55 protein-coding genes and 2 tRNA genes (2 of these 57 running past the window's edge) are annotated in these 55,879 nt (G+C 67.4%); 28 read left to right on the forward strand and 29 right to left on the reverse strand.

What is annotated here, in order from left to right; all coding sequences use genetic code 11:
- The 3 genes from BLW38_RS00560 to BLW38_RS00570 form a co-directional block, all read left to right on the forward strand.
- On the forward strand, positions 1–1,322 hold the 3' portion of the coding sequence (locus tag BLW38_RS00560; RefSeq protein WP_245710017.1) for an SLC13 family permease. Its footprint begins 661 nt before the window's first position; 1,322 of the gene's 1,983 nt are visible here — the last part of the coding sequence; its start codon lies off the left edge, out of view; it ends in the stop codon at positions 1,320–1,322.
- A gap of 114 nt (positions 1,323–1,436) precedes the next feature.
- A complete protein-coding gene (locus tag BLW38_RS00565; protein WP_092812835.1) occupies positions 1,437–1,883 on the forward strand; it encodes a pyridoxamine 5'-phosphate oxidase family protein in 447 nt (148 codons plus the stop codon).
- Between the two features lie 59 nt (positions 1,884–1,942).
- Positions 1,943–2,290, forward strand: coding sequence for a DsrE family protein (locus BLW38_RS00570; RefSeq protein WP_092812838.1), 348 nt, complete (start codon positions 1,943–1,945; stop codon positions 2,288–2,290).
- Positions 2,291–2,323: 33 nt separating this feature from the next.
- On the opposite strand, the gene BLW38_RS00575 is transcribed toward BLW38_RS00570, so the two are convergent.
- The 6 genes from BLW38_RS00575 to BLW38_RS16080 all read right to left on the reverse strand — a co-directional run bounded on the left by BLW38_RS00575 (position 2,324) and on the right by BLW38_RS16080 (position 6,131).
- Positions 2,324–2,782, reverse strand: coding sequence for a universal stress protein (locus tag BLW38_RS00575; RefSeq protein WP_092812841.1), 459 nt, complete (start codon positions 2,780–2,782; stop codon positions 2,324–2,326).
- A gap of 107 nt (positions 2,783–2,889) precedes the next feature.
- On the reverse strand, positions 2,890–3,153 hold the full coding sequence (locus tag BLW38_RS00580; protein ID WP_092812844.1) for a hypothetical protein: 264 nt from the start codon (positions 3,151–3,153) through the stop codon (positions 2,890–2,892).
- 136 nt (positions 3,154–3,289) lie between these two features.
- Positions 3,290–3,514 (reverse strand): hypothetical protein, encoded by a 225-nt coding sequence (locus BLW38_RS00585; protein WP_092812847.1) that lies wholly within the window; start codon positions 3,512–3,514, stop codon positions 3,290–3,292.
- A complete protein-coding gene (locus BLW38_RS00590) occupies positions 3,514–5,403 on the reverse strand; it encodes a b(o/a)3-type cytochrome-c oxidase subunit 1 (RefSeq protein ID WP_092812850.1) in 1,890 nt (629 codons plus the stop codon). Before BLW38_RS00590 ends, BLW38_RS00585 begins: the two co-directional genes overlap by 1 nt.
- A complete protein-coding gene (locus BLW38_RS00595; protein WP_092812853.1) occupies positions 5,400–5,954 on the reverse strand; it encodes a cytochrome c oxidase subunit II in 555 nt (184 codons plus the stop codon). Before BLW38_RS00595 ends, BLW38_RS00590 begins: the two co-directional genes overlap by 4 nt.
- Before the next feature lie 3 nt (positions 5,955–5,957).
- Positions 5,958–6,131: a hypothetical protein gene (locus BLW38_RS16080; protein ID WP_177167387.1), complete on the reverse strand. Its 174-nt coding sequence runs from the start codon at positions 6,129–6,131 to the stop codon at positions 5,958–5,960.
- 100 nt (positions 6,132–6,231) lie between these two features.
- Between BLW38_RS16080 and BLW38_RS00600 the strand changes: the two genes are divergently transcribed.
- The 4 genes from BLW38_RS00600 (at position 6,232) to BLW38_RS00615 (ending at position 10,173) form a co-directional block, all read left to right on the forward strand.
- On the forward strand, positions 6,232–6,435 hold the full coding sequence (locus BLW38_RS00600) for a hypothetical protein (RefSeq protein WP_092812856.1): 204 nt from the start codon (positions 6,232–6,234) through the stop codon (positions 6,433–6,435).
- 23 nt (positions 6,436–6,458) lie between these two features.
- Positions 6,459–9,077 carry a heavy metal translocating P-type ATPase gene (locus tag BLW38_RS00605; protein ID WP_092812858.1) on the forward strand — a complete coding sequence of 873 codons (2,619 nt, stop codon included), beginning with the start codon at positions 6,459–6,461 and terminating at the stop codon, positions 9,075–9,077.
- Positions 9,078–9,247: 170 nt separating this feature from the next.
- Positions 9,248–9,622, forward strand: a complete 375-nt coding sequence (locus BLW38_RS00610; protein WP_092812861.1) for a universal stress protein — start codon at positions 9,248–9,250, stop codon at positions 9,620–9,622.
- A complete protein-coding gene (locus BLW38_RS00615; RefSeq protein WP_092812864.1) occupies positions 9,619–10,173 on the forward strand; it encodes a GNAT family N-acetyltransferase in 555 nt (184 codons plus the stop codon). Before BLW38_RS00610 ends, BLW38_RS00615 begins: the two co-directional genes overlap by 4 nt.
- A 42-nt stretch (positions 10,174–10,215) precedes the next feature.
- On the opposite strand, the gene BLW38_RS00620 is transcribed toward BLW38_RS00615, so the two are convergent.
- Positions 10,216–10,665, reverse strand: coding sequence for a universal stress protein (locus tag BLW38_RS00620; RefSeq protein WP_092812867.1), 450 nt, complete (start codon positions 10,663–10,665; stop codon positions 10,216–10,218).
- 93 nt (positions 10,666–10,758) lie between these two features.
- On the opposite strand from BLW38_RS00620, the gene BLW38_RS00625 reads away from it, so the two are divergent.
- Together BLW38_RS00625 and BLW38_RS00630 are read left to right on the forward strand one after the other, a co-directional pair.
- Positions 10,759–11,187, forward strand: a complete 429-nt coding sequence (locus BLW38_RS00625) for a universal stress protein (RefSeq protein ID WP_092812870.1) — start codon at positions 10,759–10,761, stop codon at positions 11,185–11,187.
- A gap of 78 nt (positions 11,188–11,265) precedes the next feature.
- A complete protein-coding gene (locus tag BLW38_RS00630; protein WP_092812873.1) occupies positions 11,266–12,537 on the forward strand; it encodes a DHH family phosphoesterase in 1,272 nt (423 codons plus the stop codon).
- Between the two features lie 59 nt (positions 12,538–12,596).
- On the opposite strand, the gene BLW38_RS00635 is transcribed toward BLW38_RS00630, so the two are convergent.
- Together BLW38_RS00635 and BLW38_RS00640 are read right to left on the reverse strand one after the other, a co-directional pair.
- Positions 12,597–13,046 carry a DUF5807 family protein gene (locus tag BLW38_RS00635; RefSeq protein WP_092812876.1) on the reverse strand — a complete coding sequence of 150 codons (450 nt, stop codon included), beginning with the start codon at positions 13,044–13,046 and terminating at the stop codon, positions 12,597–12,599.
- A gap of 290 nt (positions 13,047–13,336) precedes the next feature.
- Positions 13,337–15,124 (reverse strand): excinuclease ABC subunit C, encoded by a 1,788-nt coding sequence (locus tag BLW38_RS00640; RefSeq protein ID WP_092812879.1) that lies wholly within the window; start codon positions 15,122–15,124, stop codon positions 13,337–13,339.
- A 188-nt stretch (positions 15,125–15,312) separates the two neighbouring features.
- Here BLW38_RS00640 and BLW38_RS00645 point away from each other — a divergent pair, with 188 nt between their 5' ends.
- On the forward strand, positions 15,313–16,497 hold the full coding sequence (locus BLW38_RS00645; RefSeq protein WP_092812882.1) for an aspartate kinase: 1,185 nt from the start codon (positions 15,313–15,315) through the stop codon (positions 16,495–16,497).
- 48 nt (positions 16,498–16,545) lie between these two features.
- Here the strand turns inward: BLW38_RS00645 and BLW38_RS00650 are convergent, their stop codons facing one another.
- The gene (locus tag BLW38_RS00650; RefSeq protein ID WP_092815396.1) at positions 16,546–17,154 is read right to left on the reverse strand and encodes an IMP cyclohydrolase; all 609 of its coding nucleotides are present in this window, start codon (positions 17,152–17,154) and stop codon (positions 16,546–16,548) included.
- 146 nt (positions 17,155–17,300) lie between these two features.
- Between BLW38_RS00650 and BLW38_RS00655 the strand changes: the two genes are divergently transcribed.
- Positions 17,301–17,373, forward strand: a tRNA-Gln gene (locus tag BLW38_RS00655).
- A gap of 114 nt (positions 17,374–17,487) precedes the next feature.
- On the opposite strand, the gene cgi121 is transcribed toward BLW38_RS00655, so the two are convergent.
- The 5 genes from cgi121 to larB form a co-directional block, all read right to left on the reverse strand.
- Positions 17,488–18,153 (reverse strand): KEOPS complex subunit Cgi121, encoded by a 666-nt coding sequence (gene cgi121, locus BLW38_RS00660; protein WP_092812885.1) that lies wholly within the window; start codon positions 18,151–18,153, stop codon positions 17,488–17,490.
- Positions 18,150–20,621, reverse strand: coding sequence for an ATP-dependent DNA helicase (locus BLW38_RS00665; protein ID WP_092812888.1), 2,472 nt, complete (start codon positions 20,619–20,621; stop codon positions 18,150–18,152). The genes cgi121 and BLW38_RS00665 overlap by 4 nt, the downstream gene beginning before the upstream one ends.
- A gap of 132 nt (positions 20,622–20,753) precedes the next feature.
- Positions 20,754–21,008 carry a hypothetical protein gene (locus BLW38_RS00670; RefSeq protein ID WP_092812891.1) on the reverse strand — a complete coding sequence of 85 codons (255 nt, stop codon included), beginning with the start codon at positions 21,006–21,008 and terminating at the stop codon, positions 20,754–20,756.
- A gap of 60 nt (positions 21,009–21,068) precedes the next feature.
- Positions 21,069–21,395, reverse strand: a complete 327-nt coding sequence (locus tag BLW38_RS00675) for a GIY-YIG nuclease family protein (RefSeq protein WP_092812894.1) — start codon at positions 21,393–21,395, stop codon at positions 21,069–21,071.
- Complete coding sequence (gene larB, locus BLW38_RS00680) at positions 21,392–22,213, reverse strand: nickel pincer cofactor biosynthesis protein LarB (protein ID WP_092815399.1); 822 nt, start codon at positions 22,211–22,213, stop codon at positions 21,392–21,394. Before larB ends, BLW38_RS00675 begins: the two co-directional genes overlap by 4 nt.
- A 211-nt stretch (positions 22,214–22,424) precedes the next feature.
- Here larB and BLW38_RS00685 point away from each other — a divergent pair, with 211 nt between their 5' ends.
- Positions 22,425–22,592 (forward strand): DUF1931 family protein, encoded by a 168-nt coding sequence (locus tag BLW38_RS00685; RefSeq protein ID WP_021075019.1) that lies wholly within the window; start codon positions 22,425–22,427, stop codon positions 22,590–22,592.
- A gap of 118 nt (positions 22,593–22,710) precedes the next feature.
- Here BLW38_RS00685 and rpiA read toward each other — a convergent pair whose 3' ends face one another.
- From rpiA to BLW38_RS00700, 3 genes are all read right to left on the reverse strand, one after another.
- A complete protein-coding gene (gene rpiA / locus BLW38_RS00690) occupies positions 22,711–23,445 on the reverse strand; it encodes a ribose-5-phosphate isomerase RpiA (protein ID WP_092815402.1) in 735 nt (244 codons plus the stop codon).
- Between the two features lie 35 nt (positions 23,446–23,480).
- Positions 23,481–24,605: an ORC1-type DNA replication protein gene (locus BLW38_RS00695; protein WP_092812897.1), complete on the reverse strand. Its 1,125-nt coding sequence runs from the start codon at positions 24,603–24,605 to the stop codon at positions 23,481–23,483.
- Between the two features lie 109 nt (positions 24,606–24,714).
- Entirely contained in the window at positions 24,715–25,824 is a 1,110-nt protein-coding gene (locus tag BLW38_RS00700) for a THUMP domain-containing protein (protein ID WP_092815405.1), read from the reverse strand.
- A 311-nt stretch (positions 25,825–26,135) separates the two neighbouring features.
- Between BLW38_RS00700 and BLW38_RS00705 the strand changes: the two genes are divergently transcribed.
- The 8 genes from BLW38_RS00705 (at position 26,136) to BLW38_RS00740 (ending at position 34,860) form a co-directional block, all read left to right on the forward strand.
- Complete coding sequence (locus BLW38_RS00705) at positions 26,136–27,416, forward strand: ABC transporter substrate-binding protein (protein WP_177167388.1); 1,281 nt, start codon at positions 26,136–26,138, stop codon at positions 27,414–27,416.
- 6 nt (positions 27,417–27,422) lie between these two features.
- Positions 27,423–28,445 (forward strand): branched-chain amino acid ABC transporter permease, encoded by a 1,023-nt coding sequence (locus BLW38_RS00710; protein ID WP_092812903.1) that lies wholly within the window; start codon positions 27,423–27,425, stop codon positions 28,443–28,445.
- Positions 28,442–29,539, forward strand: a complete 1,098-nt coding sequence (locus tag BLW38_RS00715) for a branched-chain amino acid ABC transporter permease (RefSeq protein WP_092812906.1) — start codon at positions 28,442–28,444, stop codon at positions 29,537–29,539. Before BLW38_RS00710 ends, BLW38_RS00715 begins: the two co-directional genes overlap by 4 nt.
- Positions 29,536–30,414, forward strand: coding sequence for an ABC transporter ATP-binding protein (locus BLW38_RS00720; RefSeq protein ID WP_092812909.1), 879 nt, complete (start codon positions 29,536–29,538; stop codon positions 30,412–30,414). Before BLW38_RS00715 ends, BLW38_RS00720 begins: the two co-directional genes overlap by 4 nt.
- Positions 30,411–31,118, forward strand: coding sequence for an ABC transporter ATP-binding protein (locus tag BLW38_RS00725; protein ID WP_092812912.1), 708 nt, complete (start codon positions 30,411–30,413; stop codon positions 31,116–31,118). The genes BLW38_RS00720 and BLW38_RS00725 overlap by 4 nt, the downstream gene beginning before the upstream one ends.
- Positions 31,119–31,244: 126 nt before the next feature.
- Positions 31,245–33,185 carry a 3-hydroxyacyl-CoA dehydrogenase/enoyl-CoA hydratase family protein gene (locus BLW38_RS00730; RefSeq protein ID WP_092812915.1) on the forward strand — a complete coding sequence of 647 codons (1,941 nt, stop codon included), beginning with the start codon at positions 31,245–31,247 and terminating at the stop codon, positions 33,183–33,185.
- A 2-nt stretch (positions 33,186–33,187) separates the two neighbouring features.
- Entirely contained in the window at positions 33,188–34,378 is a 1,191-nt protein-coding gene (locus BLW38_RS00735; RefSeq protein ID WP_092812918.1) for a thiolase C-terminal domain-containing protein, read from the forward strand.
- Positions 34,375–34,860 carry a Zn-ribbon domain-containing OB-fold protein gene (locus BLW38_RS00740; RefSeq protein ID WP_092812921.1) on the forward strand — a complete coding sequence of 162 codons (486 nt, stop codon included), beginning with the start codon at positions 34,375–34,377 and terminating at the stop codon, positions 34,858–34,860. Before BLW38_RS00735 ends, BLW38_RS00740 begins: the two co-directional genes overlap by 4 nt.
- Positions 34,861–35,062: 202 nt before the next feature.
- Here BLW38_RS00740 and BLW38_RS00745 read toward each other — a convergent pair whose 3' ends face one another.
- Positions 35,063–36,670 carry a long-chain-fatty-acid--CoA ligase gene (locus tag BLW38_RS00745; protein WP_092812924.1) on the reverse strand — a complete coding sequence of 536 codons (1,608 nt, stop codon included), beginning with the start codon at positions 36,668–36,670 and terminating at the stop codon, positions 35,063–35,065.
- A gap of 250 nt (positions 36,671–36,920) precedes the next feature.
- Positions 36,921–37,397, reverse strand: coding sequence for a VOC family protein (locus tag BLW38_RS00750; protein WP_092812927.1), 477 nt, complete (start codon positions 37,395–37,397; stop codon positions 36,921–36,923).
- 406 nt (positions 37,398–37,803) lie between these two features.
- Between BLW38_RS00750 and BLW38_RS00755 the strand changes: the two genes are divergently transcribed.
- A complete protein-coding gene (locus BLW38_RS00755) occupies positions 37,804–38,322 on the forward strand; it encodes a helix-turn-helix domain-containing protein (RefSeq protein WP_092815408.1) in 519 nt (172 codons plus the stop codon).
- A gap of 67 nt (positions 38,323–38,389) precedes the next feature.
- Here the strand turns inward: BLW38_RS00755 and BLW38_RS00760 are convergent.
- The 4 genes from BLW38_RS00760 to ilvA form a co-directional block, all read right to left on the reverse strand.
- A tRNA-Ser gene (locus BLW38_RS00760) sits at positions 38,390–38,471 on the reverse strand.
- Positions 38,472–38,498: 27 nt separating this feature from the next.
- Positions 38,499–38,741: a hypothetical protein gene (locus tag BLW38_RS00765; RefSeq protein WP_092812930.1), complete on the reverse strand. Its 243-nt coding sequence runs from the start codon at positions 38,739–38,741 to the stop codon at positions 38,499–38,501.
- Positions 38,742–39,122 carry a Rid family detoxifying hydrolase gene (locus BLW38_RS00770; protein WP_092812933.1) on the reverse strand — a complete coding sequence of 127 codons (381 nt, stop codon included), beginning with the start codon at positions 39,120–39,122 and terminating at the stop codon, positions 38,742–38,744.
- A gap of 77 nt (positions 39,123–39,199) precedes the next feature.
- Entirely contained in the window at positions 39,200–40,411 is a 1,212-nt protein-coding gene (gene ilvA, locus BLW38_RS00775; protein ID WP_092815411.1) for a threonine ammonia-lyase, read from the reverse strand.
- A 435-nt stretch (positions 40,412–40,846) separates the two neighbouring features.
- Here ilvA and BLW38_RS00780 point away from each other — a divergent pair, with 435 nt between their 5' ends.
- A complete protein-coding gene (locus BLW38_RS00780) occupies positions 40,847–42,397 on the forward strand; it encodes a stage II sporulation protein M (protein WP_092812936.1) in 1,551 nt (516 codons plus the stop codon).
- Here the strand turns inward: BLW38_RS00780 and BLW38_RS00785 are convergent.
- From BLW38_RS00785 to BLW38_RS00795, 3 genes are all read right to left on the reverse strand, one after another.
- The gene (locus tag BLW38_RS00785) at positions 42,340–43,782 is read right to left on the reverse strand and encodes an FAD-binding oxidoreductase (protein WP_092812939.1); all 1,443 of its coding nucleotides are present in this window, start codon (positions 43,780–43,782) and stop codon (positions 42,340–42,342) included. The genes BLW38_RS00780 and BLW38_RS00785 overlap by 58 nt on opposite strands.
- A gap of 69 nt (positions 43,783–43,851) precedes the next feature.
- The gene (gene citZ / locus BLW38_RS00790; protein WP_092812942.1) at positions 43,852–45,000 is read right to left on the reverse strand and encodes a citrate synthase; all 1,149 of its coding nucleotides are present in this window, start codon (positions 44,998–45,000) and stop codon (positions 43,852–43,854) included.
- 183 nt (positions 45,001–45,183) lie between these two features.
- A complete protein-coding gene (locus BLW38_RS00795) occupies positions 45,184–47,082 on the reverse strand; it encodes a PINc/VapC family ATPase (RefSeq protein WP_092812945.1) in 1,899 nt (632 codons plus the stop codon).
- A 230-nt stretch (positions 47,083–47,312) separates the two neighbouring features.
- On the opposite strand from BLW38_RS00795, the gene BLW38_RS00800 reads away from it, so the two are divergent.
- The 4 genes from BLW38_RS00800 (at position 47,313) to BLW38_RS00820 (ending at position 53,128) form a co-directional block, all read left to right on the forward strand.
- Positions 47,313–49,004, forward strand: a complete 1,692-nt coding sequence (locus BLW38_RS00800; RefSeq protein WP_092812948.1) for a histidine kinase N-terminal 7TM domain-containing protein — start codon at positions 47,313–47,315, stop codon at positions 49,002–49,004.
- A gap of 111 nt (positions 49,005–49,115) precedes the next feature.
- Positions 49,116–50,057: a UbiA family prenyltransferase gene (locus tag BLW38_RS00805; protein ID WP_092812951.1), complete on the forward strand. Its 942-nt coding sequence runs from the start codon at positions 49,116–49,118 to the stop codon at positions 50,055–50,057.
- A gap of 107 nt (positions 50,058–50,164) precedes the next feature.
- Positions 50,165–51,325, forward strand: a complete 1,161-nt coding sequence (locus tag BLW38_RS00810; RefSeq protein WP_092812954.1) for a M20 family metallopeptidase — start codon at positions 50,165–50,167, stop codon at positions 51,323–51,325.
- 156 nt (positions 51,326–51,481) lie between these two features.
- Positions 51,482–53,128, forward strand: a complete 1,647-nt coding sequence (locus tag BLW38_RS00820) for a carboxypeptidase M32 (protein WP_092812960.1) — start codon at positions 51,482–51,484, stop codon at positions 53,126–53,128.
- Between the two features lie 85 nt (positions 53,129–53,213).
- On the opposite strand, the gene BLW38_RS00825 is transcribed toward BLW38_RS00820, so the two are convergent.
- On the reverse strand, positions 53,214–53,738 hold the full coding sequence (locus BLW38_RS00825; RefSeq protein WP_092812963.1) for an SHOCT domain-containing protein: 525 nt from the start codon (positions 53,736–53,738) through the stop codon (positions 53,214–53,216).
- A gap of 132 nt (positions 53,739–53,870) precedes the next feature.
- Positions 53,871–54,413 carry a CDP-2,3-bis-(O-geranylgeranyl)-sn-glycerol synthase gene (locus BLW38_RS00830; RefSeq protein ID WP_092812965.1) on the reverse strand — a complete coding sequence of 181 codons (543 nt, stop codon included), beginning with the start codon at positions 54,411–54,413 and terminating at the stop codon, positions 53,871–53,873.
- A gap of 160 nt (positions 54,414–54,573) precedes the next feature.
- On the opposite strand from BLW38_RS00830, the gene BLW38_RS00835 reads away from it, so the two are divergent.
- Positions 54,574–55,413 (forward strand): proline dehydrogenase family protein, encoded by an 840-nt coding sequence (locus tag BLW38_RS00835; RefSeq protein WP_092815414.1) that lies wholly within the window; start codon positions 54,574–54,576, stop codon positions 55,411–55,413.
- Between the two features lie 106 nt (positions 55,414–55,519).
- Positions 55,520–55,879, forward strand: partial view of a DUF502 domain-containing protein gene (locus tag BLW38_RS00840; protein ID WP_092812968.1) — the 5' portion only. The gene runs 351 nt beyond the window's last position; only the first 360 of its 711 coding nucleotides appear in the window; the start codon lies at positions 55,520–55,522; the stop codon falls past the right edge of the window.

Consider the following 55,879-nt stretch of genomic DNA (forward strand, 5'->3'; position numbering starts at 1 on the left):
TCCTGATCGACGGCCGCGACGGGATCGGGATGTTCGAGTTCACGGGCCTCGGCGTCGTGGTCCTCGGCGTCGGGACCGTCTACCTGCTGACGGTCGGTCGACGCCTGGTCCCTGCACGGGTTCCGGTCGACGCCGACCCGATCGACGAGTTCGATCTCGATGACCACCTCGCGATGATGCGCGTTCGGTCCGACTCACCCGTCATCGGGCGATCGATCGACACGCTCGATGCCGACGTTCCGGACGTCCGGATCCTGCAGCTCCGTCGGAACGGGTCGGCCCGTTCGGGTCCCGACTCCGCGGAGCCGATCCGGGCCGAGGACCGCCTCGTCGTCCACGGGACGCTCCAGGCGATCAACCGGTTCCGTGAGGCGACCGATCTCGCACAGCTGGTCCGTGAGGACGTCACCGAGGAGACCTTCGAGACCGCCGAGACGGACGGGACGTTGGCCAGAGCGATCGTTCCGGAGGGATCCCGTTACATCGGGGAGACGATCGCCGAAACCGGGCTCTCCGAGTACCACCGCACGACCGTGCTCGCGGTTCGACGGGCGGGGGAACTCCACCGGTCCGGTCTGTCGGCCCTCCAGCTTCAGGCGGGCGACCTGCTGTTGGTCCGTACGACACCGCCCTCGATCCGGTATTTCACCGATACCGGCGACCTTCTCGTTGCTGAGGAAACCGCCGTCGAGCGACTCGCGTCCGCGGACCCAGCCGACATCGCGCCGATATCGGACACCGCACCGGTCGCGGTGGCGATTATGGTCGGCGTCGTCGGGATTGCCGCCCTCGGCGCACTCCCCATCGTGATCGCCGCGCTGGCCGGCGTCTTCGCGATGGTTGTCACCGGCTGTCTACGCCCTGCGGACGCCTACGACGCCGTCTCCTGGAACGTGGTCTTCCTGCTCGCGGGAGTCATTCCCCTCGGTCTGGCGATGGACCGGACCGGCGGCGCCGCGATGCTCTCGGAGCTGCTCGTCGCGACCGCTCAGGTCCTTCCGCCCATCGGCGTCCTGTTCCTGTTCACCGTCGTGACGGCGTTGCTCGCCAACGTCATCACGCCGGTGGCCACCGTCGTGTTGATGATCCCGGTCGCCGTCGACGCGGCGGTCGGCTTCGGCGCCAACCCGTTCGCCTTCCTGCTTGCGGTCACCTTCGCGTCAGCGACGTCCTTCATGACCCCGGTCGGCTATCAGACGAACCTGATGGTCTACGGGCCGGGCGGCTACCGGTTCAGCGACTTCCTCCGTGTCGGCGGCCCGCTGCAACTGCTCGTGGCGGTCGTGACCACCGTGGGGATCGTGGTCGGCTGGGGGCTGTGATTCCCGCGACGGTCGGCGCGGCAGGTGGTCAAGAATCACCTATCTCGATCCGGCTCGTGATCACGACGCCGCGATGCGGGGAACGGTTTTCCCGGTACCGCCCGTAGGTTCCGTATGGCTCCGGACGTCATCCAGCTTGGCGACGACGAGCGCGACGAGTTCCTCGGCACCGGCGGCACCGGCGTGCTGTCGTTCAGCACGGACGCGGAGACGCCGCCTCACTCGATTCCCGTCTCCTACGGCTACGATCCCGTCGGCGAGACGTTCTACTTCCGGCTTGCAACCGGCGTCGAGAGCCGGAAGGGCGATCCGACGGACCGTTCCGTCTCGTTCGTCGCGTACGGGCAACGTGAGGACCGCTGGAACAGCGTCGTCGCCGAGGGGCGCCTCGTGGCGACCACCGACGACGACGTCGCGCTCGAGGCGCTCCAGGGCCTCGAGCGCGTCCACATTCCCTTCGTCGAGATCTTCGGCACCCCGCCGGAGACGATCGACTTCGAGTTCTACCGCCTCGACCCCGCGGAACTGACCGCTCGGACCGAACGGCCGGTCCGCCGCTGACGCGGATATCGACGTTCACCGGTGTGTTTATAGTATTGGGTGTATTATACACAAACAAGATGCAGGACGACGACTCCGCTGGCGAGCAGCTCGGTATCGTGATCGAAACGAACGACCCCGAACGCGTGTGGAACGCCTTTCGACTCGGGATCACGGCGGTGGAGGACGGCCATGACGTCTCCGTCTTCCTGTTAGGTGCCGGCGTCGAGAGCGAGGAGATCACCCACGACACCTTCGACGTCCGCGACCGGATGACGGCGTTCGTCGACGCCGGCGGCGACCTCGAGGCCTGTGGAACCTGTCTGGACCTTCGCAACGAGGAGGGAAGCGATTACTGCCCGATGTCGACGATGGCCGACCTGCTCGAGATCGTCACCGAGTCCGACCGCGTCCTAACGATCGGGTGAGTACGGAGGCGATGGATCGGTCGCCGAAGATCGTCAGTCCTCGACGGCCGGTTCGGCATCAGCCGATTCCGCCTCGCCGACAAGGACGACCGGAACGTCGGCGTCCTCGACGACCGCCGCGGCGGTGCTCCCAAGCAGGACGGTCTTCATCGTGGATCGTCCCGTCGACCCCATCACGATCAGGTCGATCCCGGCCTCCCGAACGTACGCGAGTAGTTCCTCGTGGGGGACGCCCGTCCGGATCTCGGTGACGACCTCCAGGTCCGGGCCGGCGGCCGCTCTGACCGCTTCGGTGGCCGCCTCGCCCTCCTGCCGGAGGTTCTCGCGGACGGTCTCCGGGTCGACGATCGCGTTGTCGTAGGCGGTCCGCGTCTCGACGACGTAGACGGCGTGCAGCGTCGCGTCGTGAGCCGACGCGAGGGCGATCGCGTGATCGGTCGCCTCCCTGGCGGTCCCGCTCCCGTCGGTCGCGAGAAGTACGTCGGTGTACACGATAGCGGATTCGGGCGGGTCCTACAAAGGTCTATGCGGTCCGACTGGCGGCCCCGACTAGCCGGTCCGTCTCTCCCGGCGACGTCGGCGACGACGACTGAGACGGTTCACGCGGTTCGGTCCGTCGACGATCGACCGTTTCGCCGGTTTCGGTCCCGACCGACGTTCCGGCCGGCCAGCAGGAACAGCGCGACCGCGATCGCACCGAACATAACCGTCCCGATCCCCACCGGGGAGACCGAAATGACACCCATTCCGGCGACCGTGATCGCGGCCACCGCGCCGCCGAGGACCACGGCGACTCCGAGCAGGACCGCGCCGATGAGCTTGATCGTCCCGTCGAGCCGTGAGACCGATCGGTTCTGTGACATACACGTGGATGTACACATCCTACTCTTAAACCAACGACGCCGATTCTCACGACGTTGGAACACCGATCGGCACGAACGGTTCGTGAAACGGAACAAGCGGGACCCGGATCGGCGACGTCGTGGCTGTCCCGTCCCGCTACTCCGAGTCGGCCTCGACGATCTCCGTCCCCGTCCCCCACTTGTCGAAGAAGGCGACGTAGCCGTAGATCCCGAACACGAGCAGGACGACGGCGACCAGGTACGGGATGATCGGCACGCTCAGTCCGAGGAACTCGAGCAGCGTGCGGAACTCGTAGAGCCCGACCCCGAGCACCGCGAGCGCGACCAGGAGGCCGCCGCGGGTGACCGACAGATCGACCATCACGGCCACCCCCCGAGCCGGCCGCCGCCGAGCGCGTCGACCGCTCGGTCAGTGAGGAGCGCGATGGCGTCCGGGGCTCGGTCCACCAGGATCGAGAGCGCGTCGAGGACCATCGGGAACGCCTCGCCGCCGGGTCCGAACAGGCCGCCACGTTGGATGATCGCGACGATCGGGAGCGCGTACGCGAGGAGTACGAGCAGGACCGCGATCCCGCCCCACAGCCGGATGTTGTCGAGGACGAGCGGCGCGTCCTCCGGCCCGGAGATCGGCTCGGAGATCGTCTCTGCGAGCCCGTCAGTCCGGCTGTTCCCCATCGTCAGGACGACGTTGCTGAGGAACAACACGGCGGAGGCGAAGAGGATCGTCCCGCCGATGGCGATCTGGACGTTCAGCTCCTGGAAGCCGCCGAAGGCGGTTCCGTACTCGAAGCCGGCGTACTCGGGCTCAGCCGTCCGGCGTGGGGCGCCGAGCAGTCCCTGTGCGTGCATCGCGTTGGACATCAGGGCCATCCCCGCGAACCAGAGGACGACCTGCGCCAGTCCGATCTGTTTGCTGTAGATCGGCTTGTTGGTGATCTGGGGCCACAGCCAGTAGGTCGCCGCCATGAACGTCAACGCGACGGCAGTCCCCACGGTGAGGTGGAAGTGGCCGGGAACCCAGATGGTGTTGTGGATGAGGTAGTTGATGTTCATTCCCGCGTTGACCATCCCGGAGTAGCCGCCGGCCGCGAACATCAGCCCGGCGAGCATCATTCCGGTGAACGCCGGGTCACGCCACGGCAGCGTGCGCAGCCAGCCGAAGAGGCCGGTTCCGCCACGAACGCGGGCACCGTATTCCACGCTCGCGACGACGGTAAAGGCCGTCAGCAGGCTCGGCAACAGGAGGAACATCGTGTTCGTCATCGAGACGAATTTGAAGCCCTCCGCGATGCCCGGGTCGAGGTACTGGTGGTGGATCCCGACCGGGGTGGACAGCAGGAGGAACAGCACGAAGACCACCCGTGCGAGGGGGTCGCTGAACAGCCGGCCGCCGGCGATCGACGGCAGGACGGTGTACCACAGGAGGTACGCCGGCATCAGCCAGAAGTAGACGACCGGGTGGCCGAAGAACCAGAACAGCGTCCGCGTCAGCGTCGGATTGACCGTCTCGATCAGCCCCAGCGACCACGGCAGCAGGAAGAACAGCACCGAGATCGCCAGCGCCGACGTCGCCACGTACCACATAATCGTCGTGGTCAAGACCATGAAGGTCTGCAGCGGGATCCGCTCGTCCGGGTTCTCGCGGCGCCAGGCGAGGTACGTCCGCCACCAGTCGAGCCCCGCCAGCCAGGTTCCGACGAGGAACACCGCCAGTCCGCCGTAGAACAGCGGGTGCGCCTGCAGCGGCGCGTAGAAGGTGAAGAGCACGTCGGCGCTCAGGTCCACGGCGCTCGTGAACCCGGCGAGGATCGTGATCCCCGTCAGCGTCATCCCGACCGCCATCAGCCCGTACCACGCCCAGGAGAACCGCGTGTTCACGAGCGGGCGGTCCAGGCTCCGCACGAGCGCCCAGGTGAACACGCCGACCAGGAAGAAGATGGTGAAGCTCAACACCAGGAACACGCCGTGAGCCGTGAGGAACGTGTAGTAGTCGACCGAGCTGAACGGCCGGGCGATCCCGGTCCGATGGAGCGTCTGGATGATCCCGAACGTCGTCCCGATCGCGAACGCCAGGAACGCCCCGAGGAAGGTGGCCCGGACGATCCGCGCCTCCGCGGGGAACCGGTCGTAGAAGGTTCCCTCCGGGGTCGCGGCTCCATCCCCGTCCCCGTCCGGGTCGTCCTCGTTCGTTACTGGTTCATTGGTCGCGTCGGGCGACGTGGTCGCCGGTGCGTCCGCGGTCGCGGTCATTGGTCACCTCCGCTTCCGTCGCCGTCGGTCGATCCCCCGGAATCGGTCGAGCCACCGGTCGACGACTCGAACTCGTCCTGCGGAACGACCTCGATCGTGGCCTCCATCCCGTGGTGGGCGGCCCCGCAGTACTCGTTACAGATGACCCCGTACTCGGTCGGCCCCCCGGTCTCGACGGTCAGCGTCGAAACCTCGCCGGGGATCACCATCGTGTTGGCGTTCGTTCCCACCACCTCGAAGCCGTGGGTCACGTCCCGGGAGGTCACCATAAACGTCACCGTGCTGTTCGCCGGTATCACGATCGGATCGGGCTCGAAGCCGAACTGGTAGGCGACGACGTACGCCTCGTACTCGTTCTCGCCCACCTGTTCGACGCGCGGCTCGGCGAAGCGGTCGTCCTCGTCGAGCGCCGTCGGATCGACCGTCGGCTGGTCGGCGGCGACCATCGAGACGCCGGGGCCGACCGCGCCGTAGGTGACCGAACCGATCAGCAGCAGGATCAGTCCCAGTCCCAGCGCCAGCCAGATCTTCTCGTAGCTGTGAACGTGCATCGGTCACCCCACCACGATCAGGTCGTTCCCGAGGAACTCCACGAAATAGATGTACACCCACATCGTCACCAGGATGCAGAAATACACCAGGATCAACGCGAGGGTTCCCTTCGGGTCGAACGACTTCGGGTCCTCGATCAGTCCCGCCGCCGTCTGCTCGCTGTCTGTCGTACCCATAGGCAAAAGTTACCGAACTCGGCCACTTATATTCGCAGGGTGGTCCCGCGGCCTGAGATCGCCCCACGTCTATTTATTCCCAGGCCTACACGTTCAGGGTATGGACTTTCCGCCGCAACGGATCGTGCTCCTCGGCCTCCTCGCGACGCCGACGGCGATCGTCTTCGCCCTCTCCCGCGGCGAGGCGGTCGTCGCGCTCGCGGTCGTCAACGTGCTCATCATCGTCGGGAGCCTCGTTCGGGCGACCGGCGGCGAAACCGGGTCGGCACACCACGATGCCGAGGCCGAGACGTCGGCCGCATAGCCCAGGGAGAGCCTCGCTCCGAGATGGCCACGTGCACCCTCTGTGATCTCCCCACGCCTGCGGACCCGGTCACCGGCCCCGACGTCGAGGGCGAGTTCTGCTGTCGGGGCTGTCTCGAGGTCTCCCGCTCGCTCGGCGGGATGGCGGGCCTCGAGGCGGCCGCCGAGGACGTCGACGCCGCGCTCGGCACCCAGGCCGGCTCAGCGACCGCCGATCCGGCGAGTACCGAGACTGCCGTCGACGCTCCGGCAAGCACCGAAGCCGTTGCCACCGATACGGCGGCAGCCGTGGACGACCTCGAGACGACGTATCTTCACGTCGACGGGATGCACTGTGCGACCTGCGAGCGCTTCCTCGAGGTGACCGCGGCACGGGCCGACGGTGTCGAGGCAGCGACCGCGAGCTACGCGACCGACACGGTTCGCGTCGACCACGACCCGGACCGGATCGACGATGCGGGCCTGACGGACGTCCTCTCGACCGCGGGCTACGAGGCCACCGATCGCCGGGACCGGTCGTCGACCGAGGACGATGCCGTCGACGTCGTCCGGTTCCTCGTCGGGGGCGGGCTCTTCGGGATGATGGCGATGCTGTGGTACGTCCTCTTTTTGTACCCGACCTACTTCGGCTACGCCCCGCTCGTCGATCTCGGCGGCCTCTCCGGTCGGTATCTGTTCGCGCAGATCTGGGTGTTCACCTCGGTCGTGCTCTTGTATACCGGCTTCCCGATCCTTCGCGGCGCGTACGTGAGCCTTCGCGCCCGGCAGCCGAACATGGACCTCCTCGTGTCGCTCGCCGCGGTCAGTTCCTACGTCTACAGCACCCTGGCGATGCTCCTCGGGCGGACGGACCTCTACTTCGACGTGACGATCGCCGTCATCCTCGTGGTCACCGGCGGCGGGATCTACGAAACCCGGATCAAACGTCGTGCAACCGGCCTCCTCTCGGAGCTGACCGCCGCGATGGACGACACGGCCAGGCTGGCCGACGGCGAGGAGGTCCCGCTTGCGGACGTCGATCCCGGCGATCGCCTGCGGGTTCTCCCGGGCGAGCGCGTCCCGCTCGACGGGACGGTGATCGAGGGAACCGCCGCCGTCGACGAGGCGCTCGTCACCGGCGAGTCGATCCCGGACACGAAACGCCCCGAGGACGCCGTCCGCGGTGGAACGGTCGTCACCGACGCGCCGCTCGTCGTTCGCGTCGGCGCGGACGCGACGAGTACCCTGGACCGGCTCGTCGAGTTGCTCTGGGACGTCCAGAGCGCGCGCTCGGGCGCTCAGCGCTTGGCCGACCGACTCGCGACGGTCTTCGTCCCCCTCGTCGTGACGGTCGCCGTCGTCGTCGGCCTCCTTCGGCTGGCGAGCGGCGCGACCCTCTCCACCGCCGCCCTGGTCGCGCTCACCGTGCTCATCGTCTCGTGTCCGTGTGCGTTCGGGCTCGCGACCCCGCTCGCGGTCGCCGCCGGGATCCGCGAGGCTGCGGAGCGTGGGATCGTGATCGCCTCCGCGGCCGTCTTCGAGCGCGCCGGCTCGATCGACACGATCGTCTTCGACAAGACCGGCACGCTCACGGACGGCGAGATGCGCGTTCTCGATATTGAGCCCGTCATCGATACGCACCCGGCCGGCGGGTCGATCGACGATCCGAGCGACGCGGGCCAGATACTCGCCCGGGCCGCCGTCCTCGAGCGTGCCTCCCCACATCCGGTCGCGACGGCGATCGTCGACCGGGCGGAGACGACCACCGACCGGGTCGCCGACGGCGGTCGTCTCGAGGACGCGACCGGGATGGACGATTCCACTGACGCCGATCCGCCGTCAACCGCCGCCGATCCGTCACCCGCCGGTTCATCACTCGCCGCCAGCGTCGCCGCTGACACCAGCGTTGACGGAGGCGTCGATCCCGACCTCGATGTCGACGTGGCCGTCCGGGATCGCGGCGTCGTCGGAACGATCGATGGCGTCGACCATCGCGTCGGCCACCCATCCCTGTTCGATGACTGGACGATCCCTGAGGCAGTCGACGCCCGCGTTTCGACCGTTCGGTCCCGAGGTAACGTTCCCGTGCTCGTCGGGTGGGACGGCGCCGTTCGTGGCGTGATCGCCGTCGGTGACGACGTGCGTGACGGCTGGGAGTCGGTCGTGTCGAACCTCGCCGATCGGGGGATGGAGATCGTCGTGTTGACCGGCGACAGTCCCGAGGCTGCCTCGCGGTTCGAGTCACATCCGTCGATCGACCGCGTGTTCGCCGGGGTTCCGCCGGAGGCGAAAGCCGAGACGGTCTCCCGGCTTGCGGCGACGCGGTCAGTCGCGATGGTTGGCGATGGGAGCAACGATGCGCCCGCGCTCGCGGCTGCGACGCTCGGGATCGCGGTCTCGGGGGGGACGGATCTGGCCGTCGATGCCGCCGACGCGGTCGTTCTCGAGGATCGACTGGCCGCGATCCCGGAGCTGTTCGCGCTGATCGCGGGGACGACCGGTCGGATTCGTGCCAACCTCGGCTGGGCGCTCCTGTACAACGCGGTCGCGATCCCGCTTGCGGTCGCTGGGGTGTTGAATCCGCTGCTGGCCGCCCTCGCCATGGGGTCGAGCAGTCTCCTCGTGGTGCTCAACTCCTCGCGAGCGATCCTTGACGACCGCTGACCAGTCGGGTGCTCGACGATCACCGACCAGTTGGAAGCCGGCCGTCGACGTCGTAACCATCAGCCGTCGACGTCGTAACCATCAGCCGTCGACGTCGTAACCATCAGCCGTCGACGCTGACGGATGTTCCGACGAACAACGTTTTTTAGGTGGGGCGTCGACTGCGGAGTATGAAGGTCCTGCTCGGGATCGGCGGCAGCGACGATTCGCTTCGCGCGCTCGAACGGACGGTCGACCGCGCCGTCGCTGCCGGCGACGAACTCGTGGTTGCGGTGCTCGAGAACCCCGACTCCGACCGCACGCCTGCTGAGGTCGCCGAACACGTTGAGGCCACGCTCGTCGACATCGACGCCGACATCGACGTCGAGGTTCGCCTCGTCGAGGGCGATCCGGGCAGTCGACTCGTCGATATCGCCGAACACGAAGGCTTCGACCGGATCGTGCTGGGCGGCGGTCAGACGAGCCCGATGGGAAAGATCACGCTGGGCAGCATCGCCGAGTTCGTCCTGTTGAACGCCAAGACGACCGTTACGCTCGTCCGATGACGCCCGATCGCTTCCCCGAGACGGTCGCGGACGACTTCCCGTCCCCGCCGATCACGTTCACCGACCGCAACGACCGCGAGATCGAGGTCCGTGCCTACGACGGAAGCGAGCAGGAACACGACGCGCTCGCGACGATGTACGAGGCGTTCGACCCGGCCGACCGCGCACAGGGGATTCCGCCAGGAGGCGCCGAGGAGATCCGGCGATGGCTCTCGACGATCCTCGAAGGGGACTGTTACAACGTCCTCGCGTGGCACGGCGACGACGTCGCGGGTCACGCGACGCTCGTCCCGGCCTACGACGACGCCGAGAGCTTCGAGCTCGCGATATTCGTCCTCCAGGAGTACCAGGAGGCCGGCATCGGGACCCGGCTCATCGAGGCCCTGCTTGGCCACGGACAGGCGGCCGACGTCGAGGTCGTCTGGCTCACCGTCGAGCGCTGGAACCACGCGGCGGTCTCGCTGTACGAGAAGATCGGCTTCGAGACCGCCGACGCCGAGAGCTTCGAACTCGGAATGTCGCTCCGGCTGAACCCGCCGGAGACGGAATGAAAGCCGGCGTCGGACCGGTACTGGCGTCGACCGACATCCGGGTCAGACCGACAGCACCGGCTGACTCGCGTACAACAACACGTATTCGGCTGCTTTCTCGAGCACCTCGCCCGGATCTCCCGAGACCGGCTCCCGCGGCACGACGAGGAAGTCGGCGTCGACCTCCTCGGCGGTGTCGAGGATGACGCTGCCCGGATGGGTCGTTTTCACCTTCGTCGAGAAGCCGTACGCGATGGAGGTCGTCACCGAGACGCCCCGTTCGTCGGCCCGATCGAAGACGGTCTCGGTGAACGACTCCGTGTCGGTCGCGACGACCGACTCGTCGACCGCGCCGGTTTCGATCCCCCGTGCGACGTCCTCCCCGAGGACGTACACCGCGTGAACGGTCGCATCGTACTCCTCGGCGATCGCGATCGCGTGCTCGACCGCCTGCTGTGACTCGTCGCTACCGTCTACGGGGGCCAACACCAGGTCGATGTCGAGGGTCGCCATGTTCTATCGGTTCGTCTCGCCCCTCAAAAACCCCCCTGTCCCGACCGCTCCTCGAGCGGCCCTTTTAAGCACGGGGCGGCTGAACCGTCGCGTATGTTCGACACCATCGTCATCGCCACCGACGGCTCCGACAGCGTGCGTCGCGCCGTCGACGTCGCGCTCGACCTGGCAGACCGCTTCGACGCGACGGTTCACGCGCTGTACGTGATCGACAGCGGCGAGGTCGAATCCTCACCGGACGAGGTCCGTGACGACCTCCGTGACGCGCTCGACTCCCGCGGTCGGGAAGCGATCGAGGCGGTCGAACACGACGCCACCGTCCCGGTCGAGACCGCCGTTCGGGAGGGTCGCCCGGCGGCCGAGATCTCGGCGTACGCCCGCGAGGTCGACGCCGACGCCGTCGCGACCGGGACTCGCGGTCGCCACGGCGAGAACCGGTTCCTCATCGGGTCGGTCGCCGAGCGTGTCGTCCGAACCTGCCCCGTTCCCGTCCTCACGGTCCGCCAGCTCTCCGGGGAGTGAGGCGGCTCCGATCGTCGAGCGACCGGGCCGGCGTCCACGGAACCGCGGAGTTTTCCACGTCCCGCCCGTCGCTCGCGTATGGACGAGGAACTCATCGACGACGATTCGATCCCGCTGTCTCGGCGCACACGGCTCCCGGGTGCGGGCTTTTTCTACCCCGACTCCCTCGACGAGGAGCGCGCCGAGCGCCGCGCCGAGGAGACGCTCACCGACGTCGAGGCGGTCGTGATCGCCGACGCGGACGCCGACGGACTCGCCTGTGCCGCGATGGTTCGCGAGCAGTACGGCGCCGCCCTCGACGTCGCCGACTTCGAGGCCGACATCGCGGACCGCATCGCGGACGATCCGGACGGCGACACACCAGCTGACGATCCGGACGGCGACACAACCGCTGACGATCCGGACGCCGACGCCTTGGAGCCGCACGAACGATCGACGGTCGCGCTCCTCGCAGCCGGTCCCTACTCGATCGACGATTCGCTCGAACGCGTCCTCGAGTACGCCGAGCCGGGGATCGACCTGTACGTCTGTGACCTGTGTCCCGACGATTTCGAGTGGATCGCCGACCCCCTTACGGACCTCGTCGACCACGCCGCCTCTATCCGGTGGTTCGACCACCACCAGTGGGATGACGAAACCGCCACGGCTGTCCGATCGGCCGGCGTCGACCTCGTCGTCGGCGACTCCGAGGAGGAGTGCACCGCCGATGTCGCGCTCCGCTCGCTGACCCACGACTTCGACGACCGCTGGGACGAGCTAGCCGCGGTCACCCGCGACCACGACCTCTGGATCAAGGAGGATCCCCGTTCCGACGACCTGGCCGACTACGCTTACTGGACCGGTGCGGAGGAGTACACCACCGTCGTCGGCGCCTACGGTGCGAACCTCCCCGAGACGGTCGACCGATTCCTCGAGCACCGACGCGTCGAGAAACGCGACCGGATCGACGCCGCCGTCGACCGGGCGGTCGTCCACGAGGTGGGCGACTGGTCGGTCGCAGTCACCTACGGCCGCTGTTCACAGAACGAGGTCGCCGAGGCGCTTCGTGAGGACGGCGCCGACGCGGCCGTGATCGTCAAGCCCGCCGGCTCCGCCTCGATCCGCGGATCGGACGGCTTCGAGCGTGCCCACGAGGTCGCCGGCCGCGTCAACGGCGGCGGCCACCCCAAGGCCGCCGGCTGCAAGCCCGACATCTACGACGATATGCTCGATTACGCCCACCACTGGACGACCGAGGGACAGGCCGCGCGCAAGGTCATCCTCGGCGCCTTCGAGGCGGTCGCTGATGCGGCTGCAGTTGAGGACGAAACCGAATCGGCGAGCGCCGACCCCGACGCCGACGCGGAGTAAACCCGTCAGCGAGCGGTATCCCGATCGCCGCGGACCACCGTTCCGACCGCCGCGGACCGCTACTCTCGATCGCCGACGACCCACTTGTGCGAGAAACTCTCGCCGCAGGCACACTGTGCGTACGCGTGCACCACGTCGCCCTCGGCGTAGAGTCCACCGACCTCCTCGTTTTCGGCCTCGGCGAACGCGAAGATGAAGCTGATCGCGTGTTCCTCGCCGGCCTCATCCGCCGGCTCGTCGTCCGCGGCTGGACAGGCCGCCGCGTCGAGCGTCCTGGCGATCGTCCCGTCGGTCCCCATCGCCTGCTTCGCGAAGCCCATCGCGTCCATCCCGGTGCCGGCCTGAAACGCCGACCGGCCGCGCTCCCCGTCGACCACGAGCAGGACGCCGTGTTCCCGTTCGGTTCCGATCGATCGAAGTCGGGAGTCGTCGTCGAGGAAGTCGTCGCTCACGAACAACACGACGTCCTCGAGTCGCTCGCCTGCCAGAAACTCGTCGAGTTCGCTCATACCCCTCCTGGGTCGTCCCGACCTAAAAGCCGCCCGTCATCGACCCTGCGACGGTTCGCCCGGGCGTCGGTCGTCTCACGTCGTGCCGCACGGATGTTTATAAGCGATACCGACGCAGCCGGCCCATCACCTGACCATCGTCGCGGAACGGGTCGCGGGTGCGCGGCGCGTCGTTCCGTGTCTCCTCCAGCGCCGCCTGCTCGCCACCCCCATCAGCGTCGCCCGTTCGCCGTTTCCACAGCGACGCCTGCTCGGATCCACGTTTCCGCTGATCCGATCGCCCGCCGACCTCACAACCGGCTGCGGATCGTCTCGGCGGTCGCCTCTCCGACGCCGTCGACGTCGGTTAGGTCCGCGATCGACGCCGATCGGACGTTCTCGACCGACCCGAACCGTCTGAGAAGCCGTCGGCGAGTCTCGGGTCCGACGCCCGGAACCTCATCAAGCACCGTCGACACCTCGTCCCGGAGCGACTGGTGGTACTGCACGGCGAATCGGTGTGCCTCGTCACGGACTCGCTGGAGCAGGTGCAACTCGGTCGCGTCGGACGGCCAGTCCCGGGGTCCATCCGGCGTGATCACGATCTCGTCCGCCTTCGCAAGCCCGACCACCGGCACGTCCCAGCCGACCGCCGACAGGGCGTCCATCGCGGCGCCGAGCTGTCCCTCGCCGCCGTCGACGAGCAGCAGGTCCGGATCCGGCCGGTCGTCGCGACCCTCCACGGCGCGGGTCGCGCGCCACCGGATCAGTTTCCGCATGCTCTCGTAGTCGTCGTTCTGCTCCGGGAGCTTCTTGCGGCGGTAGGCCGCCGTGTCGGCCGACCCGTCGACGAAGCAAACGTTCGAGCCGACGACGTCCCGGCCGCCGGCGTGGCTCACGTCGAACCCCTCGATCCGATCTGGACGATCGATCCCGAGCCGGTCGCCGAGCGCCGCCAGTTCGTTGTCTCGGCCGCTCCGTCGCCGAGCGTTCTTCAACGCCAGCTCGACGAGCCGCGCCTCTCGACCGGCGCTCGGTACGCGCACCGAGACACCCTGTGTCTCGAGCCACGCCACGACGTCCTCGTCCGTCGGCTGCTCGGCGAGAAGTACGACGTCTGGGAGGTCGCGCTCGGCGTAGTACTGGGTGAGAAACGCCGAGAGGACGGTCGCAGGCGTCGATCCGAACCCGTCAGTCGCCTCAGCTGCACCCTCTCCGCTGTTCCCGTTGCCCGTCTCTATCGACGGTCGATCGAGCCGGTGGCGGCTTCGATCGACGAGCTGGCCGTTCTCGCTGTGCAGCCGCGCGACTCGTGCGATGTCTCCCTCGATGGCTGCCGCAAGCACGTCGGTCGTCCCGTCCGCGGAGCGTGACGAGACGGCCGATTCGCCGTCGCCGTGGAACGCGCGGACCGCCTCGAGCTCGTCGCGGAGGTTCGCCGCCCGCTCGAAGGCGGCCTCCTGGGCGGCCGCCTCCATCTCCCGTTCGAGCGGGTCGGCGAGGACGCCGGTCTCCCCCTCGAAGAATCGCCGCACCGACGCGACGTCCTCGAGGTAGGACTCGACGCCGATCTCGCCGGTACACGGTGCCGAGCAGAGGCCCATCTCGTAGTCGAGACACGGCCGCTCTCGACCCTCGTACTTGTGATCCGAGCAGCCGCGCGCCCCGTAGACCTCCCGGAGCGCCTTGACGACGGTCTCAACGCGTCCCTTGTCCGTGAAGGGTCCGTACGCGATCGCTCCCTCCTCCGGGTCCCGCGTGACGGTGATCCGGGGGACCTCGTGGTCGGTGAGTTGGACGAGGGGGTAGGACTTGTCGTCGGTCAGCCGGACGTTGTACCGGGGTTGGTTGCGCTTTATGAGGTTCGCCTCGAGAAGGAGCGCCTGCGTTTCGGTGTCGGTGACCGCGAAGTCGATCGTCTCAGCCCGATCGACCATTCCGCGGATCCGTGTCGACCGCGGGTCCGTGTACGATCGAACTCGGCTCCGGAGATCAACGGCTTTGCCGACGTATAGCGTCGTCTCCCCGGCTTGGAACTGGTAGACTCCCGGCTCTCGCGGGAGGTCGGTGGCGCGCGTTCGAACCTCCCCGGTCTCCATCGATCCGTCCTTGGTCTCTCGCGGGTTTCAACTCGGCGGTCGGCGGGACGGCACGACTGCTGGGATCGAAGCGAAGCCATCAGGATCGAATCCGGTTGGCTTTCGGCCGAGACAGACACAGTTATGCAGGACCCTCCGTTACGGCCGCCTATGACTGACCATCACGCGGCCTATGCTGGGGGATCGGGATGCGAGTAGTCGCGAAGTTCGGCGGCACGAGCCTCGGTAGCGGCGATCGGATCAACCGCGCGGCGGACTCGATCGCCACGGCGGTCGAGAGGGGCCACGAGATCGCCGTCGTCGCCAGCGCGATGGGATCGACGACCGACGAACTCCTCGACGACATCACCTTCGAGGCCGACGAGGCCGACCGTGCCGAGATCGTTTCGATGGGCGAGCGGACGAGCGTCCGGATGCTGAAGGCCGCCCTCGCTGCGCGCGGCGTCGACGCGATCTTTCTCGAGCCCGGAAGCGACCAGTGGCCGGTGATCACCAACGAGGTCGGCGAACTCGACGTCGAGGCCACCCGCGAACGGGCCCAACAGCTCGCGGCCGAACTCGACGGCGTCGTGCCCGTCATCACCGGCTTCCTGGCCCAGGACCACCTCGGAAACGTCACGACGCTCGGCCGCGGCGGGTCGGACACCACTGCGGTGATGTTGGGCAACTATATGGACGCCGACGAAGTCGTCATCGTCACCGACGTCGAGGGCGTAATGACCGGCGATCCCCGCGTCGTCGAGGGGGCCCGAAACGTCGGGCGGATCTCGGTCGACGAGCTACGGAACCTCTCGTTCCGCGGCGCCGAAGTGGTCGCGCCGAGCGCGCTCTCCTACAAGAACGAGGATCTCGCCGTTCGGGTCGTCCACTATCAACACGGCGATCTCCTCGAAGGCGGCACGCGGATCGAGGGCGAGTTCGAGAACCTGATCGATATGCAAGAACAGCCGCTCGCCTGCGTCACGGTCGCGGGTCGGGCGATCCGTAATCGTCCCGGGATCCTCGCCGAACTCTCCGACGCCCTCCGGAACGAGGACATCAACGTCGATGCCGTCGCGTCCGGAATGGACTCGGTGACGTTCTACATCGATCGGAACCGCTCGGAGGATGCGGAGGCGGTGTTACACGAGCGGGTCGTCGCGGACGACACGCTCTCGTCGGTCACCGTTCACGACCCGATCGCCGTCATCCGGCTGACTGGCGGCGAGCTACCCAATCAGCCCGGGATCATTCAGGAGATCGTCGGGCCGCTGGCGGCTGCCGGGATCAACATCGTCGACCTGATCACGAGCGCCACCTCGGTCGCCCTCTTCGTGGCATGGGACGACCGCGAGCAGGCACTCGAGATCGTTCAAGACGAGTTCGATCAGTAATCTCACGAGGGGTTCGGCGAACGTGGTGGACCCGAACGCTCGACCCGGTCAGGCGTCCGTGGTATCGGCTGCTCCGTTATCCAGGGCGACGTCGACGCCGCCGTCGTCGACCGTCACGCCGGCCGCACAGACCGGATGTTCGAACGACGCCGTGAGCACTTCGGTTGCCGCCTCGATCGCCGCGGTTGCCTCCAGGGAGTGTGCCTCCGGCGAGTCGATCTCGTAGGTGGCGACGATCGTGGGCTCGCTGACCGTCTCGACGAGCAGCGCATCGCGGCGGACGGTGCCGATCGTTGCGGCGTCCGGGCCGATCACGCCCGCGATCCGTGGGGTGTCGTAGTCGTCCTTCTCGTAGTCGAGCGCGAGCAGCGGCTCCGCGAGTGCATCCCGTTCCGGATATCCGATCTCGAGCTTTTCGGCGATCGGATCGACGTGTGACCCGTTCCCGATCGCGGCGAGTCGCTTTCCGCTCGGCGTTTCGACTGCTCGAACGCAGTTGTAGGAGATGTACGGGTTCTCCGTCGGTGGCGCATCCGGGGTCGGCGAGACGGTGAGCGTTCCATCCCGATCGACGACCTGGCGGTTGGGAAACGATCGCGAGGAGACGCGGTAGGCGCCGATCCCCGGGGCAACGACGACGAATCGTCCGATGTACATACCCGTCGCTGGTGACCGCATCGGTATGTCGATGTCGGTTCCGTCCGCACCGGTCCGGCCGGTCCTGTCGATCCGGCCCGCGACGACCGACCGGCTCGGTTCGCAACACTCATAACCATCGACGGGATAGCAATTGGTGCCGACACAGTCCATTGGGGTAGTGGCCAATCCTGTTGCCTTCTGGGGGCAACGACCCTGGTTCGAATCCAGGATGGACTACTTCTTCCGGCGACGTCGATCCATAAGCCGGTCGGCTCGACGTCGGTGTCCATCCGCACCCGTCCCGCGGTCAGCTCTCCGCCGTTCGACGCGACCCGCCGGGCTCGAAACACGTCACTTCTCGACGTCGAGCAGCGCCACTCGTTCCTCGATCAGGTCCCTGAGCGTACCCGACGTTGCGGCGAGTTCGGTCTCCGTGACGTCGTGAAACGACCGGATGCGGCCTGGATCGGTCACGTCTTCGAGCCACGACTCGACGGCGGTTCGCTCCCCAGGTGAATGTCTCGTGGCGTCGTCGAACCGCTCCTCGAGCCGCTCGAGGGCGGCCGAAACCGCCTCCGGCGTCGTCTCTCGGGGTGGCGTTGTGCCCCTCCGTGCCGTCTCATTCTGGCGGTCGTCCTCGTCTCCACGTGTCGGTGACGACGGGTAGACGATCGCGATCGCGGGCATCGATCCCTCTTCGACGCCCATCCCGAGCGCCTCGTCGATCTGGCGCCGACCGGCTGCATACAGGAGGACTTCGACCGCCGGATCGCTTGCGACCGCCGCGTCCCGGTCGATCGCCCGTTCGGCACGTGCGACCGCTCGGTCGAGATGGGTTCGTGAGACGACGTAGCGTGCGTCCACGACCTGTATCACGGCGTTCGTCTCCTCGCGGATCGTCCGGACGGTCCCGAGGAACGCGTCCAGGTCGTCGATCGCGAGGTCGCCGGCGAGGAGATGTGGCGTCGGGTACGCCGTGTCGCCCGTCGCTCCGTTCGTCGATCGGTCGTCGGTCATCGGAAATCACCGAGGTTCGATTGCCCGTTCCCGCCCTCACCGTCATTGCCGGCGGTTCCCGCCGTCGCCGCCGCGGCGGCCGACGCATCGGGACGGACGTCGTCCATCGACGGATCCTCCCGGCCGGCGTTTTCGAGGATCGTCTCGGCGGTTCGCTCACGACCCCGGAGCGCACCGAGCACCGTCGCCTTCTCGGCGGTTCGGAGGTCGCTTCGGGACTCGATCCCGGCTTCGTACAGCCGACGCGCACGCTTGCGCCCGACCTCGCGGACGCCGGCGAGATCCAGCAGTTCCTCGCGAACTCCGTACTCGACGCGCTTTCGAGCGTCTCGAACCGCGGCGACAGCGTCGTCCGGAAGGCCGATCTCCCGCCCCAGCGTTTCGGCGGCGCGCAACAGCCACTCGGCGGTGTCGACCTTCCCGCGAACGTCGCCCGGACCCACCTGGTACCGTTCGGCGATCCGGTCCTCATCGACCTCGGTGGCCCAGTCCTCGAGGAGCCGGGCGGTCTTCAGGGAGGCGAGCCAGTCATCGAACCGGACCTCCTCGTACTCGCTGGGGGCGGGACCGAGCAACTCGTCCTCGCGCTCGTGGTACGTCTGGGTGTACCGCTTCTCGTCGCCGGACTTGAGGTACAGCTCGTACATATCGGGCGTTCTGCTCACGAGGTGGTAGAGTCCAAGCGGCGTGAGCTCGGGTCGGCCGTCGGGCGCTTCGGAGTCAGCCTCTTCACGGCCGTCGTTCCCGTCGACGCGGCCGTAGGTCACGAAGTCCTGTGTCTTCTCCGCCGAGTCCTCGTTCGGGGCATATTGCACGCCATCGCCGCGATCGGCGGCAGTGGTGGCATCGTCGGTATCTGTACCGCTCCCGCCGCTGGCCGCACGCAGCCCGTCGATCAGCTCGGCCGCGCTCATCGGGTCGAGGTAGAGACGCGAGACGGTGTGGCCGATCGACGTCGCGGCGATCGCGTCACGGTCGCCGTCGCGATCGCGCTCGAGGAAGTCGTTCGCGACGAGGTACTCGACCACGCCGTCGGTGACGCTGCGGAGGTGATGGTCGTCGTCGGCCTGCTCGGCGTACAGGGTGTTGGTCAGGAACTCGAAGAGCCCGTCGCGCGTCGACGCGAACCCCGTGGCGACCGTCGCGAGAACGTGCGTTCGAAGCGCGGGCTCGGCCGCCAGCTTCGACCGGACCGGCTCCGCGTCGGCCCAGACGTATCGGTCGAAGAGTTCCTCCGATCGCTCGGCGCTGTTCGCGAGCAATACGGCCTCGCCGTACGGATCGAGTCCCGGTCGGCCGGCCCGGCCGCACATCTGGTGAACCTCCAGGACGTCGAGCGGCTTCATCCCGCCGAATTCTCCGTCGTACCGCCGCCAGTCGCGAACGATCACCCGCCTGGCGGGCGTGTTGACCCCGGCGGCGAGCGTCGGCGTCGCACAGATACACTTGATCAGCCGGTCGCGGAACGCGTCCTCGACGAGTTCGCGGTGGGCCGACGTGAGGCCGGCGTGATGAAACGCGGCGCCCGACTCGACCGCATCGGCAAGCGTCTCGCCGGTGTCCGTCTCCGATCCGGACCGGATCTCCTCGGCGAGCGCGTCGAGCTCCGCTCGTTCTGATTCCTCGAGGTGCCGTCGGGTCACGGCGGCGAGATCGCCGGCCGCCGATTCGGCGTTGCGACGGGAGTTGACGAAGACGAGCGAGGAGCCACCCTGTCCGTCCTCCACCGTCCCAAGCGCGTCGTCGACGAGCGCCGCCGTCTGGTCGTCAGTCGGCGGATCGCCCACCGGAACCTCCGTCCGGCTGCCGTCGTCGAAGTCGATCGTTCCGTTCGCGTGCACCCCGATCCGGAGGTCGATCGGCCGCCAGTCGGAGTCGACCAGGGCGGCGTCGAGCCAGTCGGCGATCTCCCGCGCGTTTCCGACCGTCGCCGAGAGCGCGACCGTCTGGAGCCCCTCGTTGATCCGGCGCAGCTTCGCCAGCGTCACCTCGAGGGTCGGCCCCCTGGAGCGGTCGTTGACCAGGTGGACCTCGTCGCTGACGACACAGGAGAGGTCGTCGATCCACGGTGCCCCGTTGCGGATCAGCGAATCGACCTTCTCGCTGGTCGCCACGATGACGTCGCGGGTGGCCAGCCACTCGCCGTCGGAGTCGTAGTTCCCGGTCGAGACGCCGACCGTCACGCCGAACTCCTCGAACCGTTCGAACTCGGCACGCTTCTCCGACGCCAACGCCCGTAGCGGGACTATGTAGAGGGCGGTCCCGCCGCGCTCGATCGCCGACAACATCGCGAGCTCGGCGATGAGCGTCTTTCCGGAGGCCGTCGGCACCGCCGCCACGAGGTTCTCCCCCTCGAGCAGTCCCGCCCCGACCGCCTCGGCCTGCGGGGGATACAGATCCGCGACGCCCTCGGCTTCCAGCGCCTCTCCGACCCCCGACGGGAGTCCGGAGAGCGAAGTCGGTTCCATTGTCCCCTCCTTGGTCCCCGATTCGATTTAAACGCTCGGAGTGGACCGTTCCGTCTGTGGACTGGAATTCGATCGCCGTTCGTCTCTTGCCGTTCGTCTCTTGCCGTTCGTCTTGCCGTTCGTCGTCCGTGCTCAGATCGTCTCGTCGGGGTCGTGGTCCGCGGCCATCCGCCGTGCCTCGGCGGCAAACCGTTCCTCATCGGCCGGGTCGGCCGCCTCGAGCGCGTCCGCCTCGACCTCGGTCGCCGCCGTCACGCCGCCGCTCGCGTACAGCCGCTGTTCGGCCAGTTCCTTCGTGTACGTCCGATCACCGTCGGTCGTCGCGTAGGTGAGCCTGACGAGTCCCTTCGAGTCGAACTCCCGATCGACGAGCCAGAGCGTGGGCATACCCATTTTCCGGGTGGCAGGTGGTTAATCGATCGGGTTCGATCGTTCCGACGTCCCTGTTCACCCACGGTCGATTCTCCCGCCGTCGTCGAGCAGTCGGTCCTTCTCGGCGCGTGACAGCTGCTTGATCGCGTACTCGCGGGACATCGCCGCCGACCGCGTGCCGAACGACTCGACGTACCGGAGTTCGACCGGCGTCCGACCGCGGGTGTATTTGGCACCCTTGCCGGAATCGTGCTCGGCGACGCGCCGGTCGACGTCCGTCGTGTAGCCGGTATAGAGGGTTCCATCCGCACACTCGAGCACGTACACGTGGTGGCCATCAGCGCCGTCGGCTGATGGATCGGCATCCTCGTCGATCGATCGATCGGCGCCCCGGTCGCTCATCGGTCGGATGGTTCGTTCTCGTCATCGGCTTCGGTCCCGGTTTCCTCACCGTTTCGTTCGCGTGCAGCCCCGACGCCGCGGGCGATGAGACCGGCCTGGGCGCCGGCGACGAATCCGGCGTCGACGTTCACCGCGCTCACGACGGTACACGACTGGAGTGCGCCGTGGAGTGCCGCCTCGCCGTCGCCGCCGACGCCGTAGCCCGTCGAGACCGGCAACGCGATCACGGGCGCGTCGACGAGGCCGGCGACCACGGTCGGGAGCGCACCCTCTCGGCCGGCGGCGACGATCACGGCGGCGGCGCCACGAACCCGGTCGATCTGGTCGACGATCCGGACGAGGCTGGCGACGCCGACGTCCTCGATCAGTTCGATCTCGGCACCGATCTCGCGGGCGATGATCGCGGCCTCACCGGCCACCGGAGCGTCGCTCGTCCCGCCCGTGATCACGCTCACTCGAGCGTCCAACGTGGGCCGATCGAACTCCGGCGCGCGGGCGACGAACGTTCGCGTCCGGTCATCGTGCTCGATATCGGCGTCGGGGACCGCGGCGATCACCGTTTCGGCGACCGACTCGGCGACACCCGGTTCGATCCGGGTCACGACTGCCCGTCCCGCGGTCTCGACCGCGGTCCGCGCGAGTTCGGCCGTCTCCGCCGGCGTCTTTCCCTCGGCGAGGATCGCCTCGGGGATCCCACGGCGCGTCTCGCGGGCCGCGTCGAACCGACCGGCGTCGGTCGTCGCGTACCCGGCTAGCCGTGATTCGGCCTCGTGCACCCCGATCTCCCCAGCTGCGAGCGATTCGAGTACCTCGCGCATACGCGGGGATCCGGGCCCGAACGGTTCGTAGCTGTCGGTCCGCGGACCGGCCGTCGCTGGTTCCACGGCGGCGATCGATCGGCCCTCGATCCGATCGATCCGTGACCGTGTGTATCCCGGAGGGTATTGAATCCTGTGAACGGCCCTTACGCGCCTCGTATCGGGCGAATTCAGGAACTCTTATTAAGTATCGATGGCTAGCCTCGATCGCATGGCAGACCTCATTGTCAAAGCAGCGGTCAAGGACGCGCTGGATGAGAAGAACGTCGCCTCCGACTTCTACGAGGCGCTCGACGAGGAAGTCGACGAGCTGCTCGCCGACGCCGCGCGACGCGCGGAAGCCAACGACCGGAAGACGGTCCAGCCGCGCGACCTCTAACTCGGTCCCCCTCTTTCCGTTATTTCGCCCGTCACGCTCACGAGCGGCGGCGCCGTCGAGTCGGAGCGGGTTGCCGTCACGCCGTCACATTGAACCGTGTCGACGTCACGCTATGGCATTAGATCTCGTGAATCGCCACGCCGTCGTCGTCCCCGACGTGGACCTCGTCCGCCATATCGACGAAGAGGCCGTGATCGAGTACGCCGGGGATCGCCGAGAGCGTTCCCGCGAGCCGGCCCGGATCGGCGATCGCGTCGAACGAACAGTCGAGGACGAGGTTCCCGTTGTCGGTGACGACCGGGCCGTCCTTGCGCTCGGCGCGTCGGAGCGTCGGCTCCCCACCGGCGTCACGGATCGCCGTGGCGGCGGTCGTGTGTGCCTCCGGAAGCACCTCGACCGGCACGTCGGCGGTGAGTACGTTCGTCACCTTCGAGGGATCGACGACGACGAGGAGCCGGTCGGCGGCCGCATCCACGACCTTCTCGCGGGCGTGTGCTGCACCGCCACCCTTGATGAGCGTCCCGGACACTTCCTCAACATCGCCACCCTCACCCGTGAGGACGACTTGATCCGCGCCGTCGATCGCGATATCGATGCCCGGACCGTCCGGTCCACAGACCGTGTCCAGTCCGACGGTCGGGATACCGTGGTCGCGCGCACACGCTCGGGCGTCGAAGGAGGTTGGGACGCCACGGACGTCCAGCCCGGCATCGACCGCGCGACCGATCGCCCGTATCGCGTGTGCCGCCGTCGATCCCGTTCCGAGACCGACGACGTCGCCGTCCGAGACCGCTTCCGCTGCCGATTCGCCGGCACGTCGTTTCTGTGCGTCCGTTCCCCCGGTCGTCTTCATACGCGTGCCCTCGGCCCCCGCGTAGAAAAGCGCCGTCACTCCAGCCGGTCGAGAACGGCCTCGGCGTCGTACGCCAGCGTGAGCGTCCGCGACCGGCCACGTCCCTCGACGTCGGCGTACTCGGCGTCGATGATCCCGAGCTGGTCGAGCTTGTTGATGATCTCCGAATAGCGGGTGTATCCGAGATCGGTCTCCGCCTCGAAGGCCTCATAGACGTCGCCGGCACGCTCGCCCTCGTGGTCGACGAGCACCTCGACGAGCGCGCGCTCGGAGGCCGACAGTCCCCGCAGCGACCGCGAGAGGTGGACGAACTTCGACTTCTCGTAGGCGCTGTCGACGTCCTCGGCCGCGATCGTCTTCGAGGCGCGCATCTCCGCGTTGAGCCCCGCGCGCCGGAGGAGGTCGATCCCGACCCGCAGGTCGCCGTTCTCGGCGGTCAGCTCCGCGACCTGTTCGAGCTCCGGTCGGTCGAGGACGCCGTCGTGGAACCCGCGGGCCGCGCGCTCGCCGAGGATGTCGGCGATCTCGGTCACGTCGTAGACGGGGAAGTAGACCTCCTCCGGCCGGAACACCGACTGGACGCGCGCGTCGAGCTCGTCGATCACGTCGAGTCCGAGGTCCGAGGAGACAACGATCACGCCGATCTTCGCGCCCGAGTGGGTCTCGTGAGCGCGCAGCATCGAGTAGAGCGTGTCGGAGGCCTCGTTCTCGTAGAACAGGTAGTTCACGTCGTCGAGCGCCACGACCAGGACCTCGTCCTCGTCGATCAGGCGGTCGGTTATTTGGCCGAACAGCTTCTTGAAGGAGATCCCCGAGGAGGGCGGCTCGTACTCGAACAGGCGCTCGAAGAGCCGAGAGAAGACCGCATATCGGGTCGAGTCGACCTGGCAGTTGACGTGTGCGGTTTGGACGTCCGTTTGGGCGGCGAGCTCGCCGAACAGCTTCTGGATCGCGGTCGTCTTGCCGGTCCCCGGCGGGCCACGAACCATCGTGTTCAACGGGCGGGACCCGCGGGCAGCCGGCCGGAGCGCGTACTTCAGGCTCTCGACCTGGCTCTCGCGATGGTTGAACGTCTCCGGGACGTAGTCGATCTCGAAGACGTGCTCGTCGCGGAAGACGGACTCGTCCCACGAGAGCATCCCGTCCGGGTCCCCGGTCATCGTCTACACCACGTTTCCCGGAACACTTAATCGTTCCCCGGAGCGTCGGTGGAAGTGAAACGGCGCCAGAATCGGCCCGAACCGTTCGGAATCACGGCGTCGCGTTTCACTATCGGGACGCTTTCGTCGGTGGGTCGATGGCGGTCTCCGCCGCCCCGACCGGTCCATCGGTCAACACGAGGACGTGCCGTGTTAACGATCGATGGACGCGCCGGCTGAACCGCGCCGTGACGTTCCAGCCGGCGTCGATTGCCGCCGATCGCCAGTCGCGATCCGCGATGAGCACCGTGCGATCGCTTGTCCGGTTAGCTTCCGTGAGCGCGCCGGTCACCAGGTCCGCCAACTCGTGGCGTTCGATCTTGGATTGGCGGCCATACGGGGCGTCGAAGACGACGCAGTCGACCCCGTCGTCGACGATCGGCAGTCGTGTCGCGTCACCACGGAGCACGCTCCAGCCGGCCTCGGCATCCCCGTCCGCGTCGGTGGGCTCTGCCACCGAACCGGCCGACAGCGCTTCGAGGTTTCGGCGCGTCCCACGAACCATCTTCGCCTGGGCGTCCGCCGCCACGACGCGGGCGCCGACGGCGCCGGCTTCAAGCGGAATCCCGCCGGTTCCACACATCGGATCGAGCAGCGTCCCCCCCGGCCCCGCCCGTGCGATGTTCACGTACGCGCGGGCGTCGACCGGCGCCATGCTCCCGGGTTGGAAGAACGGTCGATCCGTGGGCTTTCGGGCGAAGTCCCGATCGGCGACGACCGTCCGCCACCCCAGGACACAGACGTCGGCCGCCTCCCCGTCGGCGCCCTCGACGGCCCGGTGGTCGGCACGGTCACCGGCCGCGAACAGCGCCCGCAGGACGTGATCGGGATCGTCGAGATCGACGTCGAACCCGCGGTCGACCAGCACCTGTCCGAGGTCACGTTCGGCACGTTCGGTCGAGATCTCGGCCGTCCCGCGCACGTCGCGTGCCCGCACGGCGACGCTGCCGGTGCGGTCGATGCTCGTAGCTCGCAACGCGGCGACGGCGCTGGCGATCGTCGCGTCGGTTCGGCCGATCGCCTCGTGGGCGGCCCGCGTGTACGCAAGCCGCGCGACGCCATCGCCGACTCGACCGGCGCGAGCGATCCCGGGCGCGAGGAGTTCGACGCCCGGCACCAGGCAGCCGGCCTCGTAGGTCGCGAACGCGTCCTCTTCCCCGGCGAGTTCGAGCCAGTACACGAGTCCGGATCCGGTCGCGCACGCAATGAGGATAGCGGTCGGCGGTGGCTGCTCCCCACCGCCGTCCCCCGTGCCGTCTCGTTCATCGGCCGTCCCGCTCCAACTTTCGGTGACCAGCCGTCCGGTTTCAACATCCTCGACAGATTCGTTGGAAAGGACGGAACGTGTATTGGTGACCGATCGTTCGATATTCGGCGTCACCCGACTTTTGTGGTTAACACTCTGTCTGCAAAATCGGATATAGTTACCAAAGTTATTTATTCGGGCGTCCGGAATAGGCGTTCAGAATGTCACGATCTAACAGGCGACAAGTGCTGCGACGACTCGGCGGGGCCGCGACCGCGGCGGGAACGTTCGGATTCGCCGGGTGTATGGGGAACGGAAACGGTGGCGGCAACGGGAACGGCGGCAACGGCAATGGCGGCGGCAACGGTGCAACAACGGGCACGACTGGCGATACACTCGAGATCACGATCGGCTGTCCGACCGCTCTCAGTGGTGCCTTCGCTCCCAACGGTGAAGCCGAACGTGACGGCGGCCAGCTGGCGATTCGCCATCTCGAGAACGATCTCGATGTCTCCGTCGATCTCGTCACTGCGGATACCGAGGTCGACCCCTCGGTCGCCGTTGAGCGACTCGAGGGAATGGTCGTCGAGGACGGCGTTCACGCCGCCTACGGCGGCGTCTCCTCCGCGGTCGGGATCGCGATGGGGTCGTGGGGGTCGGACAACCGCGTTCCGTTCTGTCCCCACGGCGCCTCCGACGACATCACCGGCGCCGAGTGTTCCGAGTACATGTTCGCGACCTACTCCGGGAACTCGATGCAGGCTTCCGTCGCGGCCCCGCAGATGGCCGAACAGGCCGACGACTGGTACATCCTCTACTCGGATTACACCTGGGGACAGACCGCAGAAACCATTTTCACGGAAGTCCTTGAGGAGAACGGCTCGAACGTGATCGGCTCCTCGGCGGTCCCGTTCCCGGCGGACGACTACACTTCCTACCTCAACACGGCCGAGGAGGCCGATCCCGACGGGATCGCGCTGTTGGTCGCCGGGCTCGACCAGCGGACCTCGATGAATCAGCTGCTCAGCGTCGGTCTGGAGCAGGACTACACGATCGCGATGCACCAGCTCGAGGACGTGAACCTCTGGGGCGTCGGCCAGGAAGCCGCCGCCGCGATCGACGTCGCCAGCCAGGGGTGGCTCCCCTCCCTCGACGTACCGGCGGACTGGATCTCGGAGATCCGCGAGATGTCCGAACACGAGCCATACGTCCGCCACTATATGGGCTACACGTCCGTCGACCAGCTCGTCCGCGCCGCGGTTCGGGCCGGCTCGACCGACGGTGAAGCGATCAAGAACGAACTCGAGGGCCACGAGGTCGAAAGCGAGCGTGTTCGGGCGCTGCAGCCCTCCGAAGAGTCGCTCTACTGGCGCGCCGCCGACCACCAGCTGGTGCAGCCGGTCTATGCCAGCGCGGGACGGGCGGTTGAGGACATGGAGTCCGACCCCGACCGCTGGTTCGAGGTCATCGACCGGATGCCCGGCGAGGAGGCGGCCGGGGAACCGAGCGCGGAGTGCGAGCTGTAGGGTTCGATGTCGGTCGCTACACTCGCGTCGACGCCCGACGAGCTGCCCTCGATCCCGTGGTTACTTGCGGGTCTCGCGCTGCTGGCGGTGGTGATCGTCACCCTCGCCGTGCGTCCGCAGCTGTTCATCAGCAACCTCGTTGGTGGACTCGTCTACGGGATGATCCTGATGATGATCGCGTTGGGGCTGTCGCTGATCCTCGGGCTGCTCGGCGTCGTCAACTTCGCACACGGCGCGCTGTTTATGCTCGGTGCGTACGGCGCGTATCAGACCGTCGCGTTGTTCGAGCTCCCCTTCTGGCTCGCGTTGGTCGTCGTTCCGATCGGCGTCGGACTGCTCGGCGTGCTGATGGAGGTGACGGTCCTCCGGCGACTCTACGGGGAGGACCCGCTTATCGGCCTGCTTGCCACCTTCGGGGTCGCGTTGATGCTCGAGGAAGCGACCCGCGCCCAGTGGGGCGGCACGCCGCTGAGCTTCGACCCGCCGGCCGTGCTGCGGGCGTCCGTCCAGGTTGGATTCCTCGAGATCGCGACCACGCGGCTGTTCACCGCCGCCGTCGGCGCGCTCGTGGTCGGCGGTCTCTATGTGCTGATGTACCGAACCGACTTCGGGCTCTCGATCCGCGCCGGGCTCCAGGACCAGCAGATGGCCGAGTTCCTCGGCATCGACATCCCGAAACGGTTCACGATCGTCTTCTTCATCGGCGCGGCGATCGCCGGGTTGAGCGGCGTGCTCCGTGGTGCCGAGGTCGGGATGGACCTGGGGATGGGGATGGACTTCGTCATCCTCGCGTTCGTCGTCATCGTCGTCGGCGGGCTCGGCAGCATCTTCGGAAGCGTCGTGAGCGCGCTGTTGATCGGCGTCGCGGTCTTCGTCACGCCGGTGATGCTTCGGGCGGCCACGACCGTGGCCGGCCTCGAGTGGCTGTACGTCTCCGGGATCGGCGGGCTGATGCCGTTCCTCGTGATGATCGGCGTCCTGCTCGTCCGTCCGCGTGGCCTCTTCGGTGAGGAGGGGTTACTCGAATGAGTGACGCGACCGAACCGACGGCGGACGGACGCGACCGGCTGCTCGCGTCCATTAGCCGTTACCAGGTCCCGATCGGGATCCTGCTGCTCGTGGGTCTGTTGCGTCCCGTCATCGCCCACGACGCCCTGTTGGGAAGCAGCTACATCGCGTCCTCGATGCTGATCTGGATGCTGTTCGCGGCGGCGTTCAACCTCCTATACGGGTACAGCGGGCTGCTCTCGTTCGGCCACGCGATCTTCCTCGGCACCGGCATTTACGGGGTCGCGATCGGGTTGCGCCACTTCGATCTCCCGTACCTCGTTGCCGCGCCGATCGGCGTGATCGTCGCCGGGCTGATCGCCTACGGGATCGCCCGGCTCATCGTCGGTTACGGGGAGATCTACTTCGCGATGTTGACGCTCGCGTTCGCGGAGGCGATCCACTTCGTGGTCAACGCCGATCCCTTCGGGCTGACCGGCGGCGCCGACGGGCTTCGCTCCGGCACGACGCCGGGATGGATCGAGAGCTTTCGCGGACAGAGCGTCGTCCAACTCGGCGGCGGCGAGTTCGACCTCTATTATTTCGTCGCGATCGTCTTCGTTCTCGCGACCCTCGCGCTCTGGCAGATCGTCCGGTCACCGTTCGGCCGGACGCTCGTCGCCATCCGCGACAACGAGGAGCTCGCACGGGCGATGGGAATCTCGACCGCCCGGTACCAGGTGTGGGCGTTCACCCTGTCGGGCATCTTCTCGGCGATCGCCGGGACGCTGCTCGTGATCCGGAACTCGGGTGCCTCCCTCGAGAACTTCGGGATGATGACCGGCGCCGAGGTCATCCTGATGTCGATCTTCGGCGGGATGAGCTACTTCTTCGGCCCGATCGCCGGGGCGTTCTCCTGGTTCTTCGCGCGGGAGTATCTCACGAACCTGGAGATGGTGGCCGTTCCGCTTTTGGGAACCGTCGACGTCGGCCCGATCCTCGGCTACTGGCGGTTCTTCTTCGGGTTCCTCTTCGTCGTCGTGATCGTGCTTTCGCCGCGGGAGGGACTGTGGGGATTCGTTCGGTCGATCGCCGACCGCGTGCGACGCCGCCTTACCGAGGTGATCCGTGAATGACCGACACATCGTCCGACGACGCGACCGAAGCGGAACGCGTGACCGACGACGCGACCGACCCGGCGTCCGTAACTGGCCCGGGAACTGACCACGAATCGCTTGACCCGACCGAGGCGGCCCTCGGTGCACGCGGGCTCACGAAGCGGTTCGGCGAGCTCACCGCGGTCGGCGGGGTCGACCTCGCCGTCCCGGAGGGCGAACTCCGCGCCATCATCGGCCCGAACGGTGCGGGCAAGACCACGTTCTTCAACGTCCTGACGAACGCGCTGGAGCCGACCGCCGGCGCCGTCTATCTCCACGGTGAGGAGATCACCGGCACGCCTCAGTACGCCCGGCCACACGACGGGCTCGTCCGATCGTTCCAGTCGAACCAGCTGTTCACCGAACAGACGGTCCACGAGAACGTCCGGATCGTCGCCCAGACCGCCGAACAGGGCGCGTTCTCGCTGGACCTTCTCGGGCGCGGTCGCGATCTCGCGACCGAACGCGCCCACGAGGTCCTCGAGCTGACCGAGCTCGACGATCTCGCCGAGGAAACGGCCAAGAACCTCTCCCACGGCGACCAGCGCCGGCTCGGGATCGCGATGGCGCTGGCGACCGACCCGAGCGTGCTCCTGCTCGACGAGCCGACCAGCGGGCTCGGTGCCGTCGAGACCGAGACCACCGCCGACCTCATCGAGGACATCCAATCCGAGCTCGGACTCACCTTGTTGCTGATCGAACACGATATGAACATCGTCCTCTCACGAAGCGACCGAATCACCGTTCTTCACCGCGGCGAGGTACTAACGACCGGAACGCCCGAGGAGATACGCAACGACGACGCGGTCCAGGAGGCGTACCTCGGCGAGCGTGACGAGGAGGGATCGCTGTGAGTCTCCTCGAGGTGTCGGGACTGGAGGCCGGCTACGAGACCGGACAGATCCTCTTCGGGATCGACCTCGCGATCGAGGAGGGCGAAGCCGTCGGACTGCTCGGCCGGAACGGTGCGGGCAAGACGACCACGATGCGGGCGATTATGGGCGCCGATCTCCCCCGGATCATCGACGGCTCGATCCGATATCGCGACGCGGAGCTGCTCGATCGGAAAAGCTACGACCGCGCGGATCAGGGGATCAGCTTCGTCCCGGAGGAACGCCAGCTGTTCCCGCGGCTGACCGTGACCGAAAACGTCCATATCGCTGCATCGGCGGCTGAGGACCCCCTACCGGCCGAGGAGATGTTCGATCTGTTCCCCGAACTCGACGAGATGCGCGATCGTCACGCGAAGAATATGAGCGGCGGCGAACAGCAGATGCTGGCGATCGCTCGCGCACTCGTGTCGAACCCGGACCTGATGCTGCTCGATGAGCCCTGTGAGGGACTTGCGCCCCAGATCGTCGAGCGGCTGGAGGACGTCGTCACCCGGATCAACGACGAACGCGGCGTGACGGTGCTCATCGTCGAACAGAACGTGGCGACCGCGATGGCCGTCGCGGACCGTCACTACATCCTGGACGAGGGCCGGATCGTCGAGGAGGTCACCACCGACCGACTTCGGGAGGACGACGAGCTGCGTCAGCGACACCTCGGCGTCTAGTCGGCGACGCGCTCGCCGCTCTCCCATCACTGATCTGGTTAACAGTGTATTCTTAATTCACTTCTAATCTTCATACTGTATTTTTTAACCACAACTTTGAAGGAGTATGTTAACGAAGTACGGGTGATGACCGTAGACACAATCGACCGCGTCGCGGTACTGGGCGCGGGCAGTATGGGACACGGAATCGCCGAGGTCGCAGCGATCGGCGGCTACGACGTTGTCGTCCGCGACCTGGAGGACGAGCTCGTCGAGGACGGGCTCGAACAGATCGAGTGGAGTCTCGGGAAGCTCGCGGAGAAGGGCCGGATCGACGAGTCCGCCGATGACGTCTTCGCCCGCGTCGAGGGCACCACCGACCTCGAGGCGGCCGTCGAGGACGCCGATCTCGTGATCGAGGCCGTTCCCGAGCGGATGTCGATCAAGAAGGACACCTTCAGCGAGGTCGACGAGTACGCCCCCGATCACGCCATCCTCGCGAGCAACACCTCGGGACTGTCCATCACCGAGATGGCGACCGCGACTGACCGGCCCGAGCAGGTCGTCGGGACGCACTACTTCAACCCGCCCATCCGGATGGATCTCATCGAGGTCGTCCACGGCGAGGAGACCAGCGAGGAGACGATCGAAACGATGCACGAGTACGCCGACTCGGTCGGCAAGACCGCCATCGACGTCAAAAAGGACGTCCACGGCTTCGTCGTCAACAACGTCCTCGTGCCGTTCATGGAGGAGCCGGCCTGGATGCTCGAGGAGGGACTGACGACGATCGAGGAGGCCGACGCGGCGATGGTCTATCAGCGCGGCTATCCGATGGGCCCCTTCGAGCTGTCCGACTACAGCGGGATCGACATCGGCTACCACTTCCGGGAGGACTCCCGGTACGAGGCGCCGCCGCCGATCGAGCGCAAGGTCGAGAACGACGAACTCGGGCGCAAGACCGGGACGGGGTTCTACGAGTACGAGGACGGCGAGGGGACGACCTACGACTTCCACGACCGCGAGGGCTTCGACACCCTCCGCGTCGAGGCGCGGATGATCAACGAGGCCGCCAGGCTCATTGGCGAGGGCGTCGCCACCGCCGAGGACGTCGACCTCGGCATCAGGCTCGGCGGTCGGTTCCCGATCGGCGTCTGCCGGCTCGCCGACCAGATCGGTCTCGACGTCGTTCTCGAGAAGCTCCGGTCGCTTCACGAGGAGTACGGCGAGGATCGGTACGAACCGGCCGACCACCTCGTCGAGCTCGTGGAGGCGGGGAAGACCGGCGAGGACGCCGGCCTCGGTTTCTACGACTACCACGGCCAGTGGCCTTACCAGTTCCTCAACGTCGACCTCGACGACCGCGGCGTCCTCTCGATCGAGTTCGACCGCCCCGAACGGCTCAACGCGTTCTCCGAGGAGATGTTCGCCGAGGTCCAGCGCGCCCTCGAGGACGCGCCCGTTGAGGACGTCTCCTGTGTCGTCTTCTCGGGGGCCGGCGACCAGTTCTCCGCCGGTGCCGACATCACCGGCTTCCTCACGAACGCCCCCACCGAGATCATGGACGTCGAGGAATCCATCGAGACCGTCCACGAGTACCCCCGGCCGACGATCGCGAAGATCGACGGCTTCTGTCTGGGCGGCGGCCTCGAACTCTCGTTGGCGTGTGACCTTCGGATCGCCTCCGAGCGCTCCACGCTCGGCAGTCCCGAGATCGACCTCGGGCTGATCCCCGGCGGCGGCGGCACACAGCGACTCACCCGGATCGTCGGCGAGACGCGCGCGAAGGAGCTCGTCTTCCGCGGCAACCACGTCTCCGCCGAGCGGGCTGCCGACTGGGGGCTCCTCAACCGCGCCGTCCCCGGCGACGAGTTCGAGGACGTCGTCGGCGAGTTCGTCGACGACATCGCCACCGGACCCAAGACGGCGCTGAAGGTGGCCAAGACGGTGATCAACGAGGGCCAGAACGCCAGTCTCGAGGCCGGCCTCGCGATGGAGAGCCAGGGCTTCGGCCTGCTGACGACGACCGACGACGTGATCGAGGGCGTGGACGCCTTCCGCAATGATCGCGAACCGGAGTTCAAGTGACGATGACTGAAACCGCAGCGATCGTCGGCGGCGGCCTGACCGAGTGGGGCGAGCGCGAGGCCACCTGGAAGGACCTCGCTCAGGAGGCCGGCAAGGCGACCTTCGACGACGTCGACGGTCTCGACCAGTCGGACGTCGAGGGCCTGTTCGTCGGCGCCGTCCAGCCGGAACGGTTCGCCTTCCAGAGCCACGTCGCGCCGCTCGTCGCGGAACTGCTGGGAATCGATGCCGATATGATCTCGCGGACGGAGCTCGCGTGTGCGAGCGGCCAGGCGGCGCTCCGGTACGCGTGGCTGGCGATCGCCGCCGGCCAGATCGACGTCGCGCTGGTTCTCGGCGTCGAGAAGATGAACCTCGGGACGGAGTACATGCCCGAGATGCAGTCGACGATGACGAACGTGCTCGACCGCGAGTTCGACGGCGTCAACGGGCTCAACGGCCCCTCCCACTTCGCGCAGTTCGCCCAGCGGCACATGCACGAACACGGTACCACCCGCGAGCAGCTCGCGATGGTGAGCGCGAAGAACAAGAGCCACGCCGCCGCGACCGACTTCGCGCAGTACCGCGAGGAGGTTTCGGTCGACGACGTCCTCGAGTCGTATCCGATCGCGCCGCCGCTGAACCTGCTCGACTGCAGCGGCATCACGGACGGCGCCGCCGGCGTGCTGCTCGTCAGCGAGGAGAAGGCGCGGGAGGTGACCGACACCCCGGCCTACATCACCGGCAGCGGCCAGTCGTGTCTCTCGAGCAACTCGATCAACAACCTGCCGTCGATGACGACCTGGCCCCAAGCGCGGGAGGCTTCCGAGAAGGCCTACGACCAGGCCGGCATCGAGGACCCGCTCGCGGAGATCGACGTCGCGGAGGTCCACGACTGCTTCTCGATCAGCGAGGTGATCGAGTACGAACAGCTCGGCTTCGCCGAGGAGGGCGAGGGCGGTGCCTTCATCGAGGAGGGTCGCAGCGAGCTCGACGGCGACGTCGCGGTCAACCCCCGCGGGGGCCTGCTCGGCTGTGGCCATCCGCTCGGTGCCACCGGCGTCTGTCAGGCGCTTGAGGTTTATCGACAGTTCACCGGCGACGTGCCGGACGCGCGCGCGGTTGCGGGCGACCCGGAGACCGGCTTGATCCACAACCTGAGCGGCAGCGGGTCGGTTCACAGCGTGATGACGCTTGGGAGGGATCCGCAATGACGCGCGAGAACCCGCCCCGCGAGACGATCTCGATCCCGAACGAGGTCGATCTCCCGCGACTGCTCGACTTCTACGACCTGCAGGACGCCGAACACACCGGGATCCACGAGTTCTACGACAACCTCCGGAACGGAGAACTCACCACGACGACGTGTGACGACTGCGGGGCGGTCCACTTCCCTCCCCGGATCGTCTGTCCCGAGTGTCTGAGCGACGACCTCTCGTACACGTCGCTTCCCCACGAGGGGACGCTCCACTCGTTCACCGAGGTCCGCGGCACCGCCGCGATCGGAATGACCGACGACACGCCGTTCGTCGCCGGCGTCGTCGACCTTGGCGACGTGCGGCTGTCCGCACGGGTCGACGACGCGAGCCACGAGGACCTCGCGATCGGCGATCCGGTCCAACTGAAGATCGTCGACATCGACGGGCCGACCGACCAGGACCGGGTCTTCTACCGGTTCGTCCCGGTCGAGGACTGAGCCGGGGTCTCCTGGGGCCGGTCTCGAGATCGGTCGCGGACCCGTTCGCCGATGTTCTCGTGACGCTCCGACGGTACGCTAACGCCGCTCTCGGTGGCGCTCCGCCTGGACGTCGACGGTACTCGTGAAAAACCGGAAAATCCGGTTTCGACGGGACGATCGGTCCGGGAACGAACCGGTCACGATGGGCTTTGCAGGCGTGTTACCCGACGTTCTTCTCCTCGTCGTCCCAGAACTCCTCGCGGAGCTCGTACTTCTGGATCTTTCCGGTCGAGGTCTGTGGGAGGGTTTCGCGGAACTCGACGCTCGTCGGGCACTTGTAGTGGGCCAGTCGCTCGCGGGTAAACTCGATCAGTTCGTCCTCGGTGAGGTCTGCTCCCTCCTGGGTCACGACCAGCGCCTTCGGCGTCTCGCCCCACTTCTCGTGGGGAACGCCGATGACTGCGGCGACCTGCACGTCGGGATGCTCGTAGATGACGTCCTGGACCTCGATCGTCGAGATGTTCTCCCCGCCGGAGATGATGACGTCCTTCTTCCGGTCGACGATCGTCAGCATCCGGTTCTCGTCCCAGGTCGCGATGTCGCCGGTGTGGAACCAGTCGTCGCGCCGGTCGTGGAACGCCCGGTGGGTCTCGTCAGGCTTGTTCCAGTAGCGGTCCAGCACCTGGTTGCCGCGGACGATGACCTCGCCTTGGGTCTCGTCGTCGGTCGGAACCGGATCGCCGTGTTGGTCAACGACGAGGATCTCCGTGTTGAGCGTCGCGAATCCGGGCTTGTTGATGATGTCGTATTTATCCCCTTGCTGGATCTTCCGTCGCGTGTTGCTCGTGGTCACGAGCGGTCCGGTCTCGGTGGCGCCGTAGGCGTGGATGATCCGCCAACCGAGTTCGTCCTCGACCTCGCGGATCGTGCTCTTCGGCGGCGGGCTCGCGGCCGTCTCGACGCGCACCGGCTTCTCGCCCGTCGACGGGACGTCGGCGTCCTCGTAGTAGTCCAAGAGCATGTTCAACACAGTCGGTGCGCCGCCGAGGTAGCTCACGTCGTGGTCGGCGATGCGCTCGAAGACGGTCTCGGGGTCGAACTGCTCGACGATGACGTGTTTGCCGCCGATGCCGGTGAGACCGTAGATGTGCCCCCAGCCGTTGATGTGGAACATCGGCGAGGTCCACAACAGCGTGTCGTCGTCCTCGAACTCGACGTGGTGGGAGTGGATCAGCGCGTGGTAGTGCTGGATCCGATGGGTGTGGACGACCCCTTTCGGGTTGCCGGTGGTGCCGCTGGTGTAGAGGATGGTCGCGTCGTCCTCCTCGGAGATGTCCGGACGGTCCGGCTGCTCCGGGGAGTGCTCGGCGAGCACGTCCTCGTAGCCGTGCCAGCCCTCGCCGGCGGCGTCGCCGTCGTAGGCGACCCACCGCTCGACCGAGGTTCCCGCCTCGGCGTCGGTCCCCTTGAGGTGGTCGACCTTCTCGGTGAAGCCCGTATGCGCGATCAGCACCGACGGGGCGCTGTCGTCGACGAGGTAGTCGTACTCGGTCGGCTGCAACCGGAAGTTGAGCGGCACGAACAGCGCACCGATCTGCATCGTCGCGTACAGCGTCTCGATGAACCGGTGGGAGTTCGGCGTCAGCAGCGCCACACGGTCGCCCTTCTCGACGCCCCACTCGAGCAGCGCGTTCGAGAGGCGATTGATGCGGTCGTTCAGCTCGTTATACGTGAACTCGGTCCCGTCCTCGGCGACGACGCCGACGTCGTCGCCGTAGAGCGTGACCGCCCGATCGAGATAGTCAGTCGTGAGTAGTGGTCGTTTCATGGGTGTCGTTCAGTGACGTGTGGTGGGTCGTGGTCGTCCAGCGCGTCGCGGTGTCCGCCTCGGTGTGGTCTCCGCCGGTGATTGCGGCGGTCGATCGCCACGTGAGTGTGACTCTCTGACGATGCCTTCGCCAACGGGATACCATATTTTACATAGTAATTTAAACTTTCGGGAATTCTTTCCAATCGATACGATCGGCTATCGATGGTGATCGACGTCGTCGGGATGGAGTCGGTCGCTCACCGCACGTTCACTCCGTCGAGAGGCGCCGATCGCCCACGACCAGGTCGGCGGCCGTATGCTCCCCGTTCTCGCCGTAGCGTGCCGTATACTCCATCAGCTGGAACAGCGTACCCGTCGGATTGCGGGGGGAGACGAACGCTTCGATCCACTCGTCGTACGCCGCCCGATCGACGATCTCGAAGCCGGCCGCTTCGAGCGTCGCCGTCATCGCGTCGATGTCGGCGACCTCGATCGTGACGTGATGGAGGCCGGGCCCGTGCCGGTCGAGGTAGTCGGTGAGGAACGACTCCTCGGCGACCGGCTCGATGAGTTCGATCCGGGAGCCTCCGCCCAGCTCGTAGTAGACCCAGCGGAACCGGTCCTCGACGACGTCGTCGACCAGCCGCCGACATCCCAAGGCCGTCAGCAGCGGCTCCGCCGACTCGACGTCCTCGACGGCGATTCCGACGTGGTCGACCCGCGCGCGTGGTGCGTCTTCACCCATAGGTCGTCATTGCCGTACACATTGTTAATTATTGCCGTCGATCGTTGTCGTCGCTTGCCGTCACCACTTGCCGTCACCACTCTCCGTCGCCGCTTGCCGTGTCGCGCACCGTTGCCACCTGCTGTCGTCGCCGCTCGTTGCCGTCGACGTCACTCACGATCCCGTTTCCGACGCGGCGTCGGACGGTGGAATTATTTACCACCCACAACATACATTGTGGTATGAATTACCACTCAGTATTTCGCATCCGGAATCGCCGGGGAGCGACGGTGGTCGATCGATGAGCGACGCCGACGAAACGGCCGACGGAACGGCCGGCTCGGAAGACGAACCCTCCGAAGCCGACGCCGCCGAGGATCCGACCGAAAGTTTCTCACCCGCCGGGCAACGTCACTCCCTACGTGAGATGACCGACACCGAACCCGAGTGGGACTTCAAGGAGCGCGACGTACTGATCCTCCGGGAGCTGGCTCGGGATCCGCAGCTGTCGGCCCGGGAGCTGACAGACGTCCTCGAGGCGGAACACGGGATCGACGTCTCCCACGTCACCGTGAGCAAGTCGATCCGGAACATGCGCGACGCGAACGTCTTCCGGGAGGCCATCCTGCCGAACGAGGCGTACTTCAGCTTCTCACTGTTCGAGTTCCAGTTCAACCCCGAACACTTCGAGGACGGCTGGCGCGACGCGATGGAGCACATCCGGGAGGACAAGAGCACGCTGTTCTACTTCCTCTGTGACGGCGCCTACCAGTGGCGCGCCGTGATGATGTTCCCGGATGGCGAGGCCGAGTCGAAGTGGATCCACGAGTTCTACAAGGAACACGGCAAGGTGATCAACAACCTCCGGAACCACGCGTTGACCAACGTCCTCAAGTTCGGCACCGATCCGGAGCTGTTCGAGAACATCACCGACGGTCAGCAGTGATCGGCGGTCGGTGTGCACTCGCCCGCCGGCAGTGCTCACCGTTCGGTGTCACGTCGTCGCGGAGAAACGCCGGGAGAGGGATTTGAACCCTCGATCCCGTGAGGGAACACGCTTTCCAGGCGTGCGCCTTGCCACTCGGCCATCCCGGCTCGATTCGTCCTACTGCCGTCCTACTGTTAAACCCTTCTGTTCGCACGCAGGCGGTACTCCACCGCGTAGGCGATCGCCGCGACGACGGCCGTGATCACGACCGCGATCACCGCCGCTCCACCCAGGCCGATCGGGAGGGCTTCTGCCCGAAACAGTCGATAGCCCTGAAACGCCGCGAGGAACGCCACCCCGCCGACGAGCCCCCACAGGATCGCCGACTTCACGCGGGCTGCGGTCGCAGTCGATTCCCCTGAGCCTGCGGACACCATCTACTCGCTGACGGCGATCGCCTCGATCTCGACGCCCACACCCTTCGGGAGCGCGCCCGCCTGCACCGCCGATCGGGCCGGCGGTTCCTCGTCGAAGTAGCCCGCATACACCTCGTTCATCGCCTCGAAGTCGTCGATATCGGCCAGGAAGACGGTCACTTTGAGCACGTCGCTCGGGTCCGCGCCAGCCGCCGACAACACCGCCGTGAGGTTCTCGAGGGCCCGTTCGGTCTGTGTCGCGATGTCGGCGTCCGCGAGCAACTCGCCGTCCGGCGTCATCGGGATCTGTCCGGCCGTGAACACGAGATCGCCGTTGCTCGTCGCCTGGCTGTACGCGCCGACCGCCGCCGGCGCCTCGTCGGTGTGTACGATATCCGTCATACTCGCCGATCGAGCGCTCGCGTATTTAAACACCCCGTCACGCAAGTACGCATCCCGTCACGCACCGATCCACCGCCTCACGCGAGCACGTCGACTTCGTAGCCGTCCGCCTCAAGGCTGGCGACGATCGCCGCCGCATGCTCGGCGTCGTGGGTCTCCATTTCGACCTCGAGTTCCGCGGCGTTGACCGCGACGTCCCGTGAGGTCCGGTCGTGGTGGACCGCATAGACGTTCGCGCCGTGTTCGGAGACGATGCCCGCCACGCGTTCCAACTCCCCGGGGCGGTCCTTCAGCGCCATCTTCACCTTCAGGTACCGGCCCATCTCGATGAGCCCGCGCATCACGACGGTCGTCAGCCGGTTCATGTCGATGTTGCCGCCACACAGCGCGGCCACGATCGTTTCCCCGTCCTCGTACTCGAACGCCTCCGCGAGGATCGCCGCAAGCGGCACGGCTCCCGCCCCTTCCACGAGAACCTTCGATCGCTCCAACAGCAGCGTGAGCGCGTGGGCGATCTCCGTGTCCGAGACCGTCACCACCTCGTCGACGCGTTCCTGGATGACCTCGAACGGCGTTTCGCCGACCGACCGCGTCGCGATCCCGTCGGCGATCGTGTCGACGCGATCGATGCTCTCCACGCGTCCGGACGCGAGCGACTGGGCGGCCGATGCCGCCCCCGCCGCCTGGACGCCGATGACGCGGACGTCGTCGAGTTTCCCCGCGATCGCCGTCGCGATCCCCGCGATGAGCCCGCCGCCCCCGATCGGCACGACCACGGTGTCGAGCTCGGGGCAGTCCTCGACGATCTCCAGGCCGATCGTTCCCTGACCGGCCATCACTGTCTCGTCATCGAAGGCGTGGACGTACGTCCGGTCCTCCGCGGCCTCGATCTCGTGGGCCCGTGCCTGCGCCTCCTCGTAATCGATCCCGTGGAGGACCACCTCTCCGCCGTACCCGCGCGTGGCCTTCACCTTCGAGACCGGTGCGTACTCGGGCATCACGATCGTCGAATCGACGTCCGCCCGCGTGGCCGCGAGCGCGACGCCTTGGGCGTGGTTGCCCGCGCTCGCGGTCACCACGCCGGCCTCCCGCTCCGTCGGCGAGAGGGTGGCGATCCGGTTTGCCGCGCCGCGGATCTTGAACGCGCCGGTTCGCTGAAACGTCTCCAGTTTGAGGTGGACGTCCGCCCCGGTCAGCTCGGAGAAGGTTCGGGACCGTTCGAGCGGGGTCCGCCGTGCGACCTCCTCGACGTGCGCGCGGGCGGCCTGGACGTCGGCAAGCGACAGCATCGTTTCCATCTGGCGTCCGCGACCGCTAATGGTTTCGGGTCCGATCGCCGGGACCGATACGGCCAGCGCGGCGCCGTATGGGGCGCCGGCTCGCCGTCGCGAACGCCGTCACTGCCGGAGTACGCTCGCGAACGCTATCGCTCCCGGGACAAGGGGTGGGGAAAGGGGGAATGCACGCGTGTGACGTGCATCTGTAGGATACATCCCCGGTCATAAAAAGGTCCGGCTGGCGGAGTGAAAGTGAAACAGCCCGAGAGGGGCTGCCCTTTTCCCGTTTCGACCGATCTCCCCAGTCTCGGCGTACCGCTCCATCCTCCTTTCGACGGGACACTCCCTCTTCCCGGCCGTGCGCTCCGACCGACGTCGGCGCTCTGACCGACGTCGGCGCTCTGACCGACGTTTCGTTTTAAGTTCTTCCTCGCCGTGTCCCCCGATATGGACTTGTCATCCGCCCTCACGAACGCCGTCGCGGTCTATCGGCGGCGCCCCGCGGACCTCCTGCCCTTCTACGTGCTCGGAGCCGCGATCCCGGTGATCACCCGTGCGCTCGTCGCCGCCGTGCTCGCCGTCGCCTACGTGTACCTCGAGGTGACCGGTCGGATCGCTCGGGTTCGGACGGCCCTCTCGGAGACGGATCTCGGATCGATGCCCGACCCGGAGGCCGACCCGGCGGCGTTCCAACAGTGGACGGACTCCCTCGGCGACGTGCTGCTGCCGCTTGCTGATCCCGTCGTCCTTGCGGCCCTCGTGGCGGCGGGAGTGGCCACCGTCGTCCTCACCGTTCTCCTCTCGGCGGGCGTCTCGGCCGGCCAATACGCCGTCTCCCTCGCCCGCCTCCGTGACGAGGGTGGTACCCTCGCGGGGATCGGCGGCGTTCGTTCGTACTGGCCGTCGATCCTCGGGCTCTCCCTGTTGGAGGTCGGGATCTGGCTTGCTGCCACCTTCGGCGCCGCGATCGCCATCACGGCCGCGTCGATCGTCCACCCGATCCTCGGCGTTCTCGCAGCGCTTGCGGCGCTGCTGGGCTGGACGGTCATCGTCATCTGTACTCGGGCGGTCTTCGCGTTCGCGCCGGTCGCGGTCGTCGTCGACGACGTCGGGGCCCTCGGCGGAGTCGATGCGGGACTTGCATACGTTCGGTCGAACCCCGGCGATGCCCTCGGGTATTACGCCGTGACGATCGCCACCCTGGTCGCGGTCACGTCGGCGGGGAGCGTGCTCGCGTTCTTCGAGGCGCCGAGCTCGCTCGGCCTCGCGACCCTGCTCGTGGTCGCACCGGGGCTCGACCTCGTGAAGACCGGCCTGTTCGGCCGGTGGCGCGGCACGATCGCTCCTCCCGACCCGCCGACCCGGTCACTCCGCGCGTCGATCCGTGCCGGCGTCGGCGGCAGCTGGCGCGCGATGACGGGGTTCGTTCGATCGACTCTCCTCACCCACGGCCTGGTCGTTGCGCTTGCCGTCGCGAGCTTCGTGCTCGGCTGGATCGCTGCCGGTCCGTTCGAGGAGATGGTCACGGCCTCGATCGTGGCGCGTCTCGAGGGGCATCTCCCGCCGGCCGCGGCGCTCGAGTTCTTCGCGAACAACTGGACGGTCGCGCTCGGGACCGCCTTCGCCGGCGTCGTTCTCGCGGTGCCGACCGTCGTCGCGATCTGGTTCAACGGCTTCGTCTTCGGGATCGTCTTCCGGCTCGAGGCGGATCTGCTCGAACTCGTCGGCTTCGTGGTTCCGCACGGACTCCTCGAGATCCCCGCGCTGGTCATCGCCGGCGCGGTGGGTCTCCATCTCGGCCGGTCGGGGTGGCGAACCTGGCGTGGGACCGCTCCCCGGATCGCCCTCGCTGACGACTTGGAGCGCGCGTTCCGCGTGCTCGTCGGCGTCGGGATGCTCCTGCTGGTCGCGGGGCTGATCGAGGGGTTCGTGAGCCCGTACTACTTCGAGTTCGTTCGGCCGGTCGTGGAGCCGATCGTCGCGGACGTACTTGCCTGATCGGTCGGATCCGGAAGCACCTTCCCCGGGTTCAAGATCCCGTTCGGATCGAACGTCTCCTTGACCGCACGCATCGCGTCCACGCCCGCCGTCCCGTGTTCCCGCTCGAGGAACTTCCGCTTGCCGCGCCCGATCCCGTGTTCGCCCGTTGCGGTCCCGCCCAGCTCGATCGCCCGATCGACGATCGCGGCGTGGGCGGCCCGCGCTTGCTCGACCTCCTCGGGATCGTCGGGGTCCGCAAAGACCCCGTAATGGAGGTTTCCGTCGCCGGCGTGGCCGAAACAGGGGATAAAGCGATCGTACTCCTCGGCCACCGATTGAACCGCCGCGATCATCTCGGGGTAGCGTCCGATCGGGACCGTCACGTCGCCGGAACCCTCCATCTCCCGATCCGGGTTGAACTCCTCGCTCGCGTAGGCGATCTCCTCGCGCGCCCGCCAGAGCTCGGCCATCTTCTCGCCGCCGGCGATCTCGAACGCCGCGACGTCGTGGGCCTCGACGATCGTCCGGCAGAACGCGATCTCCTCGTCGATCCCGTGGTTGGCGTGGAACTCGAGGAATGTCATCGGTCGCTCCGGCAGCTCGACGTCGGCGTAGGCGTTGACCATCCGCGCGGTCCGTTCGTCGATCAGCTCGAGCTTGGCGACGTCGACCCCGGAGGTGATCACGTCCGAGATCGCCTCGGTCGCGTCCGCGAGGGTTTCGAAGACCGCACGGCCACCCTTCACCTGTTCGGGCCGCCCGGCGAGTTCGAGCGTCGCTCGCGTGACGACGCCGAGCGTTCCCTCGCTCCCGACGAACAGTTCACACAGGTTGTACCCGCTCGAGGTCTTCGCCGCCTTGCTGCCGACCGTCACCACCGTGCCGTCCGCGCGTACGACCTCGAGCTCGAGTACCCAGTCGGCCACCTCCCCGTACTTCACCGTCTGCTGTCCGGAGGCGTCGGTGGCGATCATCCCGCCGATCGTCGATATCGACCCCGAGGAGGGCAGCGGCGGGAAGAACAGCCCGTTCCCGGCGACCGCCTCGTTGACGGCCTCGCCGATGACGCCCGGCTCGACGTCGATCTGCAGATCGGCGGGGCGAACCTCGAGGACCGCGTCCATCCGCGTCATGTCGAGGCTGATCCCGCCGTGGACGGGGGTGGCGTTCGCCTCCAGGCCGGTCCCGGCCGCATACGGCGTCACCGGGACGCCGCGGTCGTTGGCCGCCGAAAGTACCGCCGAGACGTCCGCGGTCGACTCCGGAAACACCACCGCGTCCGGCTCGACCGCCTGCGCCTCCCGCGTCCCGAAATCGCTCGCGTGCGTCCGCTTGTCGGACGGGCCGCGCGATACCTCCCCTTCGATGGCGAGGTCGTCGAGGAACGAGCAATCGTGTTGCATACACGGTTCGGGGCGGTGAGGGGGTTAAAACGCACCGCTGCGCGATCGGCGTTTCTGTCCGATCGGTGTTCACCGCTCGTCGATCGGAACGAAATCGGCGTCCGTTCGGCCGGTATACCGGGCTCGCGGTCGGATCAGGCGGTTGTCGCTCTGGTACTCCAGGATGTGGGCGATCCAGCCGCCGGCCCGCGCCATCGCGAAGATGGGGGTGTACATATCCGTGGGGATCCCGAGATGGTCGTAGACGGAGCCGGAGTAGAAGTCGACGTTCGGTGCGATCCCTTTCTCGACGAGCCCTTCGTCGGCGAGGTATCCCTCGATCGCGGTCGTGTAGTCGAGCCACGTCGTGTCTCCGCTCGCGTCGGAGAGGTCACGGAGGCGGGACTCGAGGATGTTCGCGCGGGGATCCTTCACCTGGTAGACTCGGTGGCCGTAGCCCGGGATGCGCCGACCATCGGCTCGGGCCTCTTTGGCCCACTCGACAGGATCGGCGCCCGCCTCGTCGATCTCCTCGAGCATCTCCATCACGTCCTCGTTGGCGCCGCCGTGGAGCGGCCCCGAGAGGGCGCCGATCCCGCCGATGACCGAGGAGTAGACGTCGGCCATCGTGGAGGCGATGACCATCGACGCGAAGGTCGACGCGTTGAGTCCGTGGTCGGCGTGTAGCGTCATCGCCATGTCGAACGTCTCCTCGGCGACGTCGTCCGGGCGGGTGCCGGTCAGCATGTACAGGAAGTTCCCGGCGTACCCGAGGTCGTCGTCCGGCTCGACCGGCTCCTTGCCGCGGCGGGCACGGTCGAACGCGGCGAGGATCGTCGGGATCTTCGCGGTGATGCGGCGACCCTGCCGGCGACCCACCGCGGCGTCGTCGGTGTCGGCGTCGGATTCGGGATCGTAGGTCGGCAGCAGCGAGACCGCCGTTCGGAGCGCGTCCATCGGGTCGGCGTCGGCGGCGGCCATATCCGCGACCGCGGTGAGAACGTCGTCATCGACGTGCTGGTCCGCCGTGAGCTTCTCCGTGAACGTCTCGAGCTCCGCACGCGTCGGCAGCTCGTCGTGCCACAGCAGGTACAGCACCTCCTCGAAGTCGGCACGCGTCGCGAGGTCCTCGATGTGGTAGCCGCGGTACAGAAGCGTCCCGTCGCTCCCGTCGATGTAGCTCAGATCCGACTCGGCGACGAGAACGCCCTCCAAACCGCGCTCCAGCTCGTTTGACATATGCGGACCCTTCCCGCCACCTCGAAAAAAGCGTTGCCGTTTCGGCGGCGTTCGTGACGTCGATCGTCGAACGCCAGCACGACGATCTCGGGCCGATCGGCGACGACGGCGCCGGTCAAACGACCCGATCCTCGACGCGACCATCCGGCTGAACGGTTCGATCAACCGGTGAAGTCGCTCGGATCACCCACGCGCGGGGACGACCGATATCGTTCGTTTCCGGTCGATCGCGTCCTCGAGTTCCTCGGCGATCGCCGAACCCCGAGACACCTGGATCTCCCCGCCCCGGCCGACGGTCGCGGTGAAGAGGTATTCGTCCTCTGCGCGCACCTCCACCGTCTCGCCGACGTCCTCCTCGACGGGGATCTCGACGTGTCGTGAGGTGATCTCCGGCTGGACGACCGCGCCGCGATCGCCGCCCATCGGGCCGGCGTCTCCCGCACCGGCGCCACTGGCGCTGCCGGCCGCACCCGACCCGCCCGCGCCGTCGCCCGGTCGCTCGTCGTGGGTGCGGACGTCGATGTCGATGCCCAGCCGGTTCTCGATGTCGGAGATCCGGCCCCCGCCCTTGCCGATCACGTAGGAGATGTCGTCCTCCTCGACGTAGACGATGGCGGTGTCACGGCCCTGCAACTCCACGTCGACGTGTCCCCGGGCGACAGACCGGATCTCGCGTTCGATCTCCTGTTTGGCGATGCGCGAGACGCCGCTCTCGCTCCCGCCATCGCCATCGGCGCCGATCGGCACCGTGACGACCTGCCGGTTGAACGTGTAGATCTCGTAGTCGGCGCGGCCGGTTTCGAAATCTCGAACACGGATGACCGGTCGCGCGAGGTCCTCGGCGGTGAGTCCCTCGGGGACCTTCACCTCGGTGTCGACGTCGTAGACCGTGTGCACGTGGCCGGCCTCGATGTAGACGACGGTGTCGACGATCTGCGGGATCATTCCGAGTTCGACGCGCCCGACCAATCGCTGGAGCGCGTCGATCGCCCGGGACGCGTGGACGACGCCGACCATTCCGACGCCGGCCATCCGCATGTCCGAGAAGACCTCGAAGTCGGCGGTCTTCCGAACCTCGTCGTAGATCGTGTAATCGGGCCGGACGAGCAGCAGGGAGTCGGCGGTGTTCGCCATATCGCCGCCGAGCGCGCCGTACTGGGTGATCTCCGGGCCGACCTGGAGGTCCCGTGGCTTCTCCATCGTCTTGACCGCGTAGTCGTTGTCGTTGAGGAACTCCGCGACCGCCTGTGCGAACGTCGACTTGCCGGCACCCGGCGAGCCGGAGATGAGCACCCCCCGTTTCGACTCGAGGAACCGCTCGCGGAGCTCGTCGGCGAACTCGTAGTCGTCGAGGTCGGTCTTGGCGATCGGCCGGACCGCGGTGATCTCGATCCCGTCCGCGAAGGGGGGGCGAGCGACGGCGATCCGGTAGTTCCGGTACTGGACGATGTCCATCCCCTCCTCGGAGAGCTCGACGAAGCCGTCGTTCGATCCCCGGGCCAGGTTGACGATCGCGGTCGCCCACTCGCCCATCCGGTCCTCGCTCGTCGGTTCCTCCTCGATGACCGCATAGCGCATCTCGCCCAGGGTCCCGCGTTTGGCCTTCGGCTTGGTCCCGGTCTTGAGGTGGACCGACATCGTCTCCTCGGTAAAGTAGTCGGCTATCGGCAGCTCCTCGACGACGCCGCGGGTAACCGGCTCAACATACTCGACGGCGATCCCCTTCGCCCGCGCGACCTCCGCCTGCACGACGTCGCTCGTCAGCAGGGCCGCGTCGTGGTCCTCGGCGACGTCCCGGATGATCGCGTCGACGTCGCCCTCGCTGGCGGCCCTCGTCTCGGTGGCGCTCGGGCGTCGACCGACGTACGACAGCGAGATCGTCCCCTCGTCGGCGAACTCGGCGAGCTGCTGGAGCTCCGAGAGGCCGTCCCAGCCGGGGTCGTGGCCGTCGTTCGCCTGCGACTCGAGCTCGCCGACCACGGCCTCCGGGACGAGGACCGTCGCTTCCTCGTAGGTGCCGTCCGCGACGCGTTCGGACACGCGGCCATCGATGACCGCACTGGTGTCCGGTACAACCTTCATACCGGTCCTGCGGGCGGGATCGGTATAAGGGTGTTCGACCGGCCGGCTGTAAGGGTGTTCGACCGGCCGGCTGTAAGGGTGTTCGACCGGCCGGCTGCTCGGGCAACGACGTCCTCCCGAACCGCTCACGATACAGTTGAACGTCGTTCAACGATCGGACGTTCTCGTGGACCGGCCACGAGGTCCACAATCTTGATTACCGGCTGGGGTCACAACCATCTAGAGCCACCGTGATCCCACTGACGGTCCTCAAGGCCGCGCTGATCTGTACGGTCGCGATCGGGATGGTGGGCGGACTGATCGCCTGGCGCGAGCGACCGACCCCGGGATCGGTCCCGCTGGCCGTCCTCCTGGCCGGCCAGTGCTGGTGGTCGGTCACGCTGTTGTTCCGGATCGACGCGGTCGGGATCGCCGCGAAAGGCTTCTGGGTCGACGTCTCCTGGGTCGGGATCGCGGTCATCCCTGTCGCCTGGTTGTTCTTCTCGCTCGAGTATTCGGGGTATCACGAGTACGTCCAGCCGCGATACGTCGCGGTGGCCTCGATCGTGCCCCTGTGTATCGCGGTCATCGGGGCGACGAACACTGCCCACGAGCTGATGTACGTCCACTCGACGCTGGTGGAGATCAACGGCGCGACGATGCTCGATCGGACGCCAGGTCCGTGGTTCTGGATCGCCGCCGGCTACACCTATCTCCTCGGGCTGCTCGGGACGATCCCGCTGCTCGAGTTGATCACGAGTGACGTTCTCGCGTTCCGTGCCCAGAGCCTCGCGCTCATCGTCGGGATCGTCGTGCCGTGGCTGACGAACGTGCTGTACCTCCTCGGGGCCCTGCCGACCTACGGCGTCGATCCCACGCCGATCGGCTTCGCCGTCTCCGGCGTCGCCTACCTCGGCGCACTCACCCGGTTTCGCCTGTTCGGGACGAACCCCGCGCCGATCCGGTACGCGCGGCGGCTGGCCTTCGACCGGATGGAGGAGGGCGCGATCGTCCTTGATTCGAACGGATACGTCGTCGAGCTGAACGACCGCGCCGCGACGTTCCTTCGGACCGATCCGGACGACATCCTGGGGCGAGCGTTCGCCGATGCGCTCCCACAGGTTGCCGGGATCGTCGACTGTGCCGGCCCGAACGACCGTATGGTGCTCGAGGCGGACGACGGCACCCGTGCCTACGACGTCTCGGCGTGTTCGATCGTCGACTACACCGGGCGCACGATCGGCCGGTCGATCACCCTTCACGACGTCAGTGCCCACCTGCGGCGTCAACGGCGGCTCACTGTGCTCAACAGGGTGTTCAGACACAACGTTCGAACAACCACGCAGCTCATTCTCGGCTGCGCGTCGGAGATCGACGATGACGCCGGTCGGATCGCCGACCGTATCGAGGGCCACGCGATGGCGATCGAGGAGCTCAGCGAGAAGGTCCGTCGGGCGATCGATCTCTTCGACCGCGATCGGGCCGACCGGCGCCCGCTTCCGTTGGACTCGATCCTGTGCGACGCGATCGACTCGGCGCGGGACGCCCGACCTGCCGTCTCGGTCGACTACGATGGCGTCCCCGACGATGTCTACGTCGACGAGCTGTTGACCGTCGTCTTCGAGGACCTGATCGAGAACGCCGCCGAACACAACACGACCGCCGATCCGGCGCCACGTATCCGGATCGACGTTCGCAGCGGGGAGCCGGAGGTGGACGTCGTCCGCGTCGTCGTCGCCGATAACGGCCCCGGCATCGACGACGAGGAACTCGCCGTCCTCGAGGAGGGAGCCGAGACGCCGTTGCGTCACGGGAGCGGGATCGGCCTCTCGCTTATCACGTGGGGTATCGACATCGTCGGCGGCCGGATCGAGTTCGCCGACGCCGACCCGACGGGAACGATCGCCACCGTCGAGGTTCCGATCCGATCGCGGCCCCCTTGACGGGCCACACGGTCTCTCCATCGCCGGGGTCGGCGTCGCCCGTCAAACCGGTCCGGAACCTGAGAGGTATCCCCCGTCGTTAATATCAACTGGTCGATATTTGCGGTCGGTATGGCATCCGAACCATCCACCCAGTCACGGCCGACTGGATCGACCGCGCTTTGGAACCGTTCGACCATCTCTCGGGCCCGCACCGTGCTCGAGCGCCTTCGAAACGCCCTGTTGTATAGCTCGACGTACCTCGCATTGGTCGCAGCCGCCGAGGTCGCGCTCGTGATGATCGTTCTCTCGCTTCCGGTGAACCTCTCGCCGCTCGTCGTCGGTCTCGTCACCTTTGCGGTGTACGTCAACGACCGGCTTGCCGATCTCGAGATCGACGAGGCGGTCGCACCGAACCGAACCGCCTTCGTTCGCCGTCACCAGCGTGTCCTGTACGTCGCCGGTGCGATCGCCTACGGCGTCGCCGTCGCGCTCGCCGTCTCGGGCGGTCCCCTCGCGTTCGGGCTGACGCTGCTGCCCGGCGCGTTCTGGGTGCTTTACGCGCTCGATTACTTCGCCGCACTCGGCAGCCAGATCCGGCGGCTCAAGGAGGTCCTGATCGTCAACTCCGCCGTCGTCGCCCTCGCCTGGTCCGTCACGATCGTCGGAATGCCGATGGCGTTCACGAACGCCCCGATCACCCCGACCGCCGGCGTCCTGTTCGGCTACCTGTTCCTCGCGACGTTCGTGAACACTGAGATCCCGAACGTTCCCGACGTGGAAAGCGACGCGGCCGCCGGGGTTTCGACGCTCCCGGTCGTCGTCGGCGTGCGTCGAACCCGGCAGTCGCTGTACGGCGTCGTGCTGCTCACGCTGGGGCTGATCGCGTACGCGGTCCTGCGGGGGCTGCTCGTGCCCGCGGCGGCGCTGGCGCTCCTCGCCGGTCTCGCCTGTCTGGTCACCACGATCGCCTTCCTCGGCCGGAGCGACGCCGAGCGACGGCTCGCGATCTCGGCGGAACTCTCCCGGGTTCCGGCTCTCGGCGTGCTCGTCCTCGTCACCGTCGGGCTCTAGTCGGCGGCGTCCGACGATCGACTCCGCCTTCGCTGCCCGTCCGCCGTCGCTACCCCTCCGTCTTCGCTGCCCGTCCATTTTTACCCTCCGTCGCCCGACCGTGGGGTATGACCGACTCCGCCGACGAACTGGTCGATCTCACGCGGCGGCTGGTCTCGATCCCGAGCCACGAGGACGAGACCGCGGCCGGCGACGCGGTCGAATCGTGGCTCCGGTCGGAGACGGACGCGGCCGTCGACCGCGATCCCGACGGGAACGTGATCGCCCGACGCAATCCCTGCGCGTCGACCAGCCTCGCGCTCGTGGGGCACCACGACGTCGTCCCGCCCGCGGATCGCCAGCGCGATGACGACGGCGCCTACACCATCGCGGAACGCGAGGGGCGTCTCCACGGCCGGGGGACCGCGGACATGAAGGGCGCACTCGCCGCCTGTCTGCTCGCGTTTCGCGACGCGACCGTTCCCGACGATCGCGAGCTCGTTTTCGCCTCCTTCGTCGGCGAGGAGGACGGCGGCGTCGGCGCCAGGGCGGCGATCGACCGCGGGTTCGGGCCCGACTTCGCGGTGGTTGCGGAGGGATCGACCGGCTACTCGGCGGCGCCGGATCAGCCCACCCACGTCGTCACGGACGTCGCGGTGGCCCACAAGGGTCGGCGCGGATCGACGCTGGTCGCCACCGGCGAATCGGCACACGCCTCCGAGACCGGGTCCGGCGAGAACGCGGTCTACCGGGCGTGTGATGCGGTCGATATCGTCAGGGACCTCCCTGCACCCGAAACGGCGGTGTTCGACGAGCACCTCGCCGGCTCGATCGCGGTCACCGGGATCGAGGGCGGAACGGCGATGAACGTGATCCCCGACCGGTGTACGGTCACCGTCGACGAGCGAACGGTCCCCGGCGAGCGCGCGCCCCTGGAGCGTGTCGAGACGATCGACGGGGTCGAGTGGACCGTCGATGGCGACCTGCCCCCGATGGCGTGTTCCCGCGCGGGCTTCGCCGATGCCGTGCTCGCCGCAGCCAGCGCGGCCCATCGAGCTGACGCCGGCGTCGCGGACGGGTCGGAACCCGGATCCCCGGACCACGTCGTGAAATCCCACGCGACGGATGCCGGCTGGCTCGCCGACGCCGGGACCGCCTGCGTCGTCTGTGGCCCCTCCGAACCCGGCGAGGCACACACCGAAACCGAGAGCGTCTCGATCGACGTCCTTCGCCGTTGTCGGCGGATCTATCACGGGATCGCGGAACGGGACGTTCCTGACGCCGAGTAGTTCGCTCGTCGCGATCCGGCCGTCGCCCCGGTCGCCTCGGCCGTCTCGGTCGTCCTGGTTACCTCGGTCGTCTCGACCGCTCGGTCGTCGATCCGGGGGCGCGGTTCCTCGCCGGAGGCGCGACGTTCTTCCGTGATGACGCCGTATCGATCCCCGATGAACGACTCCGCCGATACGACCGACGCGTCGGGATCCGACGAATCCGCGGACACCGCAGAATCCGTGGATGCCGCGGACGCCGCAAAGGCCGCGGACGCCGCAAAGGCCGCGGACGCCGCAAAGGCCGCGGACGCCCCCGACGCCTACGAGGCCCTTCTGGATCGTGCCCGTCGTTGGAACACCGTCTCGAGCGCTTCGGGCGTGCTCTCGTGGGACCAACAGGTGATGATGCCCGAGGGCGGGACGCCCGCGCGGTCGAAGCAGCTCTCGGTGCTCTCCTCGCTGCAGCACGACCTGCTTACCGCCCCGGAAACCGGCGAGCACCTCGCCGACCTCGACGGCGTCGACCTATCCGGCGATCAGTCGGCGGCCGTCCGGGAGATCCGTCGCGAGTACGAGCGCGCGGACGCGGTTCCGCGCGATCTCGTCGAGCGGATCTCCGAGGCGTCGACGGAGGCGCTCGGCGCCTGGGAGCGTGCCAGAGCCGAGAACGACTTCGAGGCATTCGCGCCCCATCTCGAACGCAACGTCGAACTCAAGCGTGAGTACGCCGCCCACATCGATCCGGACCGGGATCCCTACGCCGTCCTCTTCGAGGAGTACGAGCCGTGCCTCCCGCTCGAACGCGCCGAGACGATCCTCGCGGAGCTGCGCGAGACGCTCGTCCCGCTGCTGGAGGCGATCCGCGAGTCGGACGCCGACCTCGCGGTCGACACCTTCGAGGGCTCGTTCGATACGGACACCCAGGAGGAGCTGGCGCGGGCGGCGCTCGACCGGCTGGGGTACGACTTCGACCGCGGTCGACTCGACGTCTCCTCACACCCGTTCACCTCGGGGAACCAGTTCGACTGTCGGATCACGACCCGGTTCGACGAGGCTGACCCCCTCTCGGCGCTCGGGTCGACGATCCACGAGTTCGGCCACGCACGGTACACCCTCGGCCTCCCGGACGACGAGTTCGGGACGCCGCTCGGCGAGCCGCGTGACCTCTCCGTCCACGAGTCCCAGTCGCGGCTCTGGGAGAACCACGTCGGCCGGAGCCGGGCGTTCTGGGACCACTTCCTGGCGACGTTCCAGGAGCACTTCCCGCGCACCGCGGACGCGTCCGTCCGGGACGCCTACGAGGCGGTCAACCAGGTCCATCCGGACAACCCCATCCGCGTCGAGGCCGACGAACTCACCTACCACCTGCACATCCTGGTCCGGTTCGAGATCGAACGCGACCTGATCCGCGGCGACCTCGACGTCGCCGACGTCCCCGAGACGTGGAACGACCTGTACAAGCAGTATCTCGGCATCCGCCCCGAGACCGATGCCGAGGGATGCCTGCAGGACATCCACTGGAGCCACGGCAACTTCGGCTACTTCCCGACCTACTCGCTCGGGTCGGTGATGGCTGCCCAGCTGTACGCCGCCGCCGAGGCCGACGTCGCGGCGATGGACGGTCCGTCACTCGACGACCGGATCGCGGCCGGCGATTTCGACGCTCTCCACGAGTGGCTGGCCGAGAACGTCCACCGCCACGGGTCGCGCTACGAGACGAATGAACTCGTGAAACTGGCCACCGGCGAGAACTTCTCGGCGGACGCCTTCACCGACTACGTCGAGTCGAAGTACGGCGCGCTGTACGACGTCTCCGTCTAACCGCATCTCCCGCCGCCTCGTCCCCAGCACGGATCTCCGAGTTCCGTTCGTTTTCCCTCGTTTCCGTCTCTATCTTTCGCTTCGATCACGACTTTCTCCGTTCCGTAGTTTCGATCTCCTCCCGGTCCGTGGCTTCGATTTCCTCCCGTTCCCCGGTCCCGGTCGTATCCGATCGATCCGCTGCGTCCTCCAGCGTCTCCGTCTCCAGGAGCCGTTCCAGCTTCCGCTCGAACTGCTCGTCGGTCAGCTCACCGCGTGCGTACCGCTCCCGAAGCGTCTTGAGGGCGTCGCCGGTGCCGTCACCGCTAGCGTCGCGGCGGCTCCCCCTCCGGTTGTCCGCCGATCGCTTCGATCCAGTTGCCGCCCCCGCTGCGTCCTCGTCGTCCCACCACTCCGCCACATCGTCCTCGTCGCCGAACAGCAGGGCGGTCACCGGGACGACCACGATGTAGCCGAGGAGAAGGGCGCCGAGCCACCAGTCCTGGTTGGTCACCAACGCGACCAGCCAGATCCCGGTCACGAGGACGGAGACGATCCCCGTGAGGTTCTCTCTGGCTCGGTCGATCGGGCCATCGGACGTGCTCGCGGCTCGTGGCGGCTCGGCGGTCATCCCTGACGGGAGGTTTCGCCGGCATCGGCTAAAAATCCGATCCCGGATCGCCGGTACGGTTTCGTCACTCCGGGTTCGACGTGCTGGCTCCGCCTCGCGATCTTTCGGGATCGCTTCTCGGACTCGTCCCCGTCACCACGGTTCGTTCTTCACGCCGAGTGCGAACCCGATCACGTTGGTCACGACGTGCAAGATCGGCGTGACCACGACGACGACCGCGATCGCCGGGAGCGTGAACCACTCGTCGAACCACGCCGGCGCGAGGAGCCACGCGAACGCCAGCGCACCGACGACGAAGTCCAACTGGTCGAGCCCGGGGAACGCCGCGCCTCGTTCGCGGCCCGACCGGCGCTTGAGGAACGAGGCCCCGATGTCACCGACCATCGCGCCGAGCGCGAGCCCGACGGCCGCGCGGAGCGGGAACGTCGGCAGATCGACCCCGAGCGCGGTCGAGGCAGGATCGACGATCGCGTTCAGCACCAGCGCGAGCAGAACGCCGACTGCCGTCCCGACTGCGGTTCCGCGCCACGTCTTGCCGTCGCCGAGCACGCGCGCGCCGTTCCACGTCCGGCCGCCGTCGATCGGGCGGCCGCCGCCGGCCAGCACCGCGGCGTTGTTGGGAACGTACGCCGGCAACATCGCCCAGAGCGCGCTCGCGACGAGTGATCCGACCATACCCGCCCGGTGAACCGGGGTTGTGTTAGCTCCTGTGGTGTTCGATCGACGTGGATCGATGGCCGGTTCGGGATCGATGGCCGGTTCGCATCGGCGGCTGGGCCGTCGGCCGGTTCGGATCGACGACACGCTGATAACCGTCCCGCCGGAACGGTCGTGTATGCTCCCGCCGATCGCGAACCGGTTCGTCGCCGGCGAGACCGCGGCCGCCGCCTTCGACCACACCCGCTCGATGAACGACGACGGGATCGGGGTCCTGTTGAACCTGCTCGGGGAGCACCACGGAGACCCCGTGGACGTCGAGACCGATATGCGGGCCTATCGCCAGCTCGTCAGGGACGTCTCGCGGGCTGACCTCGACGCGTGCGTCTCGGTCAAGCCGTCCCAGATCGGCCTCGACGTCTCCGAGGAGCTGTTCGCGCGGAACTACCGCTCGCTCGTCGCCCACGCCGCCGACCACGATGTCTTCGTCTGGTGTGATATGGAGGATTCCGACACGACCGACGTCACCCTCGATACCTTCGTCGACGTCGCGCGGGATCACCCCTGGACCGTGGGCCAGTGTCTGCAGTCGAACCTCAAGCGCACGCGTGCGGACCTCGAGCGCGTCGTCGACGTCCCGGGCGCGATCCGGATCGTCAAGGGCGCCTACGACGAGCCGGCGTCGATCGCCTACACCGAGAAATCGCGGGTGAACGAGGCCTACCGCGACGACATCGCGTTCCTCTTCGAGCACCGGGATCGTGGGATCGCCGTCGGCAGCCACGACCCCGCGATGGTGTCGCTGGCCCGCCGGCTGGGCGAGGAACACGGCACCGACTACGAAGTCCAGATGTTGATGGGCGTCCGGATGGACGCCCAGCGCGACCTCGCAGCGCAGGGCGTCGACGTCCGCCAGTACGTCCCCTACGGCGGGAAGTGGCTCTCGTACTTCTACCGGCGTGTCCGCGAGCGGAAGGGGAACGCGCTGTTCGCGCTTCGGGCGATCCTCGGCCGCTAACCGACCGCTGACGCCGGCATCGCCGGGGTGAATCGCCACGAGCCGCTCGAACCGTCACCCGTTCAGAGGGCTGATAAGGCCCGCCGACACATATCGGTACAACTGAATGTCCACGTGGAAACGCGACTTCGGGAGCGGGCTCATCGTGCTGGTGCCGCTCATCGTCCTGCTGCTCGTCATCGGGTGGATCTACCGGCACATCGCGTCGATCCCCCTCATCAGCACGCTCGAACCCGAGTGGCTCCTCGAGCCGGTCGTCCCGCTGTACCGCGTGGTCATCGCCCTGGTCGTCTTCACGACCCTCGTGCTCGCCGTTGGCTACTTTATGCGAACCACTCTCGGCCGGATCGTCGAGGCCCGGATCGACGAGTCGATCAACCACATCCCCGCCCTTCGGGTGGTTTATAACGCGTCAAAGCTGGCGGTCGAGACCGCGCTCTCGGGGACCGAGGACCTTCAGAATCCC

Origin of the sequence: Halopenitus malekzadehii (assembly GCF_900108505.1) — an archaeon.
Classification (GTDB): domain Archaea; phylum Halobacteriota; class Halobacteria; order Halobacteriales; family Haloferacaceae; genus Halopenitus; species Halopenitus malekzadehii.

Excerpts from the sequence above, each read along its gene's own strand:
- BLW38_RS00565 (WP_092812835.1), top strand. The coding sequence starts at position 1,437 with ATGGCTCCGGACGTCATCCAGCTTGGCGACGACGAGCGCGACGAGTTC.
- BLW38_RS00570 (WP_092812838.1), top strand. The coding sequence starts at position 1,943 with ATGCAGGACGACGACTCCGCTGGCGAGCAGCTCGGTATCGTGATCGAA.
- BLW38_RS00580 (WP_092812844.1), bottom strand. The coding sequence starts at position 3,153 with ATGTCACAGAACCGATCGGTCTCACGGCTCGACGGGACGATCAAGCTC.
- BLW38_RS00585 (WP_092812847.1), bottom strand. The coding sequence starts at position 3,514 with ATGGTCGATCTGTCGGTCACCCGCGGCGGCCTCCTGGTCGCGCTCGCG.
- BLW38_RS00590 (WP_092812850.1), bottom strand. The coding sequence starts at position 5,403 with ATGACCGCGACCGCGGACGCACCGGCGACCACGTCGCCCGACGCGACC.
- BLW38_RS00595 (WP_092812853.1), bottom strand. The coding sequence starts at position 5,954 with ATGCACGTTCACAGCTACGAGAAGATCTGGCTGGCGCTGGGACTGGGA.
- BLW38_RS16080 (WP_177167387.1), bottom strand. The coding sequence starts at position 6,131 with ATGGGTACGACAGACAGCGAGCAGACGGCGGCGGGACTGATCGAGGAC.
- BLW38_RS00600 (WP_092812856.1), top strand. The coding sequence starts at position 6,232 with ATGGACTTTCCGCCGCAACGGATCGTGCTCCTCGGCCTCCTCGCGACG.
- BLW38_RS00605 (WP_092812858.1), top strand. The coding sequence starts at position 6,459 with ATGGCCACGTGCACCCTCTGTGATCTCCCCACGCCTGCGGACCCGGTC.
- BLW38_RS00610 (WP_092812861.1), top strand. The coding sequence starts at position 9,248 with ATGAAGGTCCTGCTCGGGATCGGCGGCAGCGACGATTCGCTTCGCGCG.
- BLW38_RS00615 (WP_092812864.1), top strand. The coding sequence starts at position 9,619 with ATGACGCCCGATCGCTTCCCCGAGACGGTCGCGGACGACTTCCCGTCC.
- BLW38_RS00620 (WP_092812867.1), bottom strand. The coding sequence starts at position 10,665 with ATGGCGACCCTCGACATCGACCTGGTGTTGGCCCCCGTAGACGGTAGC.
- BLW38_RS00625 (WP_092812870.1), top strand. The coding sequence starts at position 10,759 with ATGTTCGACACCATCGTCATCGCCACCGACGGCTCCGACAGCGTGCGT.
- BLW38_RS00630 (WP_092812873.1), top strand. The coding sequence starts at position 11,266 with ATGGACGAGGAACTCATCGACGACGATTCGATCCCGCTGTCTCGGCGC.
- BLW38_RS00635 (WP_092812876.1), bottom strand. The coding sequence starts at position 13,046 with ATGAGCGAACTCGACGAGTTTCTGGCAGGCGAGCGACTCGAGGACGTC.
- BLW38_RS00640 (WP_092812879.1), bottom strand. The coding sequence starts at position 15,124 with ATGGAGACCGGGGAGGTTCGAACGCGCGCCACCGACCTCCCGCGAGAG.
- BLW38_RS00645 (WP_092812882.1), top strand. The coding sequence starts at position 15,313 with ATGCGAGTAGTCGCGAAGTTCGGCGGCACGAGCCTCGGTAGCGGCGAT.
- BLW38_RS00650 (WP_092815396.1), bottom strand. The coding sequence starts at position 17,154 with ATGTACATCGGACGATTCGTCGTCGTTGCCCCGGGGATCGGCGCCTAC.
- cgi121 (WP_092812885.1), bottom strand. The coding sequence starts at position 18,153 with ATGACCGACGACCGATCGACGAACGGAGCGACGGGCGACACGGCGTAC.
- BLW38_RS00665 (WP_092812888.1), bottom strand. The coding sequence starts at position 20,621 with ATGGAACCGACTTCGCTCTCCGGACTCCCGTCGGGGGTCGGAGAGGCG.
- BLW38_RS00670 (WP_092812891.1), bottom strand. The coding sequence starts at position 21,008 with ATGCCCACGCTCTGGCTCGTCGATCGGGAGTTCGACTCGAAGGGACTC.
- BLW38_RS00675 (WP_092812894.1), bottom strand. The coding sequence starts at position 21,395 with ATGAGCGACCGGGGCGCCGATCGATCGATCGACGAGGATGCCGATCCA.
- larB (WP_092815399.1), bottom strand. The coding sequence starts at position 22,213 with ATGCGCGAGGTACTCGAATCGCTCGCAGCTGGGGAGATCGGGGTGCAC.
- BLW38_RS00685 (WP_021075019.1), top strand. The coding sequence starts at position 22,425 with ATGGCAGACCTCATTGTCAAAGCAGCGGTCAAGGACGCGCTGGATGAG.
- rpiA (WP_092815402.1), bottom strand. The coding sequence starts at position 23,445 with ATGAAGACGACCGGGGGAACGGACGCACAGAAACGACGTGCCGGCGAA.
- BLW38_RS00695 (WP_092812897.1), bottom strand. The coding sequence starts at position 24,605 with ATGACCGGGGACCCGGACGGGATGCTCTCGTGGGACGAGTCCGTCTTC.
- BLW38_RS00710 (WP_092812903.1), top strand. The coding sequence starts at position 27,423 with ATGTCGGTCGCTACACTCGCGTCGACGCCCGACGAGCTGCCCTCGATC.
- BLW38_RS00715 (WP_092812906.1), top strand. The coding sequence starts at position 28,442 with ATGAGTGACGCGACCGAACCGACGGCGGACGGACGCGACCGGCTGCTC.
- BLW38_RS00720 (WP_092812909.1), top strand. The coding sequence starts at position 29,536 with ATGACCGACACATCGTCCGACGACGCGACCGAAGCGGAACGCGTGACC.
- BLW38_RS00730 (WP_092812915.1), top strand. The coding sequence starts at position 31,245 with ATGACCGTAGACACAATCGACCGCGTCGCGGTACTGGGCGCGGGCAGT.
- BLW38_RS00735 (WP_092812918.1), top strand. The coding sequence starts at position 33,188 with ATGACTGAAACCGCAGCGATCGTCGGCGGCGGCCTGACCGAGTGGGGC.
- BLW38_RS00740 (WP_092812921.1), top strand. The coding sequence starts at position 34,375 with ATGACGCGCGAGAACCCGCCCCGCGAGACGATCTCGATCCCGAACGAG.
- BLW38_RS00745 (WP_092812924.1), bottom strand. The coding sequence starts at position 36,670 with ATGAAACGACCACTACTCACGACTGACTATCTCGATCGGGCGGTCACG.
- BLW38_RS00750 (WP_092812927.1), bottom strand. The coding sequence starts at position 37,397 with ATGGGTGAAGACGCACCACGCGCGCGGGTCGACCACGTCGGAATCGCC.
- BLW38_RS00755 (WP_092815408.1), top strand. The coding sequence starts at position 37,804 with ATGACCGACACCGAACCCGAGTGGGACTTCAAGGAGCGCGACGTACTG.
- BLW38_RS00765 (WP_092812930.1), bottom strand. The coding sequence starts at position 38,741 with ATGGTGTCCGCAGGCTCAGGGGAATCGACTGCGACCGCAGCCCGCGTG.
- BLW38_RS00770 (WP_092812933.1), bottom strand. The coding sequence starts at position 39,122 with ATGACGGATATCGTACACACCGACGAGGCGCCGGCGGCGGTCGGCGCG.
- ilvA (WP_092815411.1), bottom strand. The coding sequence starts at position 40,411 with ATGCTGTCGCTTGCCGACGTCCAGGCCGCCCGCGCGCACGTCGAGGAG.
- BLW38_RS00780 (WP_092812936.1), top strand. The coding sequence starts at position 40,847 with ATGGACTTGTCATCCGCCCTCACGAACGCCGTCGCGGTCTATCGGCGG.
- BLW38_RS00785 (WP_092812939.1), bottom strand. The coding sequence starts at position 43,782 with ATGCAACACGATTGCTCGTTCCTCGACGACCTCGCCATCGAAGGGGAG.
- citZ (WP_092812942.1), bottom strand. The coding sequence starts at position 45,000 with ATGTCAAACGAGCTGGAGCGCGGTTTGGAGGGCGTTCTCGTCGCCGAG.
- BLW38_RS00795 (WP_092812945.1), bottom strand. The coding sequence starts at position 47,082 with ATGAAGGTTGTACCGGACACCAGTGCGGTCATCGATGGCCGCGTGTCC.
- BLW38_RS00805 (WP_092812951.1), top strand. The coding sequence starts at position 49,116 with ATGGCATCCGAACCATCCACCCAGTCACGGCCGACTGGATCGACCGCG.
- BLW38_RS00810 (WP_092812954.1), top strand. The coding sequence starts at position 50,165 with ATGACCGACTCCGCCGACGAACTGGTCGATCTCACGCGGCGGCTGGTC.
- BLW38_RS00820 (WP_092812960.1), top strand. The coding sequence starts at position 51,482 with ATGAACGACTCCGCCGATACGACCGACGCGTCGGGATCCGACGAATCC.
- BLW38_RS00825 (WP_092812963.1), bottom strand. The coding sequence starts at position 53,738 with ATGACCGCCGAGCCGCCACGAGCCGCGAGCACGTCCGATGGCCCGATC.
- BLW38_RS00830 (WP_092812965.1), bottom strand. The coding sequence starts at position 54,413 with ATGGTCGGATCACTCGTCGCGAGCGCGCTCTGGGCGATGTTGCCGGCG.
- BLW38_RS00835 (WP_092815414.1), top strand. The coding sequence starts at position 54,574 with ATGCTCCCGCCGATCGCGAACCGGTTCGTCGCCGGCGAGACCGCGGCC.